This window comes from Flavilitoribacter nigricans DSM 23189 = NBRC 102662, assembly GCF_002646595.1.
In the GTDB taxonomy this organism is placed as follows: Bacteria; Bacteroidota; Bacteroidia; order Chitinophagales; family Saprospiraceae; genus Flavilitoribacter; species Flavilitoribacter nigricans.
Genome location: NZ_PDUD01000017.1, coordinates 346,030 through 403,700, shown reverse-complemented (window position 1 = coordinate 403,700; position 57,671 = coordinate 346,030). Strand labels below are relative to the sequence as shown.

At 52.5% G+C, this 57,671-nt stretch carries 49 protein-coding genes (2 of these 49 only partly in view); 18 read left to right on the top strand and 31 right to left on the bottom strand.

Annotation, left to right across the window (positions count from 1 at the left end; all coding sequences use genetic code 11):
- The 4 genes in view from CRP01_RS10765 to CRP01_RS10750 are tightly spaced (at most 57 nt apart) and all read right to left on the bottom strand, a layout consistent with a single transcriptional unit that may run on beyond the window.
- Positions 1–229: the start of a PQQ-dependent sugar dehydrogenase gene (locus CRP01_RS10765; RefSeq protein WP_222845695.1), read on the bottom strand. The gene continues 911 nt to the left of window position 1, outside the view; 229 of the gene's 1,140 nt are visible here — the first part of the coding sequence; the start codon lies at positions 227–229; its stop codon lies beyond the left edge, outside the window.
- A 57-nt stretch (positions 230–286) separates the two neighbouring features.
- Positions 287–1,600: an amidohydrolase family protein gene (locus CRP01_RS10760; RefSeq protein WP_099150026.1), complete on the bottom strand. Its 1,314-nt coding sequence runs from the start codon at positions 1,598–1,600 to the stop codon at positions 287–289.
- Between the two features lie 51 nt (positions 1,601–1,651).
- Entirely contained in the window at positions 1,652–3,166 is a 1,515-nt protein-coding gene (locus CRP01_RS10755) for a hypothetical protein (protein WP_099150025.1), read from the bottom strand.
- Between the two features lie 11 nt (positions 3,167–3,177).
- Complete coding sequence (locus tag CRP01_RS10750) at positions 3,178–3,867, bottom strand: hypothetical protein (protein ID WP_099150024.1); 690 nt, start codon at positions 3,865–3,867, stop codon at positions 3,178–3,180.
- Between the two features lie 109 nt (positions 3,868–3,976).
- On the opposite strand from CRP01_RS10750, the gene CRP01_RS10745 reads away from it, so the two are divergent.
- Entirely contained in the window at positions 3,977–4,495 is a 519-nt protein-coding gene (locus CRP01_RS10745) for an RNA polymerase sigma factor (protein WP_099150023.1), read from the top strand.
- A 47-nt stretch (positions 4,496–4,542) separates the two neighbouring features.
- Positions 4,543–5,154, top strand: coding sequence for an OmpA family protein (locus tag CRP01_RS10740; protein ID WP_170110317.1), 612 nt, complete (start codon positions 4,543–4,545; stop codon positions 5,152–5,154).
- Positions 5,155–5,533: 379 nt separating this feature from the next.
- On the opposite strand, the gene CRP01_RS10735 is transcribed toward CRP01_RS10740, so the two are convergent.
- Positions 5,534–6,190, bottom strand: a complete 657-nt coding sequence (locus tag CRP01_RS10735; RefSeq protein ID WP_099150021.1) for an HAD family hydrolase — start codon at positions 6,188–6,190, stop codon at positions 5,534–5,536.
- Positions 6,191–6,586: 396 nt separating this feature from the next.
- Between CRP01_RS10735 and CRP01_RS10730 the strand changes: the two genes are divergently transcribed.
- A complete protein-coding gene (locus CRP01_RS10730) occupies positions 6,587–7,969 on the top strand; it encodes a DUF1800 domain-containing protein (RefSeq protein ID WP_099150020.1) in 1,383 nt (460 codons plus the stop codon).
- 79 nt (positions 7,970–8,048) lie between these two features.
- Complete coding sequence (locus tag CRP01_RS10725) at positions 8,049–9,239, top strand: DUF1501 domain-containing protein (RefSeq protein ID WP_099150019.1); 1,191 nt, start codon at positions 8,049–8,051, stop codon at positions 9,237–9,239.
- Between the two features lie 249 nt (positions 9,240–9,488).
- Here CRP01_RS10725 and CRP01_RS10720 read toward each other — a convergent pair whose 3' ends face one another.
- The 5 genes from CRP01_RS10720 to CRP01_RS10700 form a co-directional block, all read right to left on the bottom strand.
- Positions 9,489–10,553, bottom strand: coding sequence for a phosphotransferase enzyme family protein (locus CRP01_RS10720; protein ID WP_170110316.1), 1,065 nt, complete (start codon positions 10,551–10,553; stop codon positions 9,489–9,491).
- A gap of 230 nt (positions 10,554–10,783) precedes the next feature.
- On the bottom strand, positions 10,784–13,162 hold the full coding sequence (locus CRP01_RS10715; RefSeq protein WP_099150017.1) for an ABC transporter permease: 2,379 nt from the start codon (positions 13,160–13,162) through the stop codon (positions 10,784–10,786).
- A 20-nt stretch (positions 13,163–13,182) separates the two neighbouring features.
- Positions 13,183–15,561: an ABC transporter permease gene (locus CRP01_RS10710; protein WP_099150016.1), complete on the bottom strand. Its 2,379-nt coding sequence runs from the start codon at positions 15,559–15,561 to the stop codon at positions 13,183–13,185.
- Positions 15,562–15,601: 40 nt separating this feature from the next.
- Complete coding sequence (locus tag CRP01_RS10705; protein WP_222845694.1) at positions 15,602–17,986, bottom strand: ABC transporter permease; 2,385 nt, start codon at positions 17,984–17,986, stop codon at positions 15,602–15,604.
- Positions 17,987–18,010: 24 nt separating this feature from the next.
- On the bottom strand, positions 18,011–18,688 hold the full coding sequence (locus tag CRP01_RS10700; RefSeq protein WP_099150015.1) for an ABC transporter ATP-binding protein: 678 nt from the start codon (positions 18,686–18,688) through the stop codon (positions 18,011–18,013).
- 339 nt (positions 18,689–19,027) lie between these two features.
- Here CRP01_RS10700 and CRP01_RS10695 point away from each other — a divergent pair, with 339 nt between their 5' ends.
- The 3 genes from CRP01_RS10695 (at position 19,028) to CRP01_RS10685 (ending at position 22,390) form a co-directional block, all read left to right on the top strand.
- Positions 19,028–20,380 carry a sigma-54-dependent transcriptional regulator gene (locus CRP01_RS10695; protein ID WP_099150014.1) on the top strand — a complete coding sequence of 451 codons (1,353 nt, stop codon included), beginning with the start codon at positions 19,028–19,030 and terminating at the stop codon, positions 20,378–20,380.
- A complete protein-coding gene (locus CRP01_RS10690) occupies positions 20,370–21,713 on the top strand; it encodes a sensor histidine kinase (protein WP_099150013.1) in 1,344 nt (447 codons plus the stop codon). The genes CRP01_RS10695 and CRP01_RS10690 overlap by 11 nt, the downstream gene beginning before the upstream one ends.
- 62 nt (positions 21,714–21,775) lie before the next feature.
- A complete protein-coding gene (locus CRP01_RS10685; RefSeq protein WP_099150012.1) occupies positions 21,776–22,390 on the top strand; it encodes a trimeric intracellular cation channel family protein in 615 nt (204 codons plus the stop codon).
- A 209-nt stretch (positions 22,391–22,599) separates the two neighbouring features.
- Here the strand turns inward: CRP01_RS10685 and CRP01_RS10680 are convergent, their stop codons facing one another.
- The 7 genes from CRP01_RS10680 to CRP01_RS10650 all read right to left on the bottom strand — a co-directional run bounded on the left by CRP01_RS10680 (position 22,600) and on the right by CRP01_RS10650 (position 30,963).
- Positions 22,600–25,347 carry a reprolysin-like metallopeptidase gene (locus CRP01_RS10680; RefSeq protein WP_099150011.1) on the bottom strand — a complete coding sequence of 916 codons (2,748 nt, stop codon included), beginning with the start codon at positions 25,345–25,347 and terminating at the stop codon, positions 22,600–22,602.
- Positions 25,348–25,711: 364 nt separating this feature from the next.
- On the bottom strand, positions 25,712–26,551 hold the full coding sequence (locus tag CRP01_RS10675; protein ID WP_099150010.1) for a TraB/GumN family protein: 840 nt from the start codon (positions 26,549–26,551) through the stop codon (positions 25,712–25,714).
- A 24-nt stretch (positions 26,552–26,575) separates the two neighbouring features.
- Positions 26,576–27,049 carry an Lrp/AsnC family transcriptional regulator gene (locus CRP01_RS10670; protein WP_099150009.1) on the bottom strand — a complete coding sequence of 158 codons (474 nt, stop codon included), beginning with the start codon at positions 27,047–27,049 and terminating at the stop codon, positions 26,576–26,578.
- Between the two features lie 292 nt (positions 27,050–27,341).
- The gene (locus CRP01_RS10665) at positions 27,342–28,766 is read right to left on the bottom strand and encodes a Glu/Leu/Phe/Val family dehydrogenase (protein WP_099150008.1); all 1,425 of its coding nucleotides are present in this window, start codon (positions 28,764–28,766) and stop codon (positions 27,342–27,344) included.
- On the bottom strand, positions 28,759–28,980 hold the full coding sequence (locus tag CRP01_RS10660; protein ID WP_099150007.1) for a CcmD family protein: 222 nt from the start codon (positions 28,978–28,980) through the stop codon (positions 28,759–28,761). Before CRP01_RS10660 ends, CRP01_RS10665 begins: the two co-directional genes overlap by 8 nt.
- Positions 28,981–29,028: 48 nt before the next feature.
- Positions 29,029–30,087, bottom strand: a complete 1,059-nt coding sequence (gene ccsA, locus CRP01_RS10655; RefSeq protein WP_099150006.1) for a cytochrome c biogenesis protein CcsA — start codon at positions 30,085–30,087, stop codon at positions 29,029–29,031.
- Positions 30,088–30,303: 216 nt separating this feature from the next.
- A complete protein-coding gene (locus tag CRP01_RS10650; RefSeq protein WP_099150005.1) occupies positions 30,304–30,963 on the bottom strand; it encodes a heme exporter protein CcmB in 660 nt (219 codons plus the stop codon).
- 334 nt (positions 30,964–31,297) lie between these two features.
- Here CRP01_RS10650 and CRP01_RS10645 point away from each other — a divergent pair, with 334 nt between their 5' ends.
- The 5 genes from CRP01_RS10645 to CRP01_RS10625 all read left to right on the top strand — a co-directional run bounded on the left by CRP01_RS10645 (position 31,298) and on the right by CRP01_RS10625 (position 37,076).
- Entirely contained in the window at positions 31,298–32,500 is a 1,203-nt protein-coding gene (locus CRP01_RS10645; RefSeq protein ID WP_099150004.1) for an N-acetylmuramoyl-L-alanine amidase, read from the top strand.
- 347 nt (positions 32,501–32,847) lie between these two features.
- Positions 32,848–33,936 (top strand): mechanosensitive ion channel family protein, encoded by a 1,089-nt coding sequence (locus tag CRP01_RS10640; RefSeq protein ID WP_222845693.1) that lies wholly within the window; start codon positions 32,848–32,850, stop codon positions 33,934–33,936.
- A gap of 52 nt (positions 33,937–33,988) precedes the next feature.
- A complete protein-coding gene (locus CRP01_RS10635; RefSeq protein WP_099150003.1) occupies positions 33,989–35,302 on the top strand; it encodes a 1-acyl-sn-glycerol-3-phosphate acyltransferase in 1,314 nt (437 codons plus the stop codon).
- Between the two features lie 106 nt (positions 35,303–35,408).
- Positions 35,409–36,449 (top strand): aminodeoxychorismate synthase component I, encoded by a 1,041-nt coding sequence (locus tag CRP01_RS10630; RefSeq protein WP_099150002.1) that lies wholly within the window; start codon positions 35,409–35,411, stop codon positions 36,447–36,449.
- Positions 36,450–36,452: 3 nt separating this feature from the next.
- Positions 36,453–37,076, top strand: a complete 624-nt coding sequence (locus tag CRP01_RS10625) for an aminotransferase class IV (protein WP_099150001.1) — start codon at positions 36,453–36,455, stop codon at positions 37,074–37,076.
- A gap of 13 nt (positions 37,077–37,089) precedes the next feature.
- On the opposite strand, the gene CRP01_RS10620 is transcribed toward CRP01_RS10625, so the two are convergent.
- A complete protein-coding gene (locus CRP01_RS10620; protein WP_099150000.1) occupies positions 37,090–37,482 on the bottom strand; it encodes a hypothetical protein in 393 nt (130 codons plus the stop codon).
- A 145-nt stretch (positions 37,483–37,627) separates the two neighbouring features.
- Positions 37,628–38,326 carry a hypothetical protein gene (locus CRP01_RS10615; RefSeq protein ID WP_099150113.1) on the bottom strand — a complete coding sequence of 233 codons (699 nt, stop codon included), beginning with the start codon at positions 38,324–38,326 and terminating at the stop codon, positions 37,628–37,630.
- A 271-nt stretch (positions 38,327–38,597) separates the two neighbouring features.
- Between CRP01_RS10615 and CRP01_RS10610 the strand changes: the two genes are divergently transcribed.
- Positions 38,598–39,938, top strand: coding sequence for an amidohydrolase family protein (locus CRP01_RS10610; RefSeq protein ID WP_099149999.1), 1,341 nt, complete (start codon positions 38,598–38,600; stop codon positions 39,936–39,938).
- Between the two features lie 275 nt (positions 39,939–40,213).
- On the opposite strand, the gene porG is transcribed toward CRP01_RS10610, so the two are convergent.
- Complete coding sequence (gene porG / locus CRP01_RS10605; RefSeq protein ID WP_099149998.1) at positions 40,214–41,086, bottom strand: type IX secretion system protein PorG; 873 nt, start codon at positions 41,084–41,086, stop codon at positions 40,214–40,216.
- Positions 41,087–41,349: 263 nt separating this feature from the next.
- On the opposite strand from porG, the gene CRP01_RS10600 reads away from it, so the two are divergent.
- Positions 41,350–42,981: a S8 family peptidase gene (locus tag CRP01_RS10600; RefSeq protein WP_233752663.1), complete on the top strand. Its 1,632-nt coding sequence runs from the start codon at positions 41,350–41,352 to the stop codon at positions 42,979–42,981.
- Between the two features lie 69 nt (positions 42,982–43,050).
- Here CRP01_RS10600 and CRP01_RS10595 read toward each other — a convergent pair whose 3' ends face one another.
- From CRP01_RS10595 to CRP01_RS10585, 3 genes are all read right to left on the bottom strand, one after another.
- Complete coding sequence (locus CRP01_RS10595; protein ID WP_099149996.1) at positions 43,051–43,341, bottom strand: DUF721 domain-containing protein; 291 nt, start codon at positions 43,339–43,341, stop codon at positions 43,051–43,053.
- Positions 43,338–44,444, bottom strand: coding sequence for a DNA replication/repair protein RecF (gene recF / locus CRP01_RS10590; RefSeq protein WP_099149995.1), 1,107 nt, complete (start codon positions 44,442–44,444; stop codon positions 43,338–43,340). Before recF ends, CRP01_RS10595 begins: the two co-directional genes overlap by 4 nt.
- Positions 44,445–44,569: 125 nt before the next feature.
- A complete protein-coding gene (locus CRP01_RS10585) occupies positions 44,570–45,034 on the bottom strand; it encodes a hypothetical protein (protein ID WP_099149994.1) in 465 nt (154 codons plus the stop codon).
- Between the two features lie 74 nt (positions 45,035–45,108).
- On the opposite strand from CRP01_RS10585, the gene CRP01_RS10580 reads away from it, so the two are divergent.
- The 3 genes from CRP01_RS10580 (at position 45,109) to CRP01_RS10570 (ending at position 48,797) form a co-directional block, all read left to right on the top strand.
- A complete protein-coding gene (locus CRP01_RS10580; RefSeq protein WP_099149993.1) occupies positions 45,109–46,614 on the top strand; it encodes an AAA family ATPase in 1,506 nt (501 codons plus the stop codon).
- A 28-nt stretch (positions 46,615–46,642) separates the two neighbouring features.
- Positions 46,643–47,815 carry an ankyrin repeat domain-containing protein gene (locus CRP01_RS10575; protein WP_099149992.1) on the top strand — a complete coding sequence of 391 codons (1,173 nt, stop codon included), beginning with the start codon at positions 46,643–46,645 and terminating at the stop codon, positions 47,813–47,815.
- A 151-nt stretch (positions 47,816–47,966) separates the two neighbouring features.
- Positions 47,967–48,797, top strand: a complete 831-nt coding sequence (locus CRP01_RS10570; protein ID WP_099149991.1) for a sterol desaturase family protein — start codon at positions 47,967–47,969, stop codon at positions 48,795–48,797.
- Here the strand turns inward: CRP01_RS10570 and CRP01_RS10565 are convergent.
- The 3 genes from CRP01_RS10565 to CRP01_RS10555 form a co-directional block, all read right to left on the bottom strand.
- A complete protein-coding gene (locus CRP01_RS10565) occupies positions 48,785–49,351 on the bottom strand; it encodes an RDD family protein (protein WP_099149990.1) in 567 nt (188 codons plus the stop codon). The two genes, CRP01_RS10570 and CRP01_RS10565, sit on opposite strands and share 13 nt — an antisense overlap.
- 72 nt (positions 49,352–49,423) lie before the next feature.
- Positions 49,424–50,182: a DUF6438 domain-containing protein gene (locus CRP01_RS10560; RefSeq protein ID WP_099149989.1), complete on the bottom strand. Its 759-nt coding sequence runs from the start codon at positions 50,180–50,182 to the stop codon at positions 49,424–49,426.
- A 28-nt stretch (positions 50,183–50,210) separates the two neighbouring features.
- Positions 50,211–51,200, bottom strand: a complete 990-nt coding sequence (locus CRP01_RS10555) for an OmpA family protein (protein ID WP_099149988.1) — start codon at positions 51,198–51,200, stop codon at positions 50,211–50,213.
- A gap of 157 nt (positions 51,201–51,357) precedes the next feature.
- Between CRP01_RS10555 and CRP01_RS10550 the strand changes: the two genes are divergently transcribed.
- On the top strand, positions 51,358–51,669 hold the full coding sequence (locus CRP01_RS10550) for a hypothetical protein (protein WP_222845692.1): 312 nt from the start codon (positions 51,358–51,360) through the stop codon (positions 51,667–51,669).
- Positions 51,670–51,848: 179 nt separating this feature from the next.
- Here CRP01_RS10550 and CRP01_RS10545 read toward each other — a convergent pair whose 3' ends face one another.
- From CRP01_RS10545 to CRP01_RS10525, 5 genes are all read right to left on the bottom strand, one after another.
- Complete coding sequence (locus tag CRP01_RS10545) at positions 51,849–52,604, bottom strand: tetratricopeptide repeat protein (protein WP_099149987.1); 756 nt, start codon at positions 52,602–52,604, stop codon at positions 51,849–51,851.
- 358 nt (positions 52,605–52,962) lie between these two features.
- Positions 52,963–54,129: a trans-sulfuration enzyme family protein gene (locus CRP01_RS10540; protein ID WP_099149986.1), complete on the bottom strand. Its 1,167-nt coding sequence runs from the start codon at positions 54,127–54,129 to the stop codon at positions 52,963–52,965.
- Positions 54,130–54,321: 192 nt separating this feature from the next.
- Complete coding sequence (locus CRP01_RS10535; RefSeq protein WP_170110315.1) at positions 54,322–56,073, bottom strand: T9SS type A sorting domain-containing protein; 1,752 nt, start codon at positions 56,071–56,073, stop codon at positions 54,322–54,324.
- Between the two features lie 397 nt (positions 56,074–56,470).
- A complete protein-coding gene (locus tag CRP01_RS10530; RefSeq protein WP_099149984.1) occupies positions 56,471–57,457 on the bottom strand; it encodes a bifunctional heptose 7-phosphate kinase/heptose 1-phosphate adenyltransferase in 987 nt (328 codons plus the stop codon).
- A 107-nt stretch (positions 57,458–57,564) separates the two neighbouring features.
- Positions 57,565–57,671, bottom strand: the final stretch of a protein-coding gene (locus CRP01_RS10525) for a 3-deoxy-D-manno-octulosonic acid transferase (protein ID WP_170110314.1). 1,168 nt of this gene lie beyond the right edge of the window; only the last 107 of its 1,275 coding nucleotides appear in the window; its start codon lies off the right edge, out of view — the gene reads right to left on this strand; it ends in the stop codon at positions 57,565–57,567.

Here is a 57,671-nt window from a genome sequence, read left to right as displayed (position 1 = left end):
TCCGAAGATCGCCGGAGCGTTCGGTGACCAGCAGGCGGCCATCGGGTAAGAAGGCCATGCCCCAGGGATGATCCAGGCCGTCGGTCAGGTTTTGCACCTGCAGTGCTCCGCTGTCGGTAGTTGCCTGTTTGACCTGCCCGCAGGCACTAACCGCGAGGATCAGCATCAAAAAAATTACTTTCGGAAGAATCGCGTGTTGGGATAAATGCGGAAATGATCTCGTTTTCATAGTTGGTGGTTTTGGGAAGATTTTGTCTATAACAGCGATGGCGGAAACCTTGTTTGCTTATTTACGATCTACCCATTTTCCGGCCAGCATAACGCGTTCCACGCGCCGCAGGGCAGTTATTCCCTGTAAGGGGTCTCCGCTCACCAGCACCAGATCGGCCATTTTTCCCGCTTCTATACTGCCCAGCCGGTCGGCGATACCCAGGAAGCGGGCATTGAGCAGGGTACCGGCGTGGAGGATAGCCAGGGGTGGAATTCCGCTTTTTTCCAGCAATTCCATTTCGTGTTGAAATGAAGCGTCTTTTGCCGCATACTTTACCCAGCCGTGCGAACCCACCACAACCGCTACGCCCAGTTCGTGCAATACCCTGGTATATTGCAGCATACGTTCAAAAGCGGTCAGCCGCAGGGTGTCGGTTTGCTCAGGCGTAGGCTGGTATTCAAACGCATCCAGCGTAGGACAGACAAAAATGCCTTTTTCGGCCAGAAAGCGCCCCAGGCGGGTAGCCTCCGCTCCATTCGGATCGATATGTTCCCACATGCGATACCGGCCGAGGCGGCGGGCATTGGTATCGTGTAGAATTGCTTGTTTATAATTTTCCGCCTCGATGGGAGAAACGAGGTTGTAGCCCAGCGATGTAATGTGTTCGATGCCGTCCAGTCCCTGATCTACGGCCTGGTAGATGTCCGTGATCTCCAGGTGGGCCGTTACCGGAATACCGATTGCGTGGGCCGATTCGCAGGTCGCCCGGATGATCTCCAGCGAGGATTTGAAATAGATCTTGATGCCGGAGGCTCCCTGGTCGGCAAATTGCTGTACGGCCGCCCGGGCTTCCAGGGCATCCCGCACTACGAATGAGTTGGTGGGGTAGGCCGGCGGGAACATGTCGATGTGCGGTCCCGTCAGAAAAAGCCGGGGCATCGGTCGACCGGAAGCTCGTTCCGACTCAAAGTCTTCGATCCAGGCACCGGGATCCCGTACGGAAGTGACCCCATTTTGCAGGAACAGGGTCGGCAGGGAGTCCATCCGGTTGAGGTGGAAATGAGCATCTACGAAGCCCGGCACCAGTGTCATACCCGTAGCGTCGATGGTCTCGATATCGGCCGGCAGATCTATGCTGCCGTACGGGCCTACTGCGCTGATCCGATCGTTCTCGATCAGTACGCAGCCGTCCGAAATGACGGTTTCGCCATCTCCGGTTATGATCTGCGGATGAATGATCGCCAGTGTAGCGGTCCCGCTTGGGATTTCCCGCTCGTTGACCGCACGGATGGCGGAGCTGGGTGCCGCTGGGGCCGGTTCAGTTCCGTTACAGGAGGAAATGAGTAGGGCTGTAAGGCAGCAGATCGAACAAAAGACCAGGTGTCGCATAAATGAATGTTGAAGGATTATCGCTTTAACAAAGAGCTCGTCCCGGTTGGGCTATTCGCCAAAATCGGCCGCCGTCCAGGTATTGTCCAGATAGTGTAGTGTTTTATGAGTTTCCCGGTTCAGGATCTCGTATCCGTTGATCGCCACCTGTACACGTTCGGGTTCCCAGGTGCCGATGGGTTCCGTAAGCAGGCCGGGGGTGGATATTTTCAGAATGAGACTGATCTCCCGGAGTTCCCAGAGGTAGAGTCTTTTCTCCGGATGCCCGTTCGTGGGATCGATGGTATAGGTCGTGGTATGGCCTGCTTCAAAATCGTTGTATAGGTCCCCTTCGAAGATCGTTTCGTTCAGTCGCCATTCCCGTTCCGGATTGATCCGTAAAAAAACGTGGTGGTCGGTACCGGCCCGGTCGCTGCTCCGGGTGGTGAGCGTCACGTCGATACTGTCGATTTCAAAGTATTGGTAGAGATCGTGCAGACTCAGGGTCGGGCTGGCCAGTCCGTACTTTTGGGCCAGTTTTTTTATACTGATCTTTTTATCGTCTCCGGCCAGTTTAGACAATGCGCTACGGAACGAAATGCGCCGGTGCTGGAGATACTTTTCCCGCACCACTTCGGCGTAGCGCCGGGCGCCCTCCGCATTGGGATGGCCGATGGAAGCTACGAGGGCGGTAATGAGTCGCAGCAGATCATCCCGCAGCAGGGAAGCCGAGGCTACCCGGCGTTGTTCGGCCATCGGGTCCCCGGCGATCAGACGATGGACGTTGCCCAGCGGATTGCTCAGGAACTGCTCCCAGGTCTTTTCCTGGATCTTGCGGGGTTCGAACAGAAAGGATTGCGGGCCACCGACACAGTTCTGGGGACCAAAGGCCGGATGAGCGAACAGGATGCCGGGCCCGCGATGATCCCCGGACCGGTGCATCTGGCCGACCGCACGACGCAACCAGCTCAGCTGCCGCTGGTAAAAATAACGCGTTCGCTGCACCGATCGCCGGGCAACCAGCGGACTCAGCAGCGGTCCCAACAGACCGAATTTTAAACTCAGCACCGAAACAAAAACCGTGAGGATCTGCAGATTGGACAGTTCGGAGAGGATCGGATAGTAACCGGTCAGTACGATCACCGCCCGGGGGTAGAGTCTCCGGGTTTCCTGCAGTAGTTCCAGCATATCGTGGTAGCAGTGTTGCCGGATGCGCTGTTCGAGATCTTCATTACTGCCGGTCGGATTGATGATCACCCGGAAGTCTACATCGTTGATGCCGCCGTTGAGGATGACCAGATCCATTTCCGGGTCTTCGGTATTGTAACTACCCAGCCGGACCTGATCGATGATGGAGGGCAGATCAAACGGGACTTCCTGCCAGAAGGGGATATTGGCATCGGGAATGTGCTCGTCGCTCGGTTTTTTGATGATGGCGCCGGAATGAGCCTGGAATATAAGTTCCAATTGCTCCGGCTCCAGCTCCAGCGCTTCGGCGATCTGCCGAACGGCCAGGACGTGAAACTTCTGTTCCTCCGGCAAACCCTGGCCCCATAAAACGGAATCTCCCACTGCTAATACCTTCATCGTTTCCCGCCTTATTGCAAACTTACCAGTATGGGGATCATTCCCTGTCCTTTATCCAGCGGCCGCAGGGCCTTACCCATTACCGCACCGAAGGCCCGGACGGGATCAGTCGCTTTCATGGCGTGGCCCGGACGAGCGGAGGTCGTGAGCAGGTCACCCACCTCAATAGCTCCGTAATCGGCGTCTACCCGACAATAAACTTTACCGACCAGCGCTACCGGCAGGCGATGTTCCCGATCGGCCTGCTTGTCCATGACGATACCCGGTCGGTAAGGGCCGGCTCCGGATATAACACCGGCCACCTTTTTATCGTAGGGTTCTTTACTCTCCTGCAACCGGCCACGTTGGTCCAGTACCATCACCGTTCCGGGTGTGATGCGATCGACTACCGTCCCGTCAATGTCGAAATCCTCGGCAAAATCAGCATTACTCAGAATGATATCGCCGGCCTGCCCGTCCAGATGGACGGTCGTATTTCCTTCGCTGTTGAGAAGGCGGAGGTCTCCGGCCCGGCCTTCGGCACCGATGTTCAGGTCCGCGGTGTTCCCATCGATCAGTATACCCTTGAAGATGATCCGGCCGGTATCTCCCTCCAGGATCAGGGTGGCTGCGTGCGCTCCCTCGCCATTCTCGGGCAGGATACGAATGCGTCCGCTTAGGGTTTGAATAGGATCCGGATTAGGTGGTGTCTGTTCTTCCATAGGCTCGTTAAATTAAAAAAAGTTTTTTTCCTTGTACTATAAACCCGATGTCCCTTCGACTTATAGGTAAATTAATTTTTGATGCTTAATACGGATCAAATCGGATAAGATGGAACAAAAGCAGCTGGAGACCGCCCTGGAGCGCCTGCACACTCAGAGTTTTGGCTGGGCCCTGCGCTGTTGTTCGGACGACCGTGAGGCCGCGGCCGAAGTGCTTCAGAACACCTATCTCAAGATACTGGAAGGCAAAGCCCGCTTCCGGGAAACTTCCGCCTTCAGGACCTGGCTTTTCTCGGTGATCCGCTTTACCGCCGCCGACTATTATCGACGGCAATCGAGACGACAGCGATTGAAGCTGACGACGCCCGGGATACTCCATGCGGAAACGGAAGCCGGCCCGGATGCAGACGCTCCCGATCGCAAGGAGGTGTTTCGGGAAGTATTGAACCGCTTATCCCCGCAGCAAAGTCAGGTCCTGCATCTGGTATTCTACCAGGATTGCACCATCCGAGAAGCGAGTGACATCATGGGCATTCAACTCGGGACGGCACGCACCCATTACGAACGGGGCAAAAAACAAATGAAAGCATGGCTGCTCAGTGCCGGGGTACTGAAGGACGCATTTTAAGGAAATACCACATTGAAGCCGGAATCCATTCACCAAAGCCGTACACAATGGATAAACATAAAGAACAAGAGCATTTATTAAACCAGCTTTTTCGGGAGCAACGGGAAGCCGATGCCGTCGGATCCCCTTCCTTTCGGGAAGTCTACGGAAAAGCGCAACAAAAACACGGAAAAATGAAGCGTATTAAACTCACCCTGATCATTGCGATCGCCGTAGTGGCGCTGGCCAGTCTGGCCATCCTGACCACCGACCGCGAACAGGCCAACGCGCCTATCCAGGTAGCAAAAGCGGGCCTCTCTTTTTACGAAGACCTGCAGGCAAACGGTAAATTCGTCGTAAACGATATTCAGTTCGCCTTTAACAGCACGGACCTCAAACCGGAATCCCAGTCCATCATTCAAACCATCGCCAAAATGATGGAAGAGCATCCGGAAGTACGGCTGAGTGTAGAAGGCCATACGGATGATCGCGGTTCGGAAAATTACAACCAGGAATTGTCGGCCAGACGGGCCGCCGCCGTTCGCCAGGCCATTATCGGTGAGGGAATTGCTGCTTCCCGCCTGAAAGCGGCCGGATTCGGAGAAGTAAAACCGGTAACCGGAAACGATTCGGACGCCGGCAGGGCGAAGAACCGACGGGTGGAATTTGTTTCTTTTTAAGAGCCTATCCAAAAACCATCCTTTGGTCTTAAAATAACCTTCTATGGAACCTCATTTCGTCATTTCCTCCTTCCGTAGCGCTGCTACGAAACTCGAAAATGACTTCGTGAGCACCCAAATCTGGTCATTTGGACAGCAAAAACGGTTGCTGGATAGCCTCAAAGAGCTAATCTCACATAACATGAATCACCCCGGATTTTATAAAAGGCGGTGTATGACCTCAGCGAGGTCGAATATTCGTAGAATTTAGCATGGATAAGCGTTTTCCGACCTCCCTGAGGTCGAAACCAGCATTTCGACTATTTTGCTACGAATGTTTAACCTCTACGAGGTCATTTTTTGAATCCTGAAAAAATTCAGGATGACTCATGTTTTATTTTTATCCAACCAGATTGGCCAGACGGTCGATCGATATATCTGCAAAATCTCCGATAAAAGCTTTCACCCCGGGGATCTCCCGGAATTGCCCGGGATCATGGGTGGTGGTCACCACGATCACCGAACAGCCCGCGCTGGAAGCCGCGGTTGCACCCACGGGACTGTCCTCAAAAACGACGCATTCCGCCGGCTGCAGCCCGAGCCGGTCGGCGGTTTTCAGGTAGATCTCCGGATGGGGCTTTCCGTTCTCCACACTATCCGAATGCAGGATCACCGGAAATAGATAACGCAACTGGAGGTTGTCCATCACGAAGTCCACATTTTCGGGCGGTGCGGCCGAAGCTACCGCCATTTGGAGATCGGACCGGTTGAGCTCTTCCAGAAAAGCCTCCAAACCGGAGATCAGTTTTAGGTCCGGGCGGTAGATCTCCCGGTAGGCTTCTTCCTTTTCCCAGGAGATCTGTACGCGTTCTTCGGGCGTGAACCGGTCGCCGAACAAACGCTCGAGGATCTCGACATTCACGCCGTGCACCTTTTCCATAACTTCCTCCAGGGACATATTCAGGCCCAGCGAATTCAATTGCTTGTGCCAGGCGCGGTGATGGACCATCATATTGTCGATCATGGTGCCATCCATATCGAAGATGACTGCTTTCATAGTTATAGTTGGATGTTGTTAGAAGCCATCTCAAAAATATCCTTTGGCCTACAAAAGGGGATTTTTGAGCCATATTTCGTTGCAAAAAACGTCACGTAGCTATGGCTATGCTCCGTTTTTTCGCCTCATCTGGCTCAAAAATCCCTCTTTTTCACCATCAAAAACATTTTTGAGATGGCTTCTAGTCAGAAGCAGGGGCTATTAACCCGCTTCCCAAAAGAGGCAAAGATTACAAAATTTTACGGGCCGAAGGTTAAAGACTCGTTAAATCTGGGGGGCGAACGCAGGGACATTAAACCTCCGAAGGGTATTGTGGTCAAAAGAACTAATTTCGGGAACGTTGACAGGAACAGCTCCCGGAAGACTTGGACTCCTGTCTACCACAAATCCAATGATATGCAACAGATCAAACATCTCTACTGGCGGGCCGGTTTTGGCCTGAGCCCCACGGCCTGGGCGGAACGGCGCAACTGGTCCGTTCAGCGGGCGGTGGAACAACTGTTTGCGGAAGCAGCAAAGGATCAAAGCATCCGGAACGCAATTGCCGCTGCATCCGGGCCTTTTGAGAATTTTTCGGAAATGTCCCAGATGTCTAAAGATGAACGTCGCAAGGAAGCCCGGAAAAAGATCACGGCCGACACGGCCGACTGGATCCAAATGATGGCCGATGAGCGGAGCAGCGCCCTCAAACACCGGATGATGTTATTCTGGCACGGGCATTTTGCCTGTCGTGTGTTGCAGCCCAATCTGGCCCTGAAGCAACTGGCGGTACTGGAAGAACACGCACTCGGCAACTTCCGGGATCTCGTACTGGGCATTGCCCGCGACCCGGCCATGATCCGCTATCTGAACAACCAACAAAACCGCAAAGATTCTCCCAATGAAAACTTTGCCCGCGAACTGATGGAACTGTTCACTATCGGCCGGGGGAACTACTCCGAACGGGATGTAAAGGAAGCGGCCCGGGCGTTTACCGGCTGGTCGAGCAATTTGCGGGGCGAGTTCGTGTTCCGGCGGTTCCAGCACGATTTCGGTAGCAAGACCTTTATGGGGAAAACGGGCAACTTCGATGGGGACGATATCATCGATATGCTGCTCGCCCGGAAGCAGACCGCCGTTTTCCTTACCCGCAAGATCTACCGGTACTTCGTTAACGATAAAGTGGATGAGGCGCGGGTGCAGGAACTGGCCGAATCTTTCTATAGTTCCGGTTACGATATCGGTCGCCTGATGCGTAATTTGTTCAGCAGCGACTGGTTCTACGCGCCGCAAAATATGGGTACGCAGATCAAATCTCCCATCGTGCTGCTGGTCGGAATGATGCGTACGTTGCCTACCGAATTCCGGGATGACCGCACTTTCCTCATCCTGCAGAAAGCGCTGGGGCAGATGATCTTCAACCCGCCCAATGTGGCCGGCTGGCCCGGTGGGCAAAGCTGGATCGACAACTCTACGCTGATGCTCCGCCTCAATTTGCCGGTCTATCTGCTGGAAGCCGGTGAAGCCAACCTACGCCCCAAGGACGCTTTGGAATCCGATAGCCGGGGTGGGCGACTGCGGAAACTGGACGCCCGTATCGATTTTTCCCGACTGGAAAACTGGCTGGGGGCGCAGCAACCGGCGGCAGCCGCAAAAGAGCTGGCGGAATACCTCATCGTACGTCCGGTACAGCTGCCGGCACTACTGGCAGAGGGACTCGCCCGGCAGTCGGATACGGCCCGTACCCTGCCAATGATGCTGGTGGGCGTCATGTCTTTACCGGAATACCAGTTGTGCTGATCCGGTATCTGGAATGTATTGCTGTTTAGCCAGTTTTTATCCGGTATTCCGGATGCACGGACCTTCAAAATTCAGAAAAATGAAAAGAAGAGATTTTCTCAAAACTTCCGCTATATCTTCCTCCGCTTTATTGGCCCCGGCCTTTTTGCGGGCCTACAACCCACAGCGTTTGTACAACAGCCGCGCCGAAAGGATCCTGGTCGTGGTGCAGTTGTCCGGCGGGAACGATGGACTGAACACCATTGTGCCCTACCGGAACGATCTGTATTACCAGCAGCGGCCCTCCCTGGCGATCGCTAAAGAGGAGGTACTGCCGGTAAGTGACGAGCTGGGTTTTCATCCGGCTATGTCCGCGCTGCAGTCCCTGTACGACGACGGATTGATGAGTATCGTTAACAATGTGGGGTACCCCAATCCGGACCGTTCGCATTTCCGTTCCATGGACATCTGGCATACGGCCAGCAGGAGTGATGAATACCTGAGTACCGGCTGGCTGGGCCGTTATCTGGATCAGGCCTGTATCGATTGCGAACAGGCGCACGTTGCACTGGAAGTGGACGATGCCCTGAGCCTGGCCCTCAAAGGGGAAAAACGCAGTGGCTTTGCGATGAGCAGTCCGGCGCAGTTGAAAAAGATGACGGATAACCGCTACCTCCAACTTATCGCGGATCACCCGCACGAACACGAGGAAAATGTGGCCTATCTCTACAAAACACTCATCGATACCCAGGCTTCGGCGGATTACCTGGCTAGCCAGGCCAGAGTACACCGTTCGACCGTGGACTATCCCGCTACGGAATTCGGCCGCGACCTGAAGCAGATCGCCGAACTCATTACGGCGGATACGGATACCCATATCTACTACGTAAGCCTGACCGGATTCGACACGCACGCCGGGCAGCAGGGGCGCCAGCAGCGCCTGCTCCAGCAGTACAGCGAAGGCATGAAGGCCTTTATGGAAGACCTGCGTCAGAATAAACTGATCAATGACACCCTGGTACTGACATTTTCGGAATTCGGTCGCCGGGTGAGTCAGAACGCCAGTGGAGGCACCGACCACGGTACGGCCAATAATCTTTTCCTGATGGGCGGAAACCTGCGCCGGAAAGGATTTTTCAATGAGGGACCGGATCTGACGGATCTGGACGAGGGGGACCTGAAATACCGGGTGGATTTTCGCGAGGTGTATGCTTCCATTTTGAACAAATGGCTGCAGGCGGACGCTCTGGAGGTGTTGAACGGGCGGTTTGCCGGACTTCCTTTGATATAACTGGACTACTTTTTACAGTTGGTGGAGGGGGAGGTTGGGAGATTAGGAGACCGGGAGATTGGGAGACCAGGAGATTGGGAGAAGGGGAGGAAAGCGATGCGCTTTGTCTTTTTCCCGATCTTCTGGTCACTCCGTCTTTTTCAGTAGTGTATAATATAGCTTGAGTCCTGTCAATCAGGGATTAAATGTACCGTAGAGACGAAATGTAGGTAGCCTTCTATCCAGAATTTACCTTAATCTGAAGGCCGATCAGATCATGCGTTTCAGGTCCGGTATGCGGTTCAGAATCTTTTGCGTCAGATCGAGTTGTGCCGTAGCCCGTTGCAGGTTGTGCTCCGGAGAGTGGATCTTGTAGTAGACGTCGCCCATCAGGAAATCCGTCAGAAAGCGGATGCCCATGATGTAGGCCAGCATGGCTCCCGAGAGGGGCAGGTATTCCAGTTCCAGCGGACTCAGGATATCGCGGGAAGGTTCGAGATACCCGCGCGCGAAAGCTTCAAAACGGTCGAGGTCCACCTGGATCTTTTCGAGATCCGTTTCGTCCTCCGGTGCGCTGCTGACACTGGTACGAACGGCATCGCCGAAATCGAAATGTACGTATCCGGGCATGACCGTATCCAGGTCGATCACACAGCGTCCCTTGCCATTGCGGTCCAGCATGACGTTGTTGAACTTGGTATCGTTGTGGGTTACACGAAGGGGGAGCTGGTGCTGATCGCCCAGCGCCTGGATCCGGCACATTTCGTCGGCAACCTCCAGGGCAAAACGGATCAGGTGATTGGCCTGGAGCACCCGACCGGCTTTATCGTCTTTTACCGCCCGTTCGAGATTGCGGACGCGCATCGGTACGTGGTGGAAGTTGGGCAGGGTAGGGAAGAGGGTTTCGGCGGGGAAATCCGACAGATCCCGTAAAAATGTCCCGAAGGCTTTGCCGCCTTCGTAGATCTGTTCGGACGTTTCCACCACATCGTAGGACACCAGCTTCTCCAGGAAAATGTACACCCGCCAGTAGCTGCCGTTGTCATCCCGGATGAAAAGATCACCCGTGCGGGTGGGGACAATGGTCATACTGTGGTATTCCGGATTCTCCTTCTTTTTCAGATGCTCCGTCACCCGGAGAATATTATCCATCATCGGCCCCACGTGGGGAAATACCTTATGATTGATCCGCTGCAGGAGATAATCCGGTTCCCCCGGGCTTGCATTGGTGATCTTGAAGGTATCATTGATGTGACCGCTTCCGAATCCCTGAATATTTCCGATCGCCCCGCTGATCTCAAAATGTGTTAAAAGTTGTTCTATATCTAATGCCATTTTCAGCATGCTTGAATGCAATTTGGGGGCAAAATAAGGCATATCTGCCGATGATGGCGTATAGCGGGCGGATTATTACTATCGTACTCCCGATTTTAGAACGCCCGTATTTTTGGTGGCCGGAAGAGATTTTCGCACTTAAAAGCGGGAACGGAAAAACAAAACGGCCATAGAATAACCTCCTGGATGGAAGATCTTTCTATGGCCGTGCTAAGTGTCCAGTATGGGCTTTATTCTACGCGCAAGCTCTCTACGGGGCGTTCCCGCCCGGCCCGGATGGCCTGAAAACTGATCGTGATCAGTGTGATCAGGACGGCACCTAAACCGGCGATAATGAATTCCCCGGGCCCGATATCGATCCGGTAGGTGTACTGCGCTAGCCATCGCTGTATAAAGTAAAGGGCAATCGGCACTGCAATGATGCAGCTGAGCAGGATAAGCCCGATAAATTCTCTGGACAGCAAGAGCCATATCTGACTAAGACTGGCCCCCAGTACCTTCCGGATACCGATCTCTTTTCTGCGTTGCTCCGCCAGGTATGTGGCCAGGCCAAATAGCCCTAGGCAGGAAACGAAAATAGCCAGTGCGGCAAAGATGGCTGCCAGCTTACCTACCAGCACTTCCAGCCGGAATTTTTGGGCATAAGTATCATCTACGAATTCATACTCATACGGAAATGTAGGATTGTGCCGGTTGAAAAGTACCGACAGGGTAGCGATCGCCTGCTGGGTATTGACTTCCGGACGTAGTCGGTACAACATGGAAGCTCCCCATTGGCCATGGGCAAATACGGTCGGTACCACCGGGTCATACGGAGAGATCATTAAAGCATCTTCTACCAGCCCGACAATAGTTCCCTGGTCTCCTCCCTGTAAGGTAATGGTTTGATTGACCGGATCTTCCAAACCAAATCGGTCTGCTGCTGCCCGATTGATGATGAGACTGGTAGAATCCGACTGCCAGTCCGGGTGGAAATTGCGACCTTGCAATAATTGGATGCCCAGAGTATTAAAATAATCTTCCGTCACCCGGATAAAGGCGATTCCTCCGGCGGGAGTATCACCGGTCTTACCCGGCCAATGCTCGACTTCGATCCGGGAGAATATACTGGTGATGGGGCTGGAACCCCAGGCAACCGACTCCACCACACCACTTTGCAACATTTCATTCCTGAGCACCTGGTAGTTATCGTTCAGATCATCCGTCATACGGGTCATCATCAGGCGCTCCTGATCATAACCCACCGGACGCTGCTGTACGTAATTGATCTGGCGGTAGATCACCATCGTCCCGATGATCAACGCAATGGAGCTGCTAAACTGGAGTAGCACGAGGATTTTCCGTCCCCTACTGGTGCCCCGTCCGGTAGTGATTTTTCCCTTCAGGACTTTAACCGCCTGAAAAGAAGAGAGATACCAGGCGGGCCGACTTCCGGCCATAAGCGCAGTGAGTGTGGTATAGACCAACAGCACGATCCAAAATAACGGCTGGTCCAGAGGGAATTGGATACGAACATTAGCCAGATCATTGAAAAAGGGTAAAATCGCGTATACCAGAATGAGCGATAAAACGGCCGCCAGTGAAGTGATTAAAAAGGATTCCACCAGGAACTGCGTAACGAGGTGTTTTCGCTTGGAGCCGATCGCTTTGCGCACGCCTACTTCCTTTGCTCTTTTTTCAGAACGGGCGGTGGCGAGATTGGTGAAATTAATACAAGCCAAAATGAGCACCAGGAGACCGATGAGGCCGAACATTTGCAGGTAATCGATATATCCACCGGAAGGCTGGCCGTTTTCAAATTCATTGTAAAGGTGCCAGTCCTTGAATGGGTATAAGCCCAATTCGGGTTCGAAGTTGACCTTCCCTTCGGAATTATCCTGGATCAGGTCGCGGATCCTCGAGCTTACCTGCTCCCGACTGGCATTAGGGTCCAGTGCAGCGTAGATTTGAAAGGAATAATTTTCCCATTGGGTACGGGAGGCTCTTACCCAACCTGCGCTTTGTTCGTACAGAGAAAAAGGTACCAGGTATTGAAAGTAAAATGAACTGTTGGATGGTATGTTTCCCATAACACCGGTAACCTGTAAATCAAAGCGATTATCGTAACGTACGGATTTGCCCATAGGATCCTCATCTCCAAACAGGGCCCGGGCCGTCCGGGCGGTTAAGATAATGGAATAGGGATCGGATAACGCAGTTTCGGCATGTCCCTGTAACAGGGGAAAACGAAAGATCTTGAGAAAATCACCGCCGACGCTGGCTCCACTAAGGTACAACTTCTGTTCGCCCACCATCAGACCATGCCGCTGCATCCAGTCGCATTCGGCTACATAGCGAATACCGGGAATATTATTGCGTAATGCATTGGCTACCGGTAGTGGAACGGCGTTGGAGCTCTCTATTGCTCCTTCCACGCTTTCATTGACGTAGATCTGGTACGACTGATCGTATCCGGATAAGAACCGGTTATAACTGAACTCGTAGTGGATCAGTAAACCAATGAGTAAAGCAACGGCCATTCCCACGGCCAGACCACTGATATTGATCAGGCTGTAGACCCGGTGCTTAACCAGGCCGCGCAGGGCGATCTTTAGATAACTTTTGAGCATGATTAGGTGGTTTTAAGGTGTTAATCAGTCCGCAAACTTTTTACCGGCGGGGTTTTACCGGCCCGGATAGTTTGTAAACTGACCGTGATCACGGCTATAAGAATGGCTAATGTGCTGGCAATCAAAAATATCCAGGGGCTCATGGTGATCCGATAATTGTACTGTTCTAACCAATTTTCTAAAAAGTAAACAGCGATAGGAATAGCGGCCAGGCAACTGATCAATACCAGTAGGAGAAAATCCCTCGATAATAGGACCCAGATCTGAGCTGCACTTGCTCCCAGTATTTTGCGGATGCCAATCTCCTTACGACGTTGTTCGGCCAGATAAGCGGCGAGGCCAAAAAGCCCCAGGCAGGATACAAAAATGGCTAAGGCGGCAAATAGACCGGACAGCTTGCTGATGATCACTTCCAACTGAAATTTTTGCGCGTAAGCCTGATCCACAAATTCGTATTCAAAAGGATAACTCGGATTATACCGTTCGAAGATCGGAGCCAGCTGGGTCAGGGCTTCCTGCGTTTTTACCTGGGGTGCCAGTCGGTAAAGGATGCTGGCGTAGAAGCCTTTTGGCGTAAATACGGTAGGCTCGACGGGCCGGAAAGGCGAACCCAAAATAGCATTCTCCACGACGCCCACAATGGTTGCCGGTTGGTTTTCGAACCAGGTAATGGTTTGCCCAACAGGTTCTTTTAGGTTTAATTTTTCTACCGCCGCTTCGTTTAAGATAATGGAGTTCGCATCGGATTCCAGCTGATCCCGGAAGTTGCGCCCGCTTTTGATCTGCATCCCCAGGGTTTCGAAATACGAACTTGAAATGGTGATCGCAGCAACTTCCAGGGATAGGGAACCAGGTTGTTTCCCGGCCCAATCATCGATATTGCTGAAGAAGGTGATATTAGTGGCTGAACTGGATGATCTGGCCACGCTTTCGATTAAGCCGCTTTTTAATAATTCATCGGAAAGTGCCTGGTAATTTCGACTGATATCCTCACTCCAGTCCGACATGATCAGGCGGTTTTGGTCATAGCCGGTAGGTCTGTCTTTTACATGCTGCAGCTGTCGGTAGATCACAAAAGTGCTGATGATCAGGGCCACCGAGCAACTGAACTGGAGAACGATTAAAATTTTTCGGCCCATTACGGCTGATCTTTCCCCCCTTAGCGCGCCCTTCAGCACCTGTACCGCATTAAAAGAAGAGAGGTAGAAAGCGGGTCGGCTACCGGCTATCAAGGCGGTGATGCTGATATAGGCTACCATGATCAGCCAAAAGGAAGGTGATCGAAACGGCATGGTGATCTGACTACCCAATAAACTGTTAAACGGAATGAGGGCCAGATAGACCATTAACAGGGCAATTCCAAAGGAACAGGAAGTCAGGAAAAATGATTCGGTCAAAAACTGGAAGATCAAATGTTTCCGTTTGGAGCCAATGGCCTTCCGGACGCCTACTTCCTTCGCTCGGTGGGAAGATCGGGCGGTCGCCAGATTAATAAAGTTTATACAGGCTATTAACAGCACTAAAAAGCCGATCAGACCAAAGATCCTAATGTATTCGATGTATCCACCAACGGCTTTGCCGTTTTCGTATTTCCCGTATAGATGCCAGTTTTGCATGGCCTGCATGCTCAGTTTCTGCTTGGTGTCTCTGGTTTTCGGACTATTTTGGGTCAATAAATTTTCAATCTTGGGCGCGATCTCTTCGTAACTTATTTGGGGCGCAAGCCTGACGAATAGGGTGAACCCATTCATTCCCCAGTCGGTACATGCTTGCCGGACGTAGTCCATATTTTGCGCCATAAAAGTAAACGGGATAAGGTAGTGGAACTGAAGCGTAGAATTAGCGGGAGGATCTTCCACAATTCCGGAAACGGTAAGTAGCTGTTGATTATCAAAACGAATGGATTGTCCTACGGGATTTACCTCTCCAAATAATGCCTCTGCGGTTGACGCAGTGAGAATAATGGTATTCGGACTGCTCAGAGCAGTTTCGGCATTGCCCCGGATCACGGGGAATTGGAAAATTTTTAAAAAATCAGCACCCACAAAAGTCCCTTCCAAATACAACTTTTTGTCTCCCACCACCAGACTATGGGCACTTCCGCCCCAATCCGCTTCTGCGGCATATTGAATACCGGGAATATCGTTTTTAAAGAGATCGACCAGCGGTAATGAAATGGCGTTGCTGGTGTACACGCGATCCAGCGTGTAATGACGTTTGAGGCGATATACCCGGTCGTAATCGGGCAGGAAACGATCGTAAGCATATTCGTAATTTATCCATAATCCGATCAATAAAGCTACAGCCATACCCACAGAAAGTCCCAAAATATTGATTAGACTGGACGAACGGTGCTTTGCCAGTCCACGCAGGGCAATCTTTAAATAATTTTTGATCATCTGCTTCTGCTTTTAATTTAGCCAACTCAAAGTTTCCGGTTCATTCTGAGCGCAAGCTGTCCACCGGTCGGGCGGTGCCCGCCCGGATGGCCTGAAAACTGATGGTGATGACGGTAATGATCAGGGCCAGCAGTCCGGCCAGTACAAAAGTCAGCGGACTGATACTGATCCGGTAGTCGTACTGCAACAGCCAGTCCTGGAGAAAATAAAGGGCAAGCGGAGTGGCCAGCACACAACTGATCAGTACCAACAGCAGGAATTCCCGGGAAAGCAGCAACCAGATCTGCATTAAAGTAGCACCCAATACCTTGCGGATACCAATCTCTTTCCGGCGCTGCTCGGCCATGAAAGCGGCCAGCCCAAACAGTCCCAGGCAAGAGACAAATATGGCCAGCCCCGCAAAGAGTCCGGCGAGTTTACCAACCAGTAATTCCAGCTGGAATTTGCGGGCGTAGGCCTCATCGGCAAACTGGTATTCGTAGGGGAATGCCGGGTTGTACCGGTCAAAGATCTCCGCCAGTTGGGGGATCGCTTCCCGGGGACTGACGTTGGGCGAAAGCCGGTACAGAATACTGCTCTCGTGGTTAAAAGAAGGTGCAAACAGGGTCGGATGGACGGGCGTAAAGGGGGAGAGTAAAATGGCATCTTTTACGACGCCGACAATGGTGACATTCTGATTGCGGTTCCAATTGATGGTCTGCCCGATGGGATCGTCCAGTTGTAATTGCCGAATGGCTGCTTCGTTCAGGATGACGGAGTGAGAATCCGCTTCGAGATTGCTTTTAAAATCACGGCCGGCGATGATCTCCATGCCCATGGTCTTAAAGTAAGTTTCGCTCGCTCGTACCGCACCGATCTCCAAATGAGCACGATCCGGATTCCTACCGGGCCAATTGGAAATAATGGTGAAGAAATTGATCTCGCTGGCCGAACCCGAAGCCTTGGCAACCTGCTCTACCAGCCCACTACCGAGCAGATCGGCTTTAATAGCTTCGTAATTCCGGTTGAGGTCTTCACTCATCTCACTCATCATAAGCCGGTCTCTGAGGTAACCCGTCGGGCGGTCCTGCACGTGGCGGATCTGCTGATAAATGATGAGGGTGCTGATGATCAGAGCAATGGAGCAACTGAACTGTATCAGCACCAGGGCCTTTCTACCCCACACCGCCGAACGTTGCTTCTGCATGCCGCCCTTTAGTACCCGCACCGCATTGAAAGAGGACAGGTAGAATGCCGGCCGGCTACCTGCAAGTAGAGCGGTGAGCAACAAATAGGCCACCATCAGAAGCCAGAACAAGGGCTGGTCGAATGGGATACGGATCTCACTGCCCACCAGTTGGTTGAAGGGTTCCAGCACCAGATAAACCAACAGGATGCCCAGCGCAAAGGAAACGGTGGTCAGCAGCAGGGATTCACTCAGGAACTGGACGATCAGGTGTTTTCGTTTAGAGCCGATAGCTTTGCGTACTCCGACTTCCTTCGCCCGTTTTTCCGAACGCGCAGTTGCCAGGTTCATAAAGTTGATACAGGCAATGATCAGTACCAACAGGCCGATAATACCGAACAGGCGGACATATTCGATGTATCCGCCAGCCGGACGGCCGTTCTCGTAGCGGCCGTAGAGGTGCCAGTCGGCTGCAGGCTGCAGACTCAGCCGGGGATCATAGGGCTTGAGGTCAGGACTCTTTTCGGCCAGGATATTCTCAATCAGCGGGGTGATCTGTTCCTGGTCAACTCCGGGGGCCAGCCCCAGATAAAGCATGAAACTGTTGACCAGCCACTCGTTCCGGGCTTCCCGGACGTATGGAGAAATATTCTCCAACAGACTAAATGGCAACAGGTAGCTGAACTGCATCGTGGAGTTGCCGGGTACATCCCGCAGAATGCCGCTCACCGTCAGCTCCTGACTGTTGTCGAGCTTGACGGCCTGACCCATGGGATCCGCATCTCCGAACAGGGCGGTGGCCGTCTGTTCGGTGAGTACGATCGAATTCGGGTCATTCAGTACGGTAGCGGGCTCACCGCGCAACAGGGGGTATTTCAGGATCTGCAGAAAATCTTCCCCGACGAAGTATCCCTGGGAAGAGAGTTTGGTCTCCCCAACCATCAGGCTGTGGGCATTGCCCCAGTCGGATAGGGCCACGTGGGCAATGCCCGGAATATCATTTTCCATGATTTCCACCAGCGGCAGGGCGATGGCCTCGATCGTGTGCGTTTCGCCCTCGATGGTGTAGTGCCGTTTGATCTGGTAGACCTGTTCGTAGTCGGGTAAGAAGCGGTCGTACGAAGCTTCGTGATAGACCCACAGGCCGATGAGCAGGGTAACGGCCATTCCGGTGGCCAGTCCCAGGATATTAATGAAACTGTAGGCCCGGTGTTTAACCAGTCCGCGCAGGGCAATTTTTATATAATTTCGAAACATCATTGTTTTGGATTTAGGGCTTAATGGTTATACCAATACGCTTTCTGCTACCGTTTGCCCGTCCAGCATCCGAACGATGCGGTGGCTGAAGCGCGCGTCGTGTTCACTGTGGGTCACCATCACGATAGTGGTACCGCTTTCGTTCAGTTCGGTGAGCAACTGCATGACCTCATTGCCGTTCTGCGAATCCAGATTACCCGTGGGTTCGTCGGCGAGGATGATGGCCGGCTGGTTGATCACGGCCCGGGCAACGGCCACCCGTTGCTGTTGCCCTCCGGAAAGCTGGGTGGGATAGTGATTGCGCCGGTGCATGATCTGCACTTTATCGAGTACGTATTCCACCCTTTTTTTGCGTTCGCCGGCTTTGATGCCGTTGTAGAGCAGCGGCAGTTCCACATTTTCGTACACGGTGAGTTCGTCGATCAGGTTGAAATTCTGGAAAACGAAACCGATCTTTTCCATGCGCAATTCGGCCCGCCGGTTCTCGTTGTAGCGCGAAACGTCGATTCCGTCCAGCAGGAATTGCCCGCCGTCGGCTTCATCCAGTAATCCGAGGATATTGAGCAGGGTGGATTTACCGCAGCCGGAAGGCCCCATAATGGCGACGAATTCCCCCGGTTTGACCTCCAGAGAAAGCCCGTTGAGCGCCGTGGTCTCTACTTCGTCCGTCCGGTATCTTTTTGCAATGTTGTGAATACTGATCATTAATGAATTGATTTTTAGCGGGGCCGGCGGCTGAACGTCCGCACAAACTGTCCGGTCCCTGATCCTACCTACTCAATGATAATACTGTGCCAGCTTTTTAAATTACTGATTAATAGTTGTTTAGGTGCTTTTGAGGTGCCCGTGCCCGTACGCTTCCGCTACAAAAGGTGTACGAAAACGATACACTTGCGGCTGGATCCCGATTTTAAATTTATAAAATTTTGTGCCCCTGCTCAATTACTGTAATATTGTTATCGACCGGTCAGCCGGGTTTAAAGACGCCTCAAAGGCATCATATTTCCCGGATTACCCGCAAAAATGAATTAAATAAACCGAATCATGCGCCTATCCAAAGCATCCATACTGGTAGTCGACGACGATCCCGACGTGCTGACGGCGGTCCAGTTGCTGTTGAAAACGGAGGTGAAAAAGGTCGTGACGGAAAAGCATCCGGAGCGACTGAAGGATCATCTCACGTACCATCATTACGATATCGTTTTGCTGGACATGAACTTCAACAGTTCGCTGAATACCGGTAACGAGGGGCTATTCTGGCTGCGGGAGATCCGGAAAATGAATACGCCGGCCGAAGTGGTGATGATCACCGCTTACGGAGATATCGATCTTGCGGTACGGAGCCTGAAGGAAGGGGCGGTGGATTTTATGGTGAAACCCTGGCACAACCAAAAGCTGCTGGAAATGCTGCGGGGGATCCTGGCGAAGAAAAAGGGGAGCGGCTCCGAACCGGACCAAAAGCAGCTTGGCCGGGATCTGGACCTTATCGGAGCGTCGGAGCAGTTGCAGGACGTTCTGTACAAAGTTGAAAAGATCGCTCCGACGGATGCCAATATCCTGATCCTCGGTGAGAACGGGACCGGAAAGGACCTCATCGCCCAGGCCATCCACCAGCGGTCTTTGCGAGCGGATAAAGCCTTCGTCAAGGTGGACGTGGGAGCGCTTTCGGAGACGCTTTTCGAAAGTGAATTATTCGGTTATAAAAAAGGGGCCTTTACGGACGCCCGGGAAGACCGCCGGGGACGTTTTCAGGTGGCCGACGGTGGTACCCTCTTCCTGGATGAGATCGGCAATATCGCTCCGCACCAGCAGGCCAAACTCCTGAGCGTGTTGCAAAACCGGCAGGTGATCCCGCTGGGGAGTAGCGAACCCATCCCGGTGGATATCCGCCTGCTTTGCGCCACCAATCTTTCTCTGACCGAACTGGCGGATGAAAAGCGCTTTCGCAAAGACCTGATCTACCGCATCAATACCGTGGAGATCGTAGTGCCGCCCCTGCGCGAACGGGGGCGGGATATCCTCCTTATTGCCGATCACTTCCTGGAACAGTACGCTGAAAAATATCGCAAGGGTGGACTGGGCTTATCCCAGGGGGCAAAAGACAAATTACTGCACTACACCTTCCCGGGTAATGTCCGCGAATTGCAATACGCCATCGAACGGGCGGTGATCATGTCCGAGGGCAGTGAGCTGGAAGCGGAGGACATCATCTTTTCCCCCATCGAGTCCGCGGGACGTACCGCCGATGAACCGAAGGATCTCCGGTTAAGTACCGTCGAGCGAAATACCATTCTCAAGGTGATCCGAAAAAATCAGGGAAATATTACCAAAGCCGCAAAAGAGCTGGGGCTCACCCGTACGGCGCTTTACCGCAGGATCCACAAGTATGATATCTAAACCCAGACAATGGCCCATACTCCGGCGCATACTGCCACTACTGCTGCTGACCGCCCTGATCACCTACCTGATCTCCATCGGTGGGCACTGGTCGTTGTTTTTACTGTTCCCGCTTGGCGCGTATCAGTTCTGGGAACTGTTGCGGTACCACCGTCTGCCGATGGCCGAGTGGCGGCAATTCATCGAATCCGTAAAGTATCGCGATTTCTCCCGCCATTTCGACGAAGAGAGCGGGACCGATACCATCCGCGAAATGCGAAATGGCTTCAACCGGCTCAATGTCGCTTTTCAGGATATCAGTAAAGAGAAGGAAGCGCAATTCCACTTTTTACAGAAGATCCTGGAACTGATCGATACGGGGATCCTTTCCTACGAAGAGGACAGCGGGGAAGTGAGCTGGATGAACGAAACCTGGAAGGAAATGCTGATGATGCCCCACCTGCGGCGGATCGACGGTCTGAAAAAGCGGAACGAGCGACTGTACCGGGAAATTCAGACCTTGCGGGCCGGAGAGAGCAAAGTGGTCCGGATGCAGCTCGAACAGGCGGTGTTCAAGGTAATGCTCACCGCTACGCAATTCGTGACGGAAGGCCGCACCCATAAACTGATCGCCTGCAAAAACGTCAATGACGCCCTGGATGCGGCCGAGTCCAAGGCCTGGCAGCAATTGCTCGGGGTGCTGACCCATGAGATCATGAATTCAATTGCGCCCATCTCCTCCCTGGCCGATACGCTGAAACGACAGATCCAGCAATCCAAGGCCCAAAGCGGGGCCACGGCCCTGCCGGTGGATGATCTCGAGCTGGGAGTGGCTACCATTCAGAACCGGGGAGAGGGACTGCTGAAATTTGCCCGCACCTACAGCCAATTGAACAAGATCAACAACCTGCAGCTCGAACAAGTTTACGTACACAGTATCCTGGAGAACATCGCCCAACTCATGGAACCGGGCATGTTGCAAAAAGGCATTGAAATGCAACTGATCCTGAAAGATCCCGATCTGCAGATCATGGCGGATACCAACCTGCTGGAACAGGCCCTGATCAACCTCCTGGTCAATGCGACGGAAGCGGTCCGGGATGTGGAGGAAGCCCGCATCGTACTTTCCGCCTACCGGATACCCAGTGGAAAAACGATCATTAAAGTCGCCGATAACGGTAAGGGAATACCCGAAGCGCTCTGGGATAAGATCTTTATCCCCTTCTTCAGTTCGCGCAAGACCGGCAGCGGGATCGGACTGAGCCTTTGTAAGCAGATCATGCTGCTGCACGGCGGCAATATCCAGGTGCAGTCGGTAGAAGGGGAGGGGACGGCTTTCCTACTTTATTTCTAGGGACAATCATCGGGATACCACTTACTGATAAAATTCCCTAGTATTGCGGAAATTTTCTGTCTATGTCCGTCATTGCTTCCTGGATCTACCTCATCGACATTGTCGGTACCTTCGTTTTTGCGATCAGTGGTGCGCTGGCCGCTTCCGAAAAGCGATTTGATATTTTTGGTGCCGGCATACTGGCCCTCGTAACGGCCGTTGGCGGTGGTACGCTCCGGGACGTACTGATCGGCAGTACGCCGGTCGGCTGGATGAAGGACCTCAACTATCTGGCCGTCATCGTAGCGGCGGTGCTTATCAGCTTTTTCTTCAAGCACCACATCCTGAAATTGCGGCGCACTATGTTTCTGTTCGATACCATTGGTATCGGCTTATTCACTATCCTTGGCTTACAAAAGACGCTGGCCTTGGGCCTATCCCCGGTTATTGCCATTTTGATGGGTGCCGTATCGGCCGTATTCGGCGGCGTGCTGCGGGATGTGTTGTCCAATGAGGTGCCTTTGATCTTTCGCAAGGAGATCTACGCTACCGCCTGTCTGGCCGGTGGTTTATTCTTCGTATTGTTTCAGTGGATCTGGCCCGCACCGGTCATCAATATGCTCGCGGGCATTGCCGTGGTGATCACCATCCGCGCCTTGGCGGTGCGCCGGCACTGGTCATTGCCGGTGATCCGCTAAGCAGCTTCCATTGTTCAATCTGCTCAGGAGGTTGAAACCAAATCTCCTCTTTTTGGGAAATGCCCCGGGTAATAAATCGCGGCACGGAGCATCAGGAAGATGCTATTCAATACTAACTGGTTGAAAAATAAAGTATTAACCATCCGGAAGTAGAAGAAAGTACTTCAGTACGACCATTGGATCCTGCTTGTTCGAATATTTAAGCTTGACTAATGTTCCAGCACGATCGGTTTGATCTGCATTCCTTCTGGATACGTCAGCCGGAACCAATAGATCCCACTGGGATACTGACTCAGGTCCCAGTCTAAAACATTGGTCCCCTCCTCCAACGGAACTTTTCGGTCCTCCAGTATCCGACCCTGACTGTTGATCAGACTGATCTGGCTTAAAATTGGTTTTTCCAGTTTTACCCGGAGGTAAACCGAACCGTGACTCGGGTTCGGAGCCACCACAATGCCGGGATAGCAGGTCTTGCAATTCATCCTGCCTCCCGGGAAATTTTGCGGGCCGGGTGGCGGATCGATCACGGTCGTATCCTGAGGCGGAGTCGTTATGGTATCCACGGGGTTCTGAATGACCGTATCCGGATCAGTGACGATCACGGTATCCGACGGCATGACGGTAACGGTGTCCAGCGGAGGTTCGGTCAGCGTATCTCCGGGCATGACCGGTATGGTATCCATCGGTTCGTCCAGCGTATCCATCGGTGGATTACTGATGGTATCTACCGGAACGTCCGGGATGGTATCCGTCGGCGTAACAGGAACTGTATCGGTCGGTGGGTTCGGAATAGTGTCCGTGGGTGTAACCGGGATCGTATCCACCGGCGTCACGGGAATCGTGTCCATCGGCGTACCGGTGGTGTCCGTCACCGCTTGATCCAGGGTATCCGGATTGGTGACGATCATGGTGTCCAGAACCGGATAGTCCGTAGTATCGGTAACCGGATTGACCATCGTATCCTCCACGACGGTGGTCATGGTATCAATGACAGTTGTACCGGTATCCATCGGTGGCGTCACGATAGTATCCACAGACATGGTATCTACCGTCATTGTATCTACTGGAACGGGAGCATTGGGATCAAACAGTTCAAAAGCAGCCGATACATCAAAAATAGCCCCTCCGGCACAGCCGACCCGGATCTTACAGGCGGTGGAGGTGAGTGCGGGAAGATCCACTTCGGCAACGCCGTTGTTGGATACCCCAACGGCCAGCACGTGCGGGAAGGTAGATCCCCCATCAACTGACAAACTGATGCTCACGGTATCGCAATGGATCGGCCCGGCATCGGTACCGGCCACTTCCCATTCGATCCGTTGCCGACTGGATACGGTCCAGCCTCCGGTATTCCCATTCGGCCGGGTGATCGCCAGGGGCCCGGCGGTATCGATAAAGTAAACCGTCATTTCATCGTAAGCGCTACTGCCGAGGCCGAGGCGCTGGTCTTTCACGGTCAGCCGGAACCGGGCCTTGCGGGCCTTGGTCGGCAGGATCTCCCAGGGATCATCCTGGCCTCCCAGCGACCGGACGGGAGCAATACCCGGCGGTCGGCTGCGAAAGAGCGGGCCGTAAGTTCCGGTGGTATCCTCGGGAACGATGATGTCCATCTGCTCCCAACGGTAAGTCAGGCTGTCGCCGTCGGGATCGCTGCCGTTGCCGGCCAGTTGGAAAGGCGTACCGATGGGTACGTACAGGTCCGGTCCGGCATCAGCTACGGGCGGCCGATTATCCAGTTTGGTACCGGGAACACAACCGAAAATAATTCCCTGGGCGGCTTTTTCGGCGATCAGTTCCAGACTATTGCCGTGAAAATAATCGTCGGGCAGTTCCTGCACATTGGGCGCGCAGATCCCGGCGTAAGCCATCAGCGTCGAACCGCTGCCCGGCTCCAGCGCCGTTTTCAGGTTCCGGTTGCAGTCGTTGCTCTGGGTATGCTGGGCGCCCAACTGGTGGGCCAGCTCGTGAGCGAAGATGGCGCCCATGTAATATCCTTCCGGTTGTTCAAGGCCGGAAAAGGCCTTGGCTTTCCGGGAAAAATTACACACCGAACCGATCTGGGCCTGTCCGCCGAATTTGGTGGCCAATACGTGTCCCAAGTCAAAATTTGGATAACCGATGGTGTAATTACAGATCGATTTATTGGTTTCCAGCAGATCCTCTACACTGTAGTTATCGTAAGGGTCTGTCTCCGGATCGAGGAAGATGAGCTGGTCGTTATTGTTGACCAGGTCAAAGTGAATGGAGAGTTCGCGTTCGAATATGGCATTGACCTGCAGGAGTAGTTCGTTCATGGCGATCAGGACTTCCTCGCGGGTCTCTCCGTGGTAGCTTCCGTATTCGCCCGTACAGGCCAGCGCCAGCCGGTAGCGATAGAGTTTTGTCTCTCCCCGTCGGTCTACCCCGGCTACCTGATCGGTGAAACGATTGTCCTCTTCGTCCATTTGGGCGGAACAGGCACTGACCAGTTCGGCCGCCGCCGGATCAAACTTAGGATAGGTAAACCGGTAGATCGCCAGTTCGTTGTGCAGCGGCTCAAGGGTATAATTCAATCCGCCGGGACCAAAGAATAGCACTTTAACTCCCTTCCGGGAAACGGTCAGGTGGACCGTGCGCCGGGGATCTTCGGGATCCTGCCCGAAATAGGTACTGATGGTCGGGTACTGCGCCGCGAGTCCGGATGCCATCTGTTCCGAACGCCAGATCTGATAATCCCGGGTACTGCCGTCGGGTAGCGGGAAATTCAAAAAGATGCCATCGGACAATTCCCGGCTGGTCCAGCGGGAAACGGTTTGCGCTAGCTGTTGCTGCAGAAGCGCGTCGTTCAGGTCAAAAGTGGAGACGGGAGTGAAGCCTGGTTGCCAGGGTGCAGGGCGCAGGATCTGGCCATAGAGGGAGGGACATCCCCAATAGAGGAACAATGCCCAAAGGAGCAGCTTGAGGCCATATTTTGACATGTGATTTAGTGTTTCAGTGCTTGTTCAAAGTAATTTTGGCTACAGCGTAACCCTACAGAGCGAAAAGCGGGAAACAGACGGCGGCCATTGCCGTAAAATCATTTCTTTATGGCCGGTGCCGGACCAGTTCGTTGCTATTATCCCTCTAATTTATTTTCCACCTCACTTACGCGGGCAGATCATTGGGCGGAGGACCAGATAATCAGGAATGAGAAATGAGTAATGGGCATTTTTGCTCATCGCTCATTTCTCTTTTCACATTCCTATTTTCCCTATACGAGTAGAATGCTAAAAGGGTTCAATAAAACGGAGCCTATTGGGTGCGGACACGGGAATTTTTTTGGGAAAGGTTACCAAGCTGCAATCAGGCCGGATCACCGGAGTGGCGTTTGGCCGCCGGCAGGCCCGTCATGGGAAGCGGGCGCAACTGAAAACCCCGCTGTTTCAACAGCCGGATCAAACCTTCCTTGCCCGAGAGATGCCCTGCGCCGACCGCGCAAAAGGTGGGCTGCTCGCGGATGAGTTTTTCGATCCGTTCGGCCATGATGTGGTTGCGCCGAAACAGCAGCAGTTTGCGCAAACCGTGGCTGCTGTTGCGCACCAGCCGGTAAATGCGCTGGGGATCATTGAACTGGTAGACCGCCGCGTTCTTCAGGGTCGCCCGGCGAAATTTGCGAACGTTTTGTCCCAGACTGCGCAGTTGCTGGAATTGCTGTTCGAGCGGTATGGATTGTAGGATGCGCAGTTGCTCGTTCAGTGTTTCGATACCCAACTGGGTTTTACCGATGTCTCCGGCGTATTGCCAGAGATGGAGGTCCAGAGCCTGCGGGCGGTCTTTTTGCAGTAGTTTTTCGCTGATGATGTTGATGATCATGAGCGGTTTGAAGTGGCCGTAACGGTCAATATTCAGGCCGAAAGCCTTCTGCAGGATCGCTTTGAGCTTTTGGTATTGCTTGGGCCGCAAATAATGGACAATATGCTGGTGATCAGGGAGTAGCATGGCCGTGGCCAGTTCGGGAGAGGGTTGTTCGTCTACCTTGTATTCGGTAGCCAGGGCGTCGCACTGATCTAGGTAGTAGTGGACGGTGTCGAGGAAGCGGAAGGCCTGTTCGTCCCGTACGTGCATGGTGCCGAATAAAAAGGAAGGCCTGGCTAAGGCGGAATGGTCAATTTGCCAAAGCAGGCTTTTCTTTTTTTTCTTCATACGGTTTGAAAGCCGGTACCCTGATTAGTCGTACTTATAGGGTAATACCTTGCTGTCTTTGACGGTAGACAAGGTCATGAGGGTCTTCAAACGTTCTATCTCTTCGATTTGGGAAAGTGTCTTAAACAACAATTTCTCGTAGGTAGGAATATCTTTACAAATGATCTTGATCAGAAAATCAGCTTCACCGGTTATGATGTAACATTCGACGATCTCTTCAATCTCTTTGATCTTGTCCAGGAAGTGATTGAGCGCATTTTCCTTTTGCCAGGCCAGAGAAACCAGCACAAAAGTCTTTACATTCAATCCAATAGACTGTGGATTAACCTGAGCGTGATAGCTTTGAATGATCTCACTTTGCTCCAGTTTTTTCACACGTTCCAGGGTAGGCGCTGGTGACAGTCCAATTTTCTTAGACAAATCCAGATTAGTAATCTTGCTGCTGTCCTGAAGTATCCTCAAGATCTTGAGGTCTATCTTATCTAGTTTATCGGACATCGGTCTTGTTTGTTATTCAATTAACAAAATTAAATATTGGGCGCTAAGATATTGAGCAATAGAATAAAATACAAGTAAAAAAAGGAATTACCTATCAAAATTTTTTCAACAATTTAAAGTCCCGAATAATAAACAATAAAATTTTGATTTTTTAAAAGCAATAGAATTGAGGCAGTTATGTCTGTTTTACTTGCGAAATTTCGCTTGCTGAATGATCAGAATTAAATATGGGAAATGAGGAATGAACGGATAAAAATCGGCTCATTCCCCACTGTCTGTATCTCAATTTTCCTTACGGGAAGATCCCCAGTGCCATGTAATCACTGCTGATCTTGTTGATCGCACTGATGAAGGCGGCGGTCCGCAGATCGTCCACTTTTTTCTTGCGTTTCCAGATATCCCGGATCTCATTATAGGCGTGGATCATGGTCTCTTCCAGCCCGGAACGTACCAGGTCGATCTCATCGGCCCCGCGGGCGATGAACTGGCGGTCGCGTTCGTTGATGTCCTTCCCGGTATTCTGTTCCACCACGTCGAGGATGCTGTCGTAGGTACGCTGGTTGAAGCGTTTGTCCATCCGTCCGAAACGGATGTGCGACAGGTTTTTCAACCATTCGAAATAGGAAACCGTTACCCCACCGGCGTTGAGGAACAGGTCCGGCAGAATGAGTTTCCCGGCGTCCAGAAGTACTTTCTCGGCTGCGGAAGTGATCGGTCCGTTGGCCGCTTCGGCGATGATCTTGGCCTTTACCCGGTGGGCGTTGTCCAGCGTGATCTGATTTTCCAAAGCGGCGGGTACCAGGATATCACATTCGAACTCCATTACGGATTTCCGCGACTCCTTACTGTAGGACTCGGCGCCCGGATAGTTCAGGATCGAACCGGTCTCCTTGCGGAACTGCAGCAGCTTGTGGATGTCGATGCCTTTCGGATCGTAGATGGCGCCTTCCACTTCGGATACTCCGATGATCTTTACGCCGCCTTCATCCTGGGAAATTATGGATGTATACGAGCCTACATTACCCAATCCCTGCACGACCATGGTCTTGCCCTCGATACCGGGTTCCAGGCCGAGTTTTTTCATGTCGTCCGCATTGCTGCAGGCTTCCCGGATGCCGTAGTAGACCCCGCGACCGGTAGCTTCGGTCCGGCCCCGTACACCGTTCTGGTTAACGGGTTTGCCCGTTACACAGGCGGCGGCATTGAGCTCTTCTCCTTTAAAGGTGCGGTAGGTATCATAGATCCAGGCCATTTCGCGGCTGCCGGTTCCGTAGTCCGGAGCGGGCACGTCGATGGCCGGGCCGATGAAGTTGCGCTGAATGAGTTCGGTGGTATAGCGCCGGGTGATCTTTTCGAGCTGTCCGGCAGTATATTCCCAGGGATTGATCTTTACCCCGCCTTTGGCCCCGCCGAAAGGTACGTCCACGATGGCGCATTTGAAGGTCATCAGGGTGGCCAGGGCCATTACCTCTTCCTGGTTGACGTGATTACTGAAGCGGATACCGCCCTTGGTTGGGCTGCGGTGATGACTGTGTTGTACCCGGTAGGCCTCAATTACCTTAACTTCCTTACCGATCTTTACCGGGAAATGAACCTGAATGACGGAGTTACATACTTTGATCTGTTCTAACAGACCGGGATGGAGCCCCGTGTGGGGTGCCGCCCGGTCGAAGTAATCGCTTACACTTTGGTAAAAGCTTCTTTGCTGTTTACTCATTTTGATCTTTAATTTGGTCTTCTAATTTGGTTAGGCGCCTATCCAGATAAATGAGAAAAACAACAATGCCCAGAAACACAGCAACGATGACGGCAACGACCACGTAGATCTTTCCAATACTGCGGAGGAAATCGCTCCCTCCGGTACCTTGGGCCGCAGCTGAAATGGTGAACAAAAGTTGCAGGGTGGTCAGGGCAAAAATGTATTTTTTCATGCTGCTGGATTTTGCAGGGCCAAAAGTCGTGATTTTTGTTTTCATATCTTAATAAACATCCCAGAGTTTTTCCTGAATGCGCTTGACGCGATAGAGTAGTGTCGCCATCCAAACACCGATGAGGGTCCAGCCGATCACCGCGGGGTAAAACACCATACGCATGGTGTTATCCAGGTCCTGAGAACCGAAAGTGATGTTGCCGCCGGCGCCCGGATGCAGGCTGTCCGTCAGGCGCGGGATCACGTAGATCAGCGGTACCAGCGCCGCGAAGGCAAAGATGTTGTATACAGCCGATACCCGGGCTTTCTGCTCGGGATCTTCAAACGAAGCCCGCAGCACGAAAAAAGCCAGGTAGATCAGCAGGGCGATCGCAGTGGTATTCTGTTTGACGTCCCAGCTCCAGAAAGCGCCCCAGGTATTTTTGGCCCAGATCGCCCCGGTTACCACACCCAGAATGCCCAGTAATACACCGATGGTGGTGTAGGAAACGGCCCAGTGGTCGCGGGAGGGAGTTCTGAGCCGCAGATACTGTACGCTTTGGAAAACCCCGGCGATAAAGATGGTGAACATCGCCAGCCACAAAGCCACGTGGAAGTACGTATTGCGAATGGTCTCTCCCAGAATATTCCGGAAAGGAAAGGTCATCCCGCTCACATTACTGAGGTCCTGCACCGGATTGTTGACCCACACCTGTTCGCCGCGGGCGGCATCTACCGAATCCTGGGTGATAAACACCGCACTCGGCAACACCGAGGGGCCGTCCACGTCATTGTCCAGGATCAGGGAAAAATCCTGCACTTTCTGCGAAACCGGGAGATAGGGAGGTATGCGAAACTCCACTTCCAGCATGGTATCGCTTTTAACCACGACGCGTTCTGCACTCAGGGCACGCTCGTCGTCCAGCTTCAGCCAGGCGCGCGTGGGTTGCTGGGCCTGGGCGAATTTGGAGTTGTATCCCCAGACCTTAAAGGTAACGGTCTCGCCCGTGCGGACGCTGGAGGGATCGATATCCGAAATACCGGGCTTAAGAGGAACCAGCATACCTACGGTCAGTACGTAGAGCAGGATCACAACGCCCAGATATTTCCACCAATTTTTGTGTATCATGGATATGGATAATGATGTTTTTAAGTCAAGTTCTATATTTCGTACCAAAAGACCGGCCCACTTTGCGATCAGAGTTGACGGCCTATCCATCGTGTCTGAAAACATGGCGCTGTTCCCGGTGCGGATGTTGCATCAATGCGCCCAAAATTCCGAAGAACCGCTCTGCCCCACAAGCTTTGTAAAACCTTTGACAGAAAGATTACACCGGCCATCAGATCAGTCCCGCCACAAAAAAGGATACAACACCAGCGTCATACCCAACAGTAACGCATCGATGCCCAGCAGCGTATACAGATCATTTTCAATATTTGCCTTTATCTTCAGATCCAGGGCCATTTTGCTCAGATTGATCAGTGTCATGATTATGGGAATGATCAGCGGGAAGCAGAGGATGGCCATCAGGGTTGAATTGTTATTGGCCTTGGCGGAAATTGCCGAAATGAACGTAAAGGTGATAGAAAATCCCAGTGTAGCCAGAAAAATAGCCAGGAAGAACAATCCGTTATCCGTTACGGCATTTTCCGCAAAGAGGGTAAAAGCGCCCCAGCTCAACAGGCTGAGTACCAGCAACAGACCGACATTGTAGATGATCTTGGCCAGGATGAGGCTGATCGGGCTCAGCAGACTGTAGTAGTAAAGCTGCCGCGCGCCGCTTTCCTGCACAAAACTCTTGGTAATGGCGTTTACGGAAGCGAACAGGATCACGATCCAGAACAACGCATTCCACAGGGACGGCTCGATCTTCTCGAAAGAGGCATACAATATATATACGGTTGAAAGTACATATAACAAAATGCCTCCGAGCGCATAGCCGGATCTCCATTCCAGGAGCCCGTCCTTGTGTAACAGCCAAACGATTTCTTTAACGAGCTTCATGGCGCTAATTTAGAGAAAAATTGGTCGATCTCTTGGCTCGTACGTCGGATTAGTAATATTTTCGCATTGTATTAACAAATGCAGTTCAATAGTCAACCGGACGCTCCTAATTTCGGGTTAAAACACCACCTGACCGTATGGAGCGCGAGCCCGTGCGGGCGGAAATTGGCCGGCGGGAAGGGATTGGAACCTCTGACCATTTCCAATTCTTCCGGTACCGGCCCGGCAAACTGGGATAAATTCCCTGGACTTCCGGTCGGACAGTATTATTTTAGATCCGGTTTTGCGCCGGGAAAGCACATCCGGCCCGGAGCCGGATATTATAATAACCTCCATGATGAAAACGGCACACTTATTGGTCCTTTGGATGATATCCTGGTCGGTAGTTCATGCCGAAGATGCTCCCTACTTTGAGATCAAAGCCCAGCCGGGTGACGGTATCTATTCCATTCTCAGACGATACGATCTGGATACGTATACCTGCAATTTTGACCAGTTCTACAAGCTCAATAATCTGAAGCGCAACGCCCGCCTGCTGGCCGGTAAAAGTTATCAGTTGCCGATTCAGGTTTATCGGTTTAATGGCAAAACGATCCGCTCCTCGATCGGAATTGACGACTGGAACCTGGCCATTGCCATTCAGACCTACAACGAAGTGATGCTGGAAAAGGCCATGCGGCCTACTTCCTTTAAAAAGGATCGCGAACTCTGGGTGCCACACCATATTCTCAACTGCCCGGAAGCTGATAAGGAACCCGCCAAACCGGTTGCCGTGGAAGTGGACAACCCCGAAGAAACCGGCGCTAAAGGCAAAAGGCATTTCGATATTTTCGGCTCGAAATACGCCTACACGCCCCTGGAGAGCAACAAGCTGGCGGGCAAGGTGTTTTACGTAGTCAGTGGCCACGGCGGACCGGACCCCGGCGCTATGGCCAAACGCGGTAAAAGCTACCTGTGTGAAGATGAATACGCCTACGATGTGGCGCTCCGCCTGTGCCGCAATCTGATCTCGCACGGCGCTACCGCCTACATGATCAACCGTGACCCCGATGACGGCATCCGCTCCGATCGTTATCTGAACTGTGACGAAGATGAAGTGCTGTGGGGAAATATTAAGATGAGCTACGGCCACAAAACCCGCCTTTTTCAGCGATCCGATGCAATCAATGCCCTCTACGAGAAACATAAAGCGCAGGGAGTTGTTGAACAGACAGCCATTATGATCCACGTCGATTCCCGCAGCCAGAGCGAACGGACAGATGTGTACTTTTACCACTATCCGGGCAATGCCTCCGGCAAAAAGGTAGCGGATGCCCTGCACAGTACCATGAAGGCCAAGTACGCCAAATACCGCAAGGGCGGTTATTTTCACGGTACCGTATCGGGCCGGGATCTGCACATGCTCCGGGAAACCCAGCCGCTCAGCGTTTACGTAGAGCTGGCGAATATCCACAATCCCGGTGACCAGCAGCGTATCCTGATCGAAAGGAACCGGCAGTTGCTGGCCGATTGGCTTTTTGAGGGCTTGTCCAAGTAGGGCAGCTCCGTATTTTATCCTTCAATAAAATGATAGTGCCCGGCGGGTAGCTGTGCGCCTGATCTTCCTACCGGAGATTGGGGGTATTCCGGATTGGACACCCGTATCTGCTCCGGGTCCTGACGTTCAGGACTGATCGCCCGCACTGCGCTTGATCCCTAACCAAAAGATAGGTACCGCCATTCTCCGCCGCAGGACATGCACCTGGCCGGTCGGGACGGTGTGTTTAGTTGAATTTAGTAAATCCGATGATCCGGTGGTTCATTTTGCAGGAAGCGCTCCTGTGATGCCGTATTGCATTACGGCCGATACTACCTTCGGATCATCCTGTAAATGTTGCTTAACCCATGGAAGCAAACCTCAACGAATGGTTAAATAACCTGCCCGCTTTACTGCGCTTACCCACCATCCTGGCCGGTGCGCTGGTGCTGGGCTGGGTGATCGCGAAGATCATTATGCAGGTCCTGTATTGGAATTTCCGGCGCTGGAACGGCGATATGTCCAAGATCCTTAAACAGCACATCAACGGACCGGTAAGTTATCTGGGGCCCCTGCTGATGGCCAATATTGTCTGGAACTCCAGCCTGGTACCGGAAGAAACCTCCGGGATCTGGGCCAAAACCCTGGTGATCGTCCTGATCATCATCGTGGCCTGGCTGCTGCTGCGCGTCATCGATATGGTGGCCGATATCATCCGCGAGCAGTTCGACATTAAAGTGGAGGACAACCTGGACGAACGGAAGATCCTGACCCAGCTCCAATACATCCGGCGGGTTTCCGAGGTGGTCCTGTTCGTGATCGCCCTGGCGCTGATCCTGCTCCAGTTTGAAGGCGTGCGTAAAGTCGGAACGGGTATCCTCACCTCGGCCGGGGTGCTGGGGATCATCGTGGGTTTTGCGGCTCAGCGATCCATCGCCAATCTGTTGGCGGGTTTCCAGATCGCCTTTACCCAACCGATCCGGATCGATGATGTCGTCATCGTGGAAGGCGAATGGGGCAGGGTAGAGGAGATCACGCTGACCTACGTGGTGATCAAGATCTGGGACCAGCGACGACTGGTGGTGCCGCTGCAGTACTTTATTGACAAGACTTTCCAGAACTGGACTCGCACCACGTCCGAACTGCTGGGAACGGTCTTTCTCTACGTGGACTACACCTTTCCGGTGGAAGTACTGCGCCGGGAACTGACCGATTTCCTGGAAAACCACCGCCTGTGGGACCAGCGCGTCGGTATCGTACAGGTCACGGATTCCAAACCGGATGTGATGGAAATCCGCTTGTTGGTGAGTGCTACCAATGCGGGTAATGCCTTTGATCTGCGCTGCGAGGTCCGGGAACATATGATCAACTTTATTCAGCAGGAGCAACCCGAAAGTTTACCGAAAATGCGGATGCAGTACTATAATGATTTAAAAGATGCTTCCTTGAAGGAGTAAGATTTGTACCTTTGGCCGCATAGGGTTAAATTCCGACCAACTTGCACCGATTATGTTGTATCCGATTACACGGCCGATGGCGGCCCTGGCCATAAAAGCGAATTACAAGAAGATCAAAATGTCGAATGCGGACCGCATTCCGAAGGGGAAGCCGGTGATCCTGGCGGCGAACCACCCCACGGCATTTATCGAACCTTGTATCCTGGCGTGTTTTCTGGACCGGCCGTTGTACTTCCTGGTACGCGGGGATTTTTTCAAGAAGTCATTTTACGATAAGTTGCTGCGCAATCTGCACATGTTGCCGGTATACCGCATGCGGGACGGTGGCTACAGCAATCTCAAGCAGAACTACGCCACTTTTGAAAGTTGCTTCCAGGCCCTGCGCGAGAACAAGACCATCATGATCCTGGCCGAAGGACGCTGCATTCACGAAAAGCGCCTGCGGCCGCTGCGCAAAGGAACCGCCCGCATCGCCCTGGGCGCCCTGGATAAAAATCCGGAGATCGGTGAAGTCTACGTGGTACCGGTAGGGGTGAACTACACCTACGCCGACCAGTCCCGCTCCGAAGTCCTAATCGATTTCGGACATCCCATCCTGGCTTCGGAATACATGGAAAGTTACAATGCCCAACCCAATGCGGCCATTTCGGCGATTACCGATGATCTTCGCGAGGAGATGCTGGAGCGCATTGTGGTGATCGAAGCGCCGAATGACGAAGAACTGACCGAGCGCCTGCTGGTCATGCACCGTTCGGACCATCCGGAAGATCGCTTTCCCGTGCTGGAGCAGGACCGGAGCCGGCTGGAAATGGAGCTGGATGTGGCCAATACGGTGAATCGGATCGAAGAAGAAGATAAAAACCAGCTCTGGAGCTGGCTGGACCTGTATTTCGAAAAACTGGATGCTCTGGGACTGGAAGATCAGGTCGTCAGCCGGCACTACGAAAAGAGCGGCGGTCTGGGTGTCCAGCTGGCTGTTGGTTTGCCATTTTTTCTCATTGGTGCGCTCTGGTCCTACCCACCGCTTAAACTGGCTAAATGGGTCGTGGATAAAAATGTACGTTCTATCGAATTCTACGAGCCGGTCCGGCTGGCCGTCGGTATCGGTGCCTTCCTCATCTGGGCGATTGTCTGGCTACTGATCGGAACTTCGGCCCTGGGCTGGTGGGGTATTCCGCTGGTCGCCATCCTCTTTCTGCTGGGTTATTACGCAGTGATCTACCGCGAGCAATACCGTACCCTGCAATTAGAGCGCCGTTTCGTAAAAGTGGATGAGAATACGCGGGAGAGTTTGCGGGAGGACCGCCAAAAAATCCTATCTTTCTTCAAGCAATTGAAAACCACCCAACCTTCGGAAGAGAAGTGACGTTTTCATGAGTACTGACGTCTAAAGATAAAAAGTCGGTCGGTAACCGGTTAGCTCCAGCGGACGTTTGGAATTACCGGGTACTGAAAATTTTTGACTGATAAAGATGCAAGTACTCCAAAAAACTGATGCGCGATCTTATATGAATCACCTGGGGAAAAATCGCTGCCCCTTTTTGTTCATCATTGACTTTGAGCAGCTTAAACCCATCGTGATCCCTTTGCAAGATATTGATCCGGATGTTTTACAGTATGATTTTCCGGATTTTCGAAACAGGGCATCTGCGCCCGGTCCCACGGTTGAACATATCGTTTTTGAGGCCGTCCCAATTCCGTTTACTCGGTACAACCAGTCTTACGAATTGGTACAACAACATCTCCACCGCGGAGACTCCTTCTTACTAAATCTTACTTTTCCAACACGCTTAACCACTAATCTGGATCTACAACAAATGTTTCAAATTACTGATGCTCCGTATCAGTTGTGGTGGCGTGGTCATTTTACCTGTTTCTCGCCGGAGACCTTTGTGCGGATCCGGGAGGGAAGGATCTTTTCCTATCCCATGAAGGGCACCCTGGATACCGCCGTACCGGGCGGTCCGGACGTACTGCTGAATAATCCGAAAGAAAAGGCCGAACACGCCACCATTGTGGATCTCATCCGAAATGACCTGAGTCAGGTAGCCCGCCGGGTGCGGGTAGATCGCTACCGCTATCTGGACCGGATCCGGACCAGTCGCGGCGGCATCTGGCAAACGAGTTCGGAGATCAGCGGTGACCTGCCCGAAGATTACTACCAACACATCGGCGAGCTGATCTTTCGGCTGTTGCCAGCCGGTTCCATCAGTGGAGCCCCCAAACCAAAAACGGTAGAAGTGATCCGGGCCGCAGAAGGCTACGAACGCGGTTACTACACCGGCGTAGCGGGCATTTTCGACGGCCGTGATCTGGACAGCGCAGTGCTGATCCGCTACGTAGAGGAAGATCCGGATGGACTGGTATTCAAATCCGGCGGCGGCATCACGACCTTCAGCCAGGCGGCGGACGAATACCACGAAATGATCCGCAAAGTGGATCTTCCGCTGGGCGGCGGCTCGGCTTCCGGGCAAAGATCTAAAGGCACCGGACGTTTACAACTTGAAATTTAAGGAATGATGACCGGTCAGCAGGCTCCCCGCTTACTCGAAACCATCCGTCTGGAGAATGGCCGGATGCCCTATCTGGCGGCCCACCAGGCGCGCCTGAATGCGAGCCATCGCTATTACTACGACCAATATCCGGCCATTGATCTATCCGAAGCGATTGACATTCCGAATTCGTATAAGGAAGGGCTTTTTAAACTCAGAGTGGTGTACGGCGCGGCGATTGAAGAGATCGATATCCAACCCTACCGCATCCGGCCGGTTACTGCGGTGCAATTGGTGCAGGCAGACAACGTCCAATACGCCCACAAATACGCAGACCGGGAAGCTCTCCAGCAACTCTTTCGGGATCGTACCTACGGTGACGATGTACTGCTGATTCGCGACGGTTTACTTACCGATACCTCTTACGCCAATATTGCTCTTTTCGACGGTTCGAAATGGTTTACGCCCGCCCGCCCGCTTTTGCCGGGTACGGCCCGGGGCCGTTATCTGCGAGCCGGTTTAATCCATGCCGCGGATATCCACGTGCAGGACCTGCCGCAATTTCGGGAAATGCGACTGATCAATGGCATGATGGAATGGGAGGAGGCACCGCGGATCGCAGTGGAACAGATCCGGATATCGGCCTGAATTGGATCCCGCTTTATCTCTGCCGGGTTTTCCAGCCCAAAAAGACGAGACTGCATAAACTGGTCAGCAATATTCCCAACACCAATACGGAGAGCGGACTGGACCCCATTTGTTGCAAAAAGATAAAGAGCAGACCGTGGGAAAGCACCAGCAAACCGCTGAGGCCCAACAAGACGGTGTTGATCGGCCGGTACTGGAACCAGGAGCGAAGCGAACGAACCCAGTACACCAGGAACAGGATGAGCCCCACCAGCCAGCCGGTAGTCAGCACCGGCGATAATACATAGTAGCTGTCGTGCCAAGACACATCTATTCCGGCATCCCAATGATCCCGGAAAATTACCAGACGGAAAAAGACAAACAGGGTAGTGGCCAGAATGGCGCTGAAGAGGAGTTCTTTTTTCATGGTTTAGTCATCAGAAGTGAGCAAAAAACGATCCTCCGGACAGACCATCCATCCGGAGCAAATTTATTGGTACCGGCAAGCTGAAGACTCTGCCTCAGCTACCATCCGGGTGCCTACATTGATCTTATCCAGGAAACCGAAAGCTTTAGGATTTTGCTTCCCGTTCTTTCCGGGCGATCTTCTGGTCGTTGTTGCTTTCGTAGATGCAGTAGTTCTCGTATTTCACGGGGTCTTTTTCCGCCCAGATATCCTTACCGATGTTACAGAGTACGATCAGTTCATCGTACAGGCGGTTACCCTGATCTACCCGCAGTTCCACGGAAATATCGCGATCCGCCACCTTATCCTGCTGGATGTTCAGTGCCGTTTCAAAGTCTTTACAGGCATTGGCGATCCGGCTGAGTACGTTTTCGTTTACCCCCTGATCGGCCAGAAAATCCATTTGTTGCCGGGCTACCCGGATTACACGGCGGCCGCAGAACAATAGCTGGGCATCGGTCATATCCCCGAGTTTGGCGGTACCGAATTTACGGTAGCGACCGCTGCGATTGCTGTACTTCATCGCAACGCGGGTCATCAGACTGCGGATGGCACTTTTCAGATTCTCCGCTGCTTTGTATTTCTTTTCGGTGGTGATCATCTGATCGCCCAGTAGCTCGTCGTCATCCGGCAACGCCTGGAATTTTTGACAGAGATTCTGGAAACCCTTGAGGCGATCCACATCGTAGCCGTACTGGGCAAATTCCTTTTTGTCCCGGGCGGCGTAGCGGATCCGCTCCATGCACTGCAGGTAGAGATCGGCGTCCGGGAAATTATATTTACGGTGACCAGCTTGTTTCTTCATGCCGGATTTTTTGGTTCCAACCAAAGGTAAGGGCTTTCGCTTTTAAAAACAAGTTTTTGTTCACTAGAAATAATTTGGTTTTATTCAATGGCGTATTATACTCAGCCAGAAAATTCTTACCATTTAATGTTTTTTAAAATTTAGATCCCGGCCATTTACCGGTAAACAAACGGCCGAATTGACCCCGAAGGCATTATTGCTCAGGAATTCCCCGGGGTCGGAGGGTAGTCAGGCGGAAATTTGATACCTTACTTACCACAATTCAGAAGGTATGAAAAAACTCACTTACACATTATTCATTTTACTGTGCTTACCGGGCTGGATATTCGCCCAGGCTAACGGTATCAAGGCCCTGGTTGGCGGGCGACTGATCGATGGTTTCGGCGGGCAACCACTGGCCAACAGCGTGGTCATCGTTGAAGGAGAACGCATAAAAGCGATCGGTCAGGTGGGACAGATCGAGATCCCGGAGGGCGCCGAGATCATTTCCACCGAAGGCATGAGTGTGCTGCCCGGGCTCTGGGACATGCATGTGCACCTCATGATCAACGGCCACGCGGATTACGCGCACTGGGATACGGCCTACATCGACCAATTGGCCAGTATCATCATGCCGGCATCGGCCCATCAGTTACTGCTGGCCGGGATCACAAGCGCCCGGGACCTGGGTGCTCCCCTGGACGCGAGTATTGCGGTCCGGGACCGGATCAACCGGGGCGAACTGCCGGGGCCGACCATGTATATGTCTGGTCCGTTCATCCAACACCAGCCTTATCCCGGAACGGAAGCTTTTCGCTGGGGCGTCAACGGAGTGAGCGATGCCCGGGCCAAAGTACGCCGCCTGGCCGAAGCCGGAGTGGACTGTATCAAACTCATCGATCAGGATCAGATGAGTACGGAGGAGGTGCAGGCGGTCGTGGAGGAAGCGCACCAGCACGGCCTGACGGTAGTGGCCCACGCGCACCGTCCGGAGGAGATCCGGCGTGGACTGGCTGCCGGTGTGGATTGCTTTGAACATACCGGCTTGTCTTCGGCGCCCGAGTATCCGGCCGACGTCATGGAGATGATCAAAGAACGGACCGCCCAGATGAACAAAGGGCCTCTCTTCTGGACGCCCACCGTGGAGGGCTTGTACAACTACGAATACCTGCGGGATAATCCGGAAAAACTGGACAATGATTGCTGGCACCTGGACCTGCCGGAGGATATCATCGCCGACATAGAACAATCCATCCAGCACCCGGGAAGATTACCTTATTTCCAACTGACGCCTTCCCGCCGGCCGACCCTGGAACGAAAAGTGAAGCAACTGATAAATGCCGGCGTGGTGCTGCTGACCGGCACCGACAGTGGTATTCCCATGAAGTTTCACTGCCAGTCTACCTGGAACGAACTGGATGTATGGGTCAACGAATTCGGCATCGATCCCATGTATACCATCAAGGCCGCCACTTACTGGCCCTCCGTACTGATGGGCGTAGACAAAGAGGTAGGAACGATCAGTGAGGGAAAATACGCGGATATCATCGCCGTTAAGGGAGATGTTTTGCGCTATATCAGCCTGTTGCAGGACGTTGATCTGGTCCTGAAGCACGGCAAGCGGTATAAATAAAAAGTAGCCCGGAGATTCGGTACGTCTGCTCTGTCGGGCGTACCGAATCCCTGCGAATGGATCTCAGGAGATAAACAAAAGTCCTGTAAGGACGAAATATGGGTAGAACGTCCAATAATTCGCGAGATCCAGCGTGCCGTAGGTACGCAATGTGTTTTTACACGGCATATCTAAAGCACGCTAAGCCATGAAATGGTCTTTTGGCTACCTACATTTTGAGTCTACAGGCACATTCCCTACAAAAATAACTCTTAATTCGCATGAATCCCGGACTGTTATTCCGTCCGACATCCTTTGCGGCCGCCGCTCCGGCGAGCGCGACTTCCCACCAGACCATTATCAATGAAGTTGTAGGAAACAGTCAATCCGGCGATGAAGAACCAGTCTTTTTTCCGGGCATCTCCCCGGGCCATTCCCGGACTGTAACGCGACAGGTCATTGCCGGCGATCTCCCCGCTCCGGTTGCTCAGTGCGGCGGCAGTCGGGCTTAGCGTTTGCGGATCAACAAAGATGGTACTGACGTCGTCCAGGTAATCGGTGTTGGTATGGCGGGCACCGAATTCGAGACCCAGGTTGATCTTATCGCTGAGCGCATATTTGAAACCTAAACCGAAAGGAATGGAGATCCCGGATTTCCCGTAGGGCGCGGGACGTCCTTCATTGCCCTGCCCTTCCGTGCCCAGGGGCCGGAGCTTTACCTTCTCTCCTTCGTAGAGGGTACTGGGGTCGTACATGAACATGCCGATCCCGACAAAAAGATAGGGCGAGAACGGGCGGTATAAGTTGTAGGGCTGGTAACCCAGCACATTGAATTCACCAATAAGGGCAATGTCGATCACCGGGCTGGAAAAGCTCAGATTGCGACCCTGTAGCTCGGTATCCGTGGCGTTCTGGTCGTGTCCGGAGATCACCGTATAGTTGGCGCCCAGTCGGATCGTGGCCATTTCGTGCACATTATAGCGAATGAAAGCGCCACCGGCCAGGTTGGTCTCTTTGATGAACATGGTCCGGGAGTTGTTGCTCAGATCACCCAGATAATTGGATGCGCCGCCGAGCAGGCCGAACTCGAAATGTTGGGCGGAAAGCGGTAGGCTTACACTGAGAAAAAAGCCGAGCAGGGCGACCAGAATTTTACTTGGGTTGTCCATGATGTACTGTTTTTAGATGAGGGATATCGCTGCGAAGGGGGCGCTGAGCTGTCCGTTCCTCCTGTACCTTCTGCCGGCAAGTGCTCAACATCGCCGATGTTAAGGTATTGTCAAAAATCGGTCTTTTTGCCGAGATGAAAGGTATTTTACACGTTTATGTAGAAAAATAAGCAACTTCTATATTTTAATCACGTTCTTTAATCTGAAAAAATTTATTAAAAAATAACATGACACGAATGATTTTGAAAAATTTGTTGTCTGGGATGTTGATGTTAGTGGCGAGTTGGGCGATGGCTCAGGATGCTGCTCCCAACAACTGGTTCCATCTGAACCAAGATAAAGATGGGTATCCTGGATTGAGTACGGAAAAAGTCTATCAGGAAATACTGAAAGGTCGTCAGGCGAGAAAAGTGATCGTTGCGGTGATCGACTCCGGTGTAGATGCAGAACACGAAGACCTGGCCGCCAATATGTGGGTAAACGAAGACGAGATCCCCGGTAACGGCATAGATGATGATCAGAACGGCTATATTGACGATATCCACGGTTGGAACTTTATCGGTGGAAAAGACGGTAAGAATGTGCAGCAGGAGAACCTCGAAGTAGTGCGTTTGTACAACAAGCTGAAAGGCAAATACGAAGGCAAAAGCGCGAGCGATTTCTCCGGAAAGGAAAAAGAAGAATTCGAACAGTTTCAGGAATATAAGGAAGAGATCGACAACAAACGTGAAGATCTCGGACCGAAAGTAATGCAGTTCGGTGCCATTCTGGGTGCATTCGACAAACTGATCGAGCAGGTGGGTAAAGAACCCGCCGATATCACGATTGAAGATCTGCAGAAATTCAAAACGGAAGATCCGGTGATGACCCAGGTGGCCAATATGGCGCAGGGTTTTGTAGAACAGGGCCAGAGTTTCGGTGACGTTTACAAAGAGCTGAAAGGCTATTTCGATTACCTGGACGGACAGTTCAACTACAACTACAACCCGGATTTCGACGCCCGCTCTATCGTGGGTGACGATCCCAGCAATGTAGAAGACCGCAACTACGGCAACAACGATGTGGAAGGCCCCGACGCCCAGCACGGCACGCACGTAGCGGGTATCATCGGTGCGGTACGCGGCAACGATATTGGCATGGACGGCGTAGCCGACAATGTGCTGATCATGTCTGTGCGTGCGGTCCCCGACGGTGACGAACGCGATAAAGACGTTGCCAATGCCATTCGCTACGCGGTGGATAACGGCGCCGAGATCATCAACATGAGCTTCGGTAAAGGATACTCTCCTTACAAAAAAGCTGTGGACGACGCGGTGAAATACGCCAAGAAAAACGACGTACTGCTGGTACACGCTGCGGGTAACGCTGCCCAGCAGAACCAAATGGATAACAACTATCCGAACGATCGCTACGCCAAAAAAGGCCTGTTCGCGCCCAAAGAGGCGAAGAACTGGATCGAGGTAGGTGCCCTGAACTACGGTGAAGGGGAGGACCTGGTGGCTTCTTTCTCCAACTACAGCCCGGAATTTGTGGATGTATTCGCGCCGGGTGTGGAGATCTACGCGACCGTTCCCAACGATAAATACGAAAAACTGCAAGGTACGAGTATGGCTTCTCCGACGGTTGCCGGGGTAGCGGCCATCCTGCGCTCTTATTTCCCGACGCTAACGGCCAATCAGGTGAAAGACATCATCATGGATTCCGCCCAGCCGTTCAAAGGGAAAGTGATCAAGCCGGGTACCGAAGAACTGGTTCCTTTCTCCGACCTGAGTGTTACCGGTGGTATGGTGAATGCCTACGAAGCCGTTAAGCAGGCGATGATGACGAAAGGTAAGCGGAAGTTCGAGTGGAAGAAAGTAGAGAAAAAAGATAAGAAGGACGTGGTAGTTCCTTAAGGAATACCAGCGTTTGACGTTTGCAGGGGTGGTACGGTGATCATTTGATCGCCGCACCACCCTTGCAAATTATAGGATAACCACCTCTTCGATGTACTCCTCGCCCAGCGCTTCGTTCAGCATTTTTCGGATCTTCTCTTTTCCCATCGACAACTCCTGTTTGAGCGGCGCGGAATCCAGATAGATGTATAATTTTTTCCGGCCCATCTTGATATCCCGCGTGTAGCGGGCAATGGAAGGGCCCATCATATTTTCCCAGTGACTGCGAATACGCGTCTGGTTCAACTTCCCCTTCAGCCGGTATTGGTCCACCATTGCGTGGAGGGCTTCCTTCAGGGTTTTCTCATTGTGCTTATTCATAAAGCAGTGGCCTTTCCTTTGGTGATTAAAAATTCCCGGTAGCTGCTGTCTCGGGATTCGATCATCTGGCTGACCCGTTTCTGATCGGTATCCGTAATGAATACCTGACCGAAATCGCCATCCAGCAACAATGCCAGCAGATGGTCTACGCGGTGGTGATCCAATTTATCAAAAATATCATCCAGCAACAGCAGCGGCCGCTGGTTTTTATTTTTTTTGATGAGTTCGTACTGGGCCAGTTTCAGGGACAGAATGAAGGATTTCAACTGTCCCTGGGAGGCAAAGCGCTTCAGCGGAAACTCGTCCAGGTTAAACACGAGGTCGTCCCGGTGCAGGCCCGTAGTGGTGCGGTGGAGAATACGGTCCTTATCCCGGTGCTTGCGCAGCAGCTCCATCAGGTCAGGCTCTTTCTGCAGCGGTGAACGATAGCTGCAACTGGCCGTTTCCGCGCCGCCGGAGATCGTCCGGTAGACCTGCGCCAGTATGGGATTGAATTCCTCCACAAAAGCCTCCCGCTTTTCACTGATGTACAGTCCGGGCATCTGCAACTGTAGATCGTAAACCTCCAGCAGGGATTCCTGGAAGCGACCGCTTTCGCCCATCTGCTTCAGGGCAGCATTGCGCTGGCGCAGCACCTTCTGGTACTGGATCAGATGTTTGAGGTACAGCGGGTCCAGTTGGGAAATGGTGTTGTCCAGAAATCGCCGGCGGGCCTCACTGCCTTCGGTCGCCAGCAGGGTATCATCCGGAATGATGATCACCACGGGTAAAAAACCGATGTGTTCCGACAGTTTGGCGTAGGGCACTCCATTGCGTTCCAGTTCCTTTTTCTTTTTGGGGATCACCTTGGCAACGATCTTTTCGCGTTTCTCTTCCCGATCAAAATGTCCTTCGATACGGAAAAAGTCCGTACCGTGCAGCGACAGATAGCGATCGTTGGGTACGAAATAACTTTTGCCCATGCAGAGGTAGTAGATCGCATCCAGCAGATTGGTCTTGCCCATACCGTTGCGCCCCACCAGACAATTGATCTGCGAAGAGAACTGAAAGCTTTCCTTTTCGTAATTTTTAAAATTGGTTAATATAAGTTGAGTAATCTCCAAAATAACCTTGTTTTGGTATCTGATACCGGGACTCGAATGTTTGCCGGAGCGGAGGACTTATCGTATTTCAGTGCTGCCGAAGCCCGACCGGCAAATAAGATCACCACCGTATTTGAGCTTCGGGATCATCCCTTCATCGCTTCCCGCAAGGCCCCGAAGATACGCTGAATGTCGTAATTTTCCTCACTCATCACGTGGGCCTTCCCCGAATCTTCTTCGATCAGGAGCAGTTTGACCGTACCCCGGCCGTTGCTCGTTGGGATAAGGCGAACGGGAGAATCGGTAATGATCTCCGCATTGCGAATATTCTTGAAGTTCACTTTCCCGTAGGGAGTCTCAATGGCATCGGCAGTGATGGTCACGGGGCCGGTTTTCCGCATGCTGAGCCAGCTGAAGAGGGCCGTTCCCGCACTGATGGTGGTCAGAAAGAACAGCAACATGGCAACGAGCATGTTGCGGGTATGGGCTTCACCGGTGGCCTTTTTACGTAGACTGAGCACCAGACCGATGCCTCCCACAATGGCCAGTACAATGGCCAGGTAGAGAATAAACTGATCTTCCTGATGGGTAGGTTGAAAAACTTCCTGCATAGCTAAGCTTTTGCTGCAAAGCTATTACTTACTTGGGAAAAAAAGTATCTTAATGCCGTTAAGACCCGATAAGAATGGCAAAAGAAAATAACAGCTCGGCGGCCCGATCCGTGGCCTACTGGCTGTTTCAATCCAATTTCAAAACACTGCGTTTGCGCGATGCCCTGCGGGCGGAAGCGCTGTTCAGTTTTCCCGTGCGCGCCCATACGGACCGGATCCGGTCCGGTGATAAGGTGATCATCTGGCAGACGGGGAAAGCGCAGGGCTGCTACGCATTGGCAACCGTTCTGTCGGATCCCACGGTGACGGACCCTTTACCGGAAGAAATGCCTTATTACCGGGAAGCGGTCGAAACCGAAGCCCGCGTTACCATCCGGATCGATTACAACCTCTGGAACCGTCCCGTTACCGCGGAGATGCTCCAGGCGGCGGGCACAGTCGACTCCTTTTACGCGGGACTATCCGGAACCAACTACCGGGCCACCGAAGCGCAATTCGAATCCATTGCATCTCTCGTCGCCCAGCAGGATATTCTGCACGAGCCCGAAACGGAATATTTTATCAATCCGGGGTTTTACCCACCACTCAACCTGATCCTGCACGGCCCGCCCGGCACCGGAAAGACCTTTCGCACCATCAACCACGCCGTGGCCATCATCGAAAACCGACCGCTGGAAGAAGTGGACCTCGAACCGCGAACGGCCCTCAAAAAGCGGTTTGACCGCTACCAGGAAGCGGGGCGTATCGATTTTGTGACCTTCCACCAGTCCTTCGCCTACGAAGATTTTATCGAAGGTATCAAACCGGTAGTGGAAAATGACCAGGTGAATTACCGGGTAGAAGCGGGAATATTCCAAAAGCTTTGCCGGCGGGCGGCCGAGAAGGTAACCGAAAACGCTGGCGACTGGGATTCCGTGCCGCGTTTCGTACTCATCATCGACGAGATCAACCGGGGGAATCTGCCCGCCATTTTCGGGGAACTGATCAGTCTGATCGAACCGAATAAACGCGACGGTTGTGCCGAGCAATTACGCACCATCCTGCCGTATTCCAAAAAGGCTTTCAGCGTGCCGGCTAATCTGTACCTGCTCGGCACCATGAATACTGCCGACCGCAGCACCGAATCCCTGGATATCGCCCTGCGGCGCCGATTCTCTTTTCTGGAAGTTCCTAGTGACCATACTCTCATCTCCGAACTGGCCGAACGGCCCATGGTGGCCGGCGTCGATCTGGAGCGTTTACTCCAGGCCATCAACGATCGGATGGAAGCGCTCCTGGACGAACAGGCCCGGATCGGCCATGCCTATTTTCTGCAGATCCGCGATCTGGATGATCTCCGCGGGGTATTCGAATTGCATATTCTGCCCCTGCTTAAGGAGTATTTTTACCACGATCTGGCCAAGATCGGCCTGATCCTCGGCCGGGCCTTTATTCAGGATGAACGCAATGCCACCACCAAATTTGCGAATTTTGACCACCCTTACGCAGAAGAAATGCTCCACAAGCAACGTTTTCGTTTAAAGCCCGTTCAGGAATTGGAAGAACGGGACTTTATCCGGATCTATGATCCGGAATATTAGGAACGGGAAATAATGTTGCAGAATATAGATGATGATAGCTGGAGTTCGCATATTACCAGGCACCGTATCCTGGTGCTTTCTTATCCTTTTGTTTGCCTGCCGGAATGAACCACCGTCGCCGCCGGCCGAAAGTGAACTGATCGGTTCGGTCATGGCCCGTCGTTCCGAAACGGTCGATTCACTGCTGACTGCCGGAGCGGCCCCTGATAGTCGCGACGATGAAGGGACACCGGCCCTGATCATCGCCGTCAATGCCGGACGGATCGATATCGTAAAAAGGCTGGTGGAGGCCGGCGCGGATGTCAATGCCCGGCGGGCCGCCTATTTTCAAAGTACGGCCCTGATGGAAGCCGGCGTGCGTAACGATCCGGAACTGGTCACCTATCTGCTGGACCAGGGGGCGGACCTCACTATGCAGGATACCCTGGGCGATACACCCCTCAACTGGGCGACTTACTACGGTCATCTGGATCTGGTGAAACTCTATCTGGAACGCGGCGCCGATTGGTCGGTGGCCAGTAAACAGGGCAGCGCGGTCGATATCGCTATGCACCGCGGTCACCGGGATCTGGTCCGGTATTTCATCGAGCAGGGAGCCGGGGATCCGATCGGTGCGGAAGCCGTTGCTCTGTTTACTGCCATTCGCAACGATGATGCGGGGAAGGTCGAAGACCTGATCGAAGCCGGCCTTTCTCCCGATCAAACGGATGAACTGGGCAATCCGGCCCTCGTCATGGCTGCCGAAATGGGGCGGGAAGAGATCCTGGCGTACCTGCTGCGGCAGGGCGCGGACAAGGATGCCCTGAACGGGGTAGGGGAGACCGCCATGGCGCGGGCCGCCCGTTTTGGTCACGGCGATATCGTCAACCGATTGCTGTCCATTAAGGCCGATCCGGATCTGGCCGGCGCTCCTTTCCGGATCACCCCCTTGCTGGCCGCCGCCCAGGCCGGTCATACGCTAATCATTCAGGAATTGCTCGCTTCCGGTGCTTTCCCCAATGCCCAGGAGGGTATCAACGGCTATACGCCCCTCATGCTGGCTACTGCAGCCGGGAAGGTTGACGCCGTGAAAGCCCTGCTCGCCGGTGGCGCGAGCCCGTACCTGAAGAGTTTTGAAGGTGCCGGTTTGTACGATATGCTCCGTTACAGCAACAATCCGGAGATCGGTACCATCATTCAGGAAAGTCTGCTTGAGCAATAATGGGGGATCATTACTGGTTTTTCGGTTCCATTAGTTGAAACCTACGACCCGGTGGTTGAATTAAATGTAATGTCCGTTGCGGATGGCATTACTTTGCCGGTATACCTCATAGCCGGTCGAGTGATTCGTTCCGGTTCCGAAAACCGAAACTATGCTATTCCCGATTTACGAAAAATTTGGTCTGCTGCCCTCCTGGGCGCTGGGTTCCCTGCTGGTATTCGCCCGCTATGCCCTGTTTGCCGGAATAAGTTTTCTGGTGTTTTATCTCATCTGGAAGAAAAACTGGCTGCCGTTCCGGATCCAGGAAAGATTTCCCCCCTGGCGAAAGATCCGTCATGAGCTCATCCATTCCTTAGCAACGGCCGGAGTGTTCGCCGCACTGGGCATCGGTATTTACTTTTTGTACCGGGCCGGCTATACCCGGCTATATACGGAGATCGAGACTTATGGATGGGCTTATTTACTGTTTTCCTTTTTCCTGCTTACCGTAATTCACGACACGTATTTCTACTGGATGCACCGCCTGATGCACCATCCCCGCTTGTTTGGGCTGTTGCATAAGGTGCACCATATATCGAATAATCCGACCCCATGGGCATCCCTTTCGTTTCATCCTTTAGAGGCCATGGTAGAGATCGGCATTGTCCCCCTGGCTGTGCTGGTCATGCCCCTGCATCCGCTGGCTTTGTTTGCCTTCTCTATCTGGTCTTTATTTTTCAACCTGTTGGGGCATCTCGGATATGAGCTTTTTCCCAGAGGGTTTGTGCGACATCCTGTCGGCAAATGGTTCAATACCTCGACTCATCACAATATGCACCATTCGCGATCCAACTGTAACTTCGGATTGTACTACAATTTCTGGGATCGGCTGCTGGGGACCAATGCAACTGATTACGAGCAGACTTTCGACGCGATCAAATCGCGTCATTCCCCGTCGATCTCCCGGGCGCCCGACCTTCAGGGCAGAACTCAGGTTCCGTAAATACAATAGGTTTTGGCCAGTTGATCGTGGACAGCCTGACTGAAGGGATTGAATAACATCCCGAAGGCGGAAATGGGCGCGATCCAGATGGAAAACTGGATCCACTTCTGATAAGGTGTGGTATTGGCCAGATCGCCGTAACTCATGAAATCACGGACTTCTTCGAATCCTTCCAGCTGAAAGATGTACATGGTGGCCAGCAAATTGATCACCACACTCAACGCCCAGGGAAGATAACGGATCAGGGACTGATCCAGCGAAATAGGTTGGAGCTGATAATCGACTACTTTGATCTTCACGGCCATTTTCCCGACGGTGGCGCTGTAGTAATACTCCATGAACGGCTTGTAAGCCGCGCTGAGCAGGGCCAGTAGCAGCGCCAGCGGGAGACTTTTGATCTCAATGATATTGTAATAATTCAATCCCATGAGTGGGATCAATACCAGCGAATCGATCAGGGAAGCACCGACCCTGATCCACAGGCCGGCAAAACGTACCGATTCGAGATTGGCCGGTCTTTCGCCGGGATCATTGTCGAGAATATCGTCCTGCATGAATGAGTTATTGAGCTGTTGTGGGGTCGTCGTTCTTCCGGGCACCTTCCCGTTCCATTTAGGAAACCGGGTTTACCGGTCCCGTTGCCTCCCCTGCACCGATTTATTGAATTCAACCTTGATCACATCCGGATCCTGGCGCATTTGCCGCAGCATATCATTGGGGTGCATGGCATCCGTATTGTAGCGGACGAGCCAGTAGGAGTTATTCGGCGAAAGCCTTTTGACCACCCGGAGATCCTGCTGGGCGTATTGCCGGGACCACTGCTCGGGTACCACTTCGCGGTCCAGTTGCACGATCAGTTCGTGGGCGATAAAATCTTCGGGTACTCCGGTAGCCGGGGCCTGCTGTTGTTTCCACTCTCCTTCGTTGGCTATCTGTTCGAGTAGTTCCTGGATCTTCAGGACCTGAGGCGGGCGTCCGTCCTTACCTCGGATCACCTTCGAACGGCCGTCTTCAAAGTATTCGATCGTTACAGTCGGCAGGTCCGGGATCTGGGATTTGAAGGCATTGGGAAATTTAAAGAGGTTGGCCGCTACGAGTTCCTGTTTCAGGGCTTTCAGGTCGGAACGACCGATATCCCGGATGTGGACACCTCTGCGTTCCGTAAAACGTTCGCCTTCGTAAGCAACGATCCCGTTGTCGTATACGGTGATGGTATAGACCGGACAATTGCCGTAGCAGGGGCCCATATTCATCGATACTACCTTTTCGAGGTCGTTCAGGTCCGTATCCTTCAGGATGGCCTTACAGGAAAACATCCCGAAAGTGAAAAAGAAGATCATTCCGCTCAGGCCGGCGGTTTTGGTAATGGTGTGCAGTGCTCTCATGTTGTACCGGGTACGCTTCGGTATTTGATTAATTTTGAATAATTTGGTAGAGATCATCCAGTTTTGGAGTTAATACGATCTCACTTCTGCGATTAAGTGCCTTGCCTTGTTGCGTATTGTTGGGGGCTACCGGAGCGTAGAAACCACGACCGGCGGCGGTGATCCTTTCCGGTTCCACACCGTATTTGGTCAATTCTTTCACGATGGAAGTGGCGCGCAGAACGCTCAGGTCCCAGTTGCGGGACGCCGTTCCGTCGGTATCGGTATGTCCTTCTACCATCACCTGAAAATCCGTATTGTTTTTCAGCGCTTCGGCTACCTGCATCAGGGCCTGTTTACCCCGCCAGTCGATATCTTCACTGCCGCTGGTGAACAGCAGATTCTGGCTCATGGAGAGGTAGAGTTTACCGTTTTTCTGCGTCACCGTCAGTTCGTCACTGGAAAATCCGGTCAGTGCCTGGTCAATACTCTGTTTGAGATTGTCGAGACGCAGCTTCTGGGCGGCCAGCGCCGATTCCAGTTCCTCGATCCGGGCATCTTTTTGTCCGAGTACGCCCTTGGCTTCCGTGTAGTTGTATTCCATCATGCTCAGCGTACGCTGCTTATCGCGCAGTTCGTATTCGGTCTGAGCCAGTTTTCGCTCCCGTTCGTCCAGCATGGTCTGTTTCTGGGCGAGTTGTTGCTGGAGCGTGAGATTTTCGTAGGAGGTTGTCGCTACCACTTCCTGATTCTGGTTGATCTGCTCGTTGAATTTCGACAATACCTCCTGATAACTGCGGTTCAGACTAATATTGGTAGCCCGCAGTCTTTCCAATTCGTTCATCATTTGGTTCAGCTCCACTTCCACCAGTCTCTTTTCTTCTTCCAGGTTGCGATATTCTGTGCGTATTGAATCAGCCTGAAGCGCCTGATCCTTGTAATAATCCACCTGTTCGTTCAATTCCGTTGTATCCTGAGGAGTAGCGCAAGCTCCCAGGAGAATGATCAAAAGGATGGCCGTTACCGGATAAATTTTCATGATTCAATGGGTTTTTTGTTTCCGTAAAGTAACCAAAAAGCTGTCATATATCAAATACCGACAGGTGTTCGGCGGGCTAATTAGCCGTAAAAGCAATTAAACCTTTTCTATTTGGAAAAGTCTAATCTGCAAATTTGAAAACTAAAACTATTAAATCATGAAGATTCAAAAATTGTTCCTTGGCCTCGTATTCGTATTATTCGCCATGGCGGCAAGCGCCCAGACGGCCACCCCCAAAGTAGCCGACCGCCAGGTAAATCAGCAAAAACGGATCATTAAAGGAGCCAAGGACGGCGAAGTGAGTAAGAAGGAAGCCGTTCGTCTGGAACGCCAGCAAAAACGGATCAACCGGTCCAAGAAAAGAGCCAAAGCCGACGGCGAAGTAACCAAAAAAGAAAGAGCAAAACTGCACGCTCGCCAGAACAAAGCCAGCCGCAATATCAAGCGGGCCAAGAAAAATAATAACTGATCCGGAGGCACGATCGCTTCGGTCAATCGCTTCGGAAGCGGCCGGTAACTTCCGGCATCAAAAAAAGGCATTGCCAGGGATCGAAAGATCGTCGGCAATGCCTTTGTTTTTTGGTTCAGTTATTTTTCCGGAGGTAGCAGGGGATCAACCAAAATCTACCTATGCACCCGTAGGTGATCTTATTCTATATCGGCCAGTACCTTTCGGGCATTGGCGTTACTCGGATTAAGCTCCAGGGACCATCGGTAATGGCGGATAGCCATATCCTTTTTGCCGACCTTCAGATAAGCTTCCGCCAGACTGTCGTGGGCGTTGGCGGATTGCGGGTGCCTTTGTACATTAAAATCAAATACCGAAATGGCTTCGTCCACTTTATTGTGGTTGAGAAAAAGGTATCCCACCTCATTTACTTCCCACTCGCCGAAGTATACCCCGCTGTTGGAGGAGGTACTCAGGCTTTTGAATTCCTGGAAAGCGGCATCCACGCCTCCACTCTGGATGGAGGTTTTAATTCGCTTGGCGATATCCGGCAGCGGCGGTAAAACCCGCAACAACTCTACTTCCCAGACGACGAAATCTCCGGGTAGCTTGAGTTTGGCGCCGCCCTTAATGGTGGCCCGAAAATCCGCTACGGGAATAAAGAATTTGTAATGCCCGCCGGCTTTCATTACCTCGCAGGCGGATTGGAAGGGTCCGCTGAGGTCGGAGATCAACTGATAATCGGGGATCCCAACGGCGTAGGTCGAAACCAATACATTGTTATCGGCATCTACCAGTTGGTTGTGTGTCTCAATACCTTTGTTCAGGTCCAGAAAATTACCACGGCCCGGCGTAACGACCTCGTAGGCCCATCCGCTTTTGGTGGTTAAAGCTTTCTGTGCGATGACCGTCGTGCTCATCCAAAGGAGAAGCAACAGGGGGGTAATACGGATCATTTAAGCAGGTTTTGGTTAAATAAATTGCAATATTAATACAGCTTTTGCGCTTGCAAAAGTAAGATTGATGGCGTATGCTGAATTCGTGAGGATTATAATTCCCGTGAAATACCGGGTGAGTGGATTTATAATCTTAAATGTCCCCTGGGGGAAATAAAGCTAGTGAATTTTGAGTCCTTTATGGTTATTGCTATAGGATATGTAAATATGGGATTGGTATATTTCTAAATATAAAGTTATAAGATATTATAATATTTTAAAAATCTACTATCTGGTTTAACGTTTAATTTGGCCCCTATTTTCAAACTTTATATCCTTAAGTCACTGGCTACTAGTTTTTTAGGGATGTGTAAATTTTTTACAATATTTTTAAGCCATTTTCCAGGTCCGCCCAGAGCCATTCGGGATCTTCCAGACCGATGTAGAAACGGACCAGTTTCCAGTCGACGTGCGTATCCTGCCTTCCGGGAATGTTATAGAAGCCGACGCTGGGCAGGATCAGTGACTCGTGCCCTCCCCAGGAAACCGCCAGCAGGAAGTGTTTCAGTTCCTGAACAAAAGCTTCCATTTTCTCGCGTTCATCCACTTTAAAATAAGCGGAAAACAAACCACCGGTACCGCTCATCTGCTTCCTGGCCAGTTCGTATTGGGGATGCCCCGGTAGAAGGGGATGGGTAACCCGCTCCACTTTGGGATGTGCAGCGAGCCGGGAAGCGATCAGACGTGCGCTCTCATCGCAACGGCGCAGACGCAACTCCAGGGTACGCAGTCCGCGAATGGCCAGCGCTGCATCGTGGGCCTGGAGGATCGCCCCCAGGGTCATCAGTTCCGATTCGAATATTTTTTTGATGATCTCCCGCGAACTGCAGATCACGCCCATCACCACATCGCTGTGACCATTCAGGTACTTAGTGCCGGAATGCACCACGATATCGATCCCGTGGCGAATGGGATTCTGAAAGAGCGGCGAGGAGTAACTGTTGTCGATAATCGTCACCAGACCCCGTTCTTTGGCGAGCTGGGCGCAGGCCTGCAGGTCCTGAAGTTCGAAAGTCAGTGAACTGGGACTTTCCAGGTACAGCATCCGGGTATTGGGCTGCAGGGCCTGGGTGATCGCTTCCATACTTTTGCCGTCTACGAAAGTGTGTGTGACTCCGAATCGGGCCAACAGTTTGGTGAGTAGCGCCTGGGTCCAGGAGTACGGCGACTGAACGCAAACGATGTGATCACCGGCTTTGACCTGAGAGATCACCGCTGCGGCGATCGCTCCGCTGCCGCTGGACAACACCAGAGCATCTTCCGCGCCTTCAAGGGCCGCCAGTTTTTTCCGCAGGATCGCGACGGTGGGGTTATTGCCCCGGGTATAGATATGATGCTCCAGTTCGTCCGTAAAGGCTTGTCGGAACTGCTGCAGGTCCCGAAAACAGAAATTGCTGGTCTGAATGACGGGCGGCGAAACGGCATTGAAATACTTTTCGCGGTCCTCGCCCAGGTGGTTCAGGATATAGCTCAGATCTTCTTTCATGCGTTTCTATTTTCAGGTACCGACGGTCCGAAGTCTAGATTTCGGAGGAGGTATAAATTACAAAGCCACGAAGAACACGAATTTTTACGAAAAAATAAATTTAATCGTACACATTCGTGCCCTTCGCGGCTTCAATTTATGCTACAGATCAGCGGTACCGGACGGATACTCAGCCGTCCGTGGTCACCGGATCTATTGTTTGGTCAGCTTCAGGGTTTTTACACCCTCTTCGGTGCGAATTTTAACCAGGTAGGCACCGGCCGGCAAATCGCTGACATCCAGATCAATGCGATCCTGCTGTATTGCAGCGTATTCGCGTTGCATGACGATCTGTCCGGAAATGCTCATCAACTGCAGCTGAACGGCTGAGCTGTTTTCCAGGTCGAGGTTGATCCGGTAGAAATCCCGCGCCGGGTTGGGGAAGGAACTGATGCGGCTGTCGGCCAGTTCCGGTTCCTGCACGGCGTTGGGATCTTCGGCTTCGCGGATACCCAAACGTACCACCAGGGCAATAGGACCGGTGAAACCGCCGAGGAACCAGTCCGTTCCGTTCCGAACCACGGAAGAAACATCATAGATCACGTTCCGGTAAGTGTAAGGGATAGCAATATCTTCCGGCAGAGAGATCAGCAAAATGTAATCGGTGGAATCCTCCAGCGCTACGCCCTGTGTGAAACCGTCGTCCTGATAAATAGGTGCATTGATCAGTTCGAAGTTCTCATCCGCTTCCTGGAAGGTATAAGAGGAGAAGGCTACCAGTTCCACATCGCTATTGGTGAAACCGGGCTCATCGTCTTCGGCTACTTTGTAAAGCAGAATGGTGGCCGTCTTTCCGATGTGGGTCTGGCCGCTACTCCATACCGAAAAACGGGCTTCGTGGGCTTCGTAACCCGCACCGTTGGGTACATAGTAGAGGTTACCTCCTTCCCAGAAGTCGCCGTTCAATTCCGCAGGAGCCGCCACGTTCTGGAGGTCGCCGTCGTCCACTGCGAATTCGTCTTCGGATACTTCAAAGGTGAAGATCTCGCGGTTGTTTCCGGTGAAGTCATCATCCTCGTCGGCAACTACCGATTCGAATACGAAATAGTTACCGATCGCCTCGGGTACGAAACCCTGTTCAATGATCAGGGTATCCAGCGCCCCGGCCGCCAGCATATCCGTCTTATCGGAAGAATCCTGGAAAACCTGGTTTTGCTCCGGGTCCAGAATAGTCAGGCGCAGGTGCGTGTTGGTCTGAGGATCTGCACCGATATTCTCCGCAATACCCAGGAAGAACATAGAGTCAACCTGGGACAGAGGAGTCGTATAAGCCGATGGGTGGCGAACGTCCCGGATGGCCAGGTCATTGGCCAGGATCGGTGCGGTGTTATACAAAGCAACATCATCAATATGCAGGAAATATTCGAAAAAGCCAGTCCACTTTATTTGAATTTGAACATTTGATTGATTGATGGCGTCGGGTATCTCAGCGACCACGCGTTGGCCGGTTACGAATACGTTGCCGGCCTCTACTTCTTCCAGGATATCCTGGTAAACGAAATCGCCGCCGTCAACACTTACGCCCAATTCTACCGTACTGAAGTCGTTGATGTAGAATACGTATTGGGTGTACATTTCCAGGAAAACCTGGTTTTGACCGGAGCAATCGATGATCGGGGAGGTCAGGGTTACGGCGTGTTCGTTCAGGCCGTTGGCGTCAGAGTCGAAGTAAAGATATCCGTTGGAGGCAGTTGGGGCAGCGAAATTGAGGAAGCCACCTCTGGACGGATCCGCACTCCATTTCCAGGTTTCGGTACCTTCGTTTTCTCCGCCGCCGGTCCAGTCGGATAAGGAGGCTGTTTCGTCGGAGAAATCATAGGTGAAAAACGGCGTCTGAGCTACCATCGGGAGACTGCCCAACGTCAGCAGCAGCAACGTAATTTGGGTAAAAAGTTTGGACTGCATAAATTCTATTTTTATGAAAAAAAGGTTTAAAGTTAATGTCGTACTTAACTCATTGAGCATACTTTGAACCAGGAAATTATCAACATTGGAGATGAAAGCGAAAAAATAAAATTAAGGGCCTAGTAATAAATCCATTCCAGTTAAGGAGGAAAGAGTCGCGAAAATTACAAAATTTATGAATAAGTACAAGTTTTTTCAATAGCTCGTATCGGGTAAAGCAGGATTAATCCGAAGGGTATTCCCGGAGGTTGCCCCTGCGCTCCGGCAAATTGACCATTTCGGCTGTAATTCCCGATCAGCCCCGTAAAATAAGGCCATTTTGGAAGGAATAGGTGGTTGCATTGAAAAATAGCCATAATCACGGATCGGTTCGGCGAAAATAGAATGCCGGTCCCGATCACACTGCCAAATTTGCGAATTCCCGTTGCAACTGGGCCTTATCCACCGGTACCACACCGACCTTTTCACACACCTGCCCCCCGGCCAGATTGGCGAGCTGACCGATCTCTTCCAGCGGTAGTCCCAATGCCAGACCCAGCGATACCACACTGATCACCGTATCTCCGGCGCCGCACACATCCGCTATATTGCGGGCCTGTGTAGGCAGCAGATGGTATTGACCATTCTGTTCGGCAAACAGACCTTTATCCGAAAGGGTCACCAGACTGATCCGGTTGTTGAGGCGTTCCCGGATAACCCGGGCTGCGGTGAGCAGGGAGTCCGCCTCGGGGGCTACCCGGAAGCTGAGCTGATCCTGGATCTCCCGCAAATTGGGCTTGAAGAGGGTCACATTCCGGTAGTTCCAGAAATTTTTAAACTTCGGATCCACTACGGTGGGGATCTGCCGTTTTTCCGCCAGGTCGATCACGGTCCGGATCAGGTCCGGTCGCAGTACACCTTTATTATAATCCTGAAAGATAATGACGTCTATCGGGAATTCTTCCAGACAATCGGTCAGGCGGGCGAGTAAATGATCGGCTTCCTTTTCGCTCAGATCGTGCGTATCCTCCTTATCCACCCGCAGGAGGTGCTGGTTCTGCGCGATCACGCGGGTCTTTACCGTGGTGACCCGCTCGCCGGATAGGATGATCCCGCGATCGTCCAGTCCGTTTTGCTGCATTTCCGTCAGGAAGCTGTGTTGGTTATCATCTTTGCCGATGACGCTGAACAGATAGGGCGTCGCTCCCATCGCTTTGATGTTGAGGGCAACATTGGCCGCTCCGCCCAGCCGGTCTTCGTTATCCTGCCACTGCACCACGGGGACCGGTGCTTCGGGAGAAATGCGCTGTACCCGGCCACGCAGGTAGCGGTCGATCATTACATCCCCGATGATCAGCACCCGTAGTCGGTTAAATGCCTCGAATGTATTGGCAATTTGGTCCATGCCGCAAAAGTAGGGTTGAGGCCGCTTAGAACGGTAATTTTCCGGTAATAATTTATAAGTGACCCTGTTCCCGGGGAAATGTGGCTATTCCGGACCGGATGCCCGGGTCAGTGTGATGCGCGCGGCTCGAACAGGGTTGGAAAGTGAGTGTCCAGATACTGGAGGATCTTATCGGTACTACCCTGATTCTCCTGCAGATAAGCCAGTGCCTGCC

Coding starts and splice junctions, on each gene's coding strand:
- CRP01_RS10725 (WP_099150019.1), top strand. CDS start 8,049: ATGAAAAGAAGAGATTTTCTCAAAACTTCCGCTATATCTTCCTCCGCT.
- CRP01_RS10640 (WP_222845693.1), top strand. CDS start 32,848: ATGGAAGCAAACCTCAACGAATGGTTAAATAACCTGCCCGCTTTACTG.
- CRP01_RS10575 (WP_099149992.1), top strand. CDS start 46,643: ATGATGATAGCTGGAGTTCGCATATTACCAGGCACCGTATCCTGGTGC.
- CRP01_RS10550 (WP_222845692.1), top strand. CDS start 51,358: ATGAAGATTCAAAAATTGTTCCTTGGCCTCGTATTCGTATTATTCGCC.
- CRP01_RS10600 (WP_233752663.1), top strand. CDS start 41,350: ATGTTGATGTTAGTGGCGAGTTGGGCGATGGCTCAGGATGCTGCTCCC.
- CRP01_RS10760 (WP_099150026.1), bottom strand. CDS start 1,600: ATGCGACACCTGGTCTTTTGTTCGATCTGCTGCCTTACAGCCCTACTC.
- CRP01_RS10540 (WP_099149986.1), bottom strand. CDS start 54,129: ATGAAAGAAGATCTGAGCTATATCCTGAACCACCTGGGCGAGGACCGC.
- CRP01_RS10625 (WP_099150001.1), top strand. CDS start 36,453: ATGATGACCGGTCAGCAGGCTCCCCGCTTACTCGAAACCATCCGTCTG.
- CRP01_RS10735 (WP_099150021.1), bottom strand. CDS start 6,190: ATGAAAGCAGTCATCTTCGATATGGATGGCACCATGATCGACAATATG.
- CRP01_RS10675 (WP_099150010.1), bottom strand. CDS start 26,551: ATGAAGAAAAAAAAGAAAAGCCTGCTTTGGCAAATTGACCATTCCGCC.
- CRP01_RS10610 (WP_099149999.1), top strand. CDS start 38,598: ATGAAAAAACTCACTTACACATTATTCATTTTACTGTGCTTACCGGGC.
- CRP01_RS10685 (WP_099150012.1), top strand. CDS start 21,776: ATGTCCGTCATTGCTTCCTGGATCTACCTCATCGACATTGTCGGTACC.
- CRP01_RS10695 (WP_099150014.1), top strand. CDS start 19,028: ATGCGCCTATCCAAAGCATCCATACTGGTAGTCGACGACGATCCCGAC.
- CRP01_RS10720 (WP_170110316.1), bottom strand. CDS start 10,553: ATGGCATTAGATATAGAACAACTTTTAACACATTTTGAGATCAGCGGG.
- CRP01_RS10580 (WP_099149993.1), top strand. CDS start 45,109: ATGGCAAAAGAAAATAACAGCTCGGCGGCCCGATCCGTGGCCTACTGG.
- CRP01_RS10690 (WP_099150013.1), top strand. CDS start 20,370: ATGATATCTAAACCCAGACAATGGCCCATACTCCGGCGCATACTGCCA.
- CRP01_RS10535 (WP_170110315.1), bottom strand. CDS start 56,073: ATGCAGTCCAAACTTTTTACCCAAATTACGTTGCTGCTGCTGACGTTG.
- CRP01_RS10620 (WP_099150000.1), bottom strand. CDS start 37,482: ATGAAAAAAGAACTCCTCTTCAGCGCCATTCTGGCCACTACCCTGTTT.
- CRP01_RS10740 (WP_170110317.1), top strand. CDS start 4,543: ATGGATAAACATAAAGAACAAGAGCATTTATTAAACCAGCTTTTTCGG.
- CRP01_RS10730 (WP_099150020.1), top strand. CDS start 6,587: ATGCAACAGATCAAACATCTCTACTGGCGGGCCGGTTTTGGCCTGAGC.
- porG (WP_099149998.1), bottom strand. CDS start 41,086: ATGGACAACCCAAGTAAAATTCTGGTCGCCCTGCTCGGCTTTTTTCTC.
- CRP01_RS10650 (WP_099150005.1), bottom strand. CDS start 30,963: ATGAAGCTCGTTAAAGAAATCGTTTGGCTGTTACACAAGGACGGGCTC.
- CRP01_RS10755 (WP_099150025.1), bottom strand. CDS start 3,166: ATGAAGGTATTAGCAGTGGGAGATTCCGTTTTATGGGGCCAGGGTTTG.
- CRP01_RS10630 (WP_099150002.1), top strand. CDS start 35,409: ATGCAAGTACTCCAAAAAACTGATGCGCGATCTTATATGAATCACCTG.
- CRP01_RS10665 (WP_099150008.1), bottom strand. CDS start 28,766: ATGAGTAAACAGCAAAGAAGCTTTTACCAAAGTGTAAGCGATTACTTC.
- CRP01_RS10565 (WP_099149990.1), bottom strand. CDS start 49,351: ATGCAGGACGATATTCTCGACAATGATCCCGGCGAAAGACCGGCCAAT.
- CRP01_RS10660 (WP_099150007.1), bottom strand. CDS start 28,980: ATGAAAAAATACATTTTTGCCCTGACCACCCTGCAACTTTTGTTCACC.
- CRP01_RS10680 (WP_099150011.1), bottom strand. CDS start 25,347: ATGTCAAAATATGGCCTCAAGCTGCTCCTTTGGGCATTGTTCCTCTAT.
- CRP01_RS10635 (WP_099150003.1), top strand. CDS start 33,989: ATGTTGTATCCGATTACACGGCCGATGGCGGCCCTGGCCATAAAAGCG.
- CRP01_RS10615 (WP_099150113.1), bottom strand. CDS start 38,326: ATGAAGAAACAAGCTGGTCACCGTAAATATAATTTCCCGGACGCCGAT.
- CRP01_RS10560 (WP_099149989.1), bottom strand. CDS start 50,182: ATGAGAGCACTGCACACCATTACCAAAACCGCCGGCCTGAGCGGAATG.
- CRP01_RS10705 (WP_222845694.1), bottom strand. CDS start 17,986: ATGATGTTTCGAAATTATATAAAAATTGCCCTGCGCGGACTGGTTAAA.
- CRP01_RS10715 (WP_099150017.1), bottom strand. CDS start 13,162: ATGCTCAAAAGTTATCTAAAGATCGCCCTGCGCGGCCTGGTTAAGCAC.
- CRP01_RS10545 (WP_099149987.1), bottom strand. CDS start 52,604: ATGATCCGTATTACCCCCCTGTTGCTTCTCCTTTGGATGAGCACGACG.
- CRP01_RS10710 (WP_099150016.1), bottom strand. CDS start 15,561: ATGATCAAAAATTATTTAAAGATTGCCCTGCGTGGACTGGCAAAGCAC.
- CRP01_RS10745 (WP_099150023.1), top strand. CDS start 3,977: ATGGAACAAAAGCAGCTGGAGACCGCCCTGGAGCGCCTGCACACTCAG.
- ccsA (WP_099150006.1), bottom strand. CDS start 30,087: ATGATACACAAAAATTGGTGGAAATATCTGGGCGTTGTGATCCTGCTC.
- CRP01_RS10585 (WP_099149994.1), bottom strand. CDS start 45,034: ATGCAGGAAGTTTTTCAACCTACCCATCAGGAAGATCAGTTTATTCTC.
- CRP01_RS10700 (WP_099150015.1), bottom strand. CDS start 18,688: ATGATCAGTATTCACAACATTGCAAAAAGATACCGGACGGACGAAGTA.
- CRP01_RS10670 (WP_099150009.1), bottom strand. CDS start 27,049: ATGTCCGATAAACTAGATAAGATAGACCTCAAGATCTTGAGGATACTT.
- CRP01_RS10530 (WP_099149984.1), bottom strand. CDS start 57,457: ATGGACCAAATTGCCAATACATTCGAGGCATTTAACCGACTACGGGTG.
- CRP01_RS10645 (WP_099150004.1), top strand. CDS start 31,298: ATGATGAAAACGGCACACTTATTGGTCCTTTGGATGATATCCTGGTCG.
- CRP01_RS10595 (WP_099149996.1), bottom strand. CDS start 43,341: ATGAATAAGCACAATGAGAAAACCCTGAAGGAAGCCCTCCACGCAATG.
- CRP01_RS10570 (WP_099149991.1), top strand. CDS start 47,967: ATGCTATTCCCGATTTACGAAAAATTTGGTCTGCTGCCCTCCTGGGCG.
- CRP01_RS10750 (WP_099150024.1), bottom strand. CDS start 3,867: ATGGAAGAACAGACACCACCTAATCCGGATCCTATTCAAACCCTAAGC.
- CRP01_RS10555 (WP_099149988.1), bottom strand. CDS start 51,200: ATGAAAATTTATCCGGTAACGGCCATCCTTTTGATCATTCTCCTGGGA.